The following is a 57671-nucleotide window of genomic DNA, read 5'->3' as shown; positions in this document are numbered from 1 at the left end:
GTTAACCGCAAAAATTTTCGACCAGAAGTGATAGAGCTTTTGGTAATCGGGATTACGTGTTTTTAGCCATAAGCCTTCCAGCACGGCGAGATAGGTGGCCAAACCTATGGTGATAGCGGGGAAAATAATATGAAAGGATACCGTAAAGGCGAACTGTATCCGTGCAAGCATAAATGCGTCGAGGCCAAACATTAAACTTCCTTTGATCTTTTAAGTTTTATGAGAGAGCTATTTTAAAAGGAGCGGAATGAGGGAAGTAGGTACAGACAGTGACTATAAACCTATAACAGATTAAATATTGAAGTGTTATTATTTTGAATTCGGCTTTATGGAAGGGGATTTGCGTTTGGCGAAGTATCAAGAGTTAGTGGAACAGCTTAAAAGGCAGATAAAATCGGGGATATGGCATCCGGGTGACAAGCTGCCTTCGCTGCGTCGCCAATCTGAACACTCGGGTTTGAGCTTGATGACGGTGTTGCACGCGTATCAAATTCTGGAATCTCAAGGCTGGGTGACGTCACAGCCGCGCTCTGGTTATCGAGTCGCGCCCAATATTAAGAGTTCAAATGAACCCCAAGCGCCAGCCGCGGTTTCGTGGACAGAGCAGGTAGACATCAATGAGTTTATCTTTGATGTTCTGCAGGCGAGTAAAAATCCATCCATGATCAATTTTGGCTTTGCCTATCCAGACCCAAGTTTGTACCCAAGATATCACGTGAATCGGGCGATGAGCGCAGCCGCTCGCAATATGCCGATTTCCACCACCTTTGATAACTTACCGCCGGGAAACGAACAATTACGCACCATCATCGCGAAGCGTTATGCTGCGAAAGGCATTGAAATTTCACCCGATGAAATTGTCATTACGGCAGGCGCGCTGGAGGCGTTAACGCTCAGTTTGCAAGCTTGTACAAGACCGGGAGATTGGGTGGTTGTGGAGTCGCCTGCATTCTATGGCGCTTTGCAATCCTTAGAGCGGTTAGGTTTGAAAGCGCTCTCAGTAAGAACAGACCCAGTCACGGGCATTGACCTAGACTCATTGGAGCGAGCGCTGCAAACGCATGATGTGAAAGCGTGCTGGCTTATGTCGAACTTCCAGAATCCTCTGGGTTTTACGCTCTCCAACGAGAAAAAACAAAAGCTGATTGAACTGACACAGCGATATAACGTGCCAGTAATTGAAGATGATGTGTACAGCGAACTGCATGCCGAGAATGACTCGGTTTACCCACTAAGAATGTTTGATGACACGGGCAATACCATGTTGTGCTCCTCGTTTTCAAAATCATTAATCGCAGGGCTACGTATTGGTTGGGTTGCGGCAGGAAAGCGGGCGCTAGAGGTACAAAAGTTACAGTTAATGAGTACATTAGCGACGAGTGCACCAGTGCAAATGACATTGGTGCACTATTTAACAAGCCGCAATTATGAATCGCATTTGAAGCAGTTACGGAAAAAGCTGTTTGAACGTAAAAGTAAGATGACGGATCTGCTTAGTGAGCTGTTACCTGAAGCAGTCAACGTGTTAAGCCAAAGCGGCGGGTACTTTATTTGGCTAGAGCTTCCTAAGCATATTGATGCCTTGCCGATATATCGAGAAGCACTAAAAGGTAATATCAGCATCGCACCGGGAAAGATGTTCAGCCTGACAGAACAATACGATCACTGTATTCGTCTTAACGCTTCTTTTGAGCTCAATGACAAATACGTTCATGCTCTCAATCTGCTTGCCAATATTATTCGCGATCATTTGGCGAAATAGCCACTTTCTTCAGTTTTTGGGTTTAATGGAGCGCGCCGGATTTCCAACGACTCGATCGCCCGGCGCAACGTCTTTGGTTACGACAGAGCCAGCGCCAACGACGGCCTGATCGCCAATGGTCACGCCTGGCAGTATGATAGCGCCCCCACCAATCCAAACGTTATTGCCGATTTTTACCGGTTTGGCGATCTCGTCTCCGGATAAGCGTCTTTGTGTATCGAGTGAATGAGCGGCTGTGTAAATTTGCACTCTAGGCCCAATCATGACGTTCGCGCCAACCTCAACCTGCCCATTGTCCAGAATAATGGCATCCCAGTTGATGTAGGTGTTTTCTCCGATGGACAGGTGACAACCGTAGGTAAGTTGAAGCGGTGGCTCTATACAGGCGCTGTTTTCTAATTGGACGCCCATTTCTGCCAATAGTTGTCTACGTATATCTGGGTTTGGCTCGTGGTTAAATTGGAAGACAAGCTGCGCGGTTTTGGCGCGCATTAGCTTTAGTTCTTCATCCAGACAATTATAGGTTTCTCCAGAGCGCATCCGAGTCAGTTCTGACATGACAATCATTCCATCAATGTTATTTGCAATAAGGTGCATAATAAGTGAGAGTGATTCGAAGTGAAAATTTGATGCTTAAAAATCAGAAAGTTATCACTGATTTTCCTTGCGTCTCAAGTTGGTTGATTGGCTCGTTTAGTTCACAAAGACGTACTCCCTAAATGGCTTAATCGGTTGAAGCCAAAGTGGGAAACCACTCGAAGCGTTTTACGTAGATTACTATATAGTTAATAAGAAGAACTTAATTGAGCCGCTTGCGCTATCGATTGGGCTAAAAATATAAGACTTATGCGCTCTGGCTTGCTGGCAACGATGAATCAAGAGTGAGCACTTTATGTTCGAACGGGTCATTTCATTTTTAGAAACAACACTGTTTACCTTTAACGAACAACCTATCACGTTGTGGGCGATATTGATGGTGCCGACATGGGTCATTGTCGCTTTATGGTTATCCAAAATTTTGATCAAAACCGTTACGTCAAGAATGTCTTCATCGGGGAAAGACCCAAACGTGATTCATTTGGTTAAACGGATATTATTTGTCATCGCTCTCGCCATTATTTTTATGACCACACTTTCGATGATCAATGTGCCAATCACCGCGTTCGCCTTTCTGTCTGGTGCCATCGCTATCGGCTTCGGTTTTGGTGCGCAAAACATCATTAACAACTTCATAAGTGGCTGGATTTTGATTGGTGAAAAGCCAATCCGAATTGGGGACTTTTTAGAGGTTGAGGGCGCCAAAGGCACTGTCGAGCAAATAAATACACGTTCAACGAGAATCAGACGAACCGATGGTGTTCATATGCTCATACCCAACAGTCAGTTGATTGAGAACGTGGTGATCAACTGGACGTTATGCGACAGATTAGTTCGTGGCTCGGTCGTCGTCGGCGTCGCGTATGGGAGCGATGTCAAACAGGTTGCTGCCTTAATGGCGGAAGTGACTTCGCAGCAAGCGCAAGTTCTGAGTTCGCCAGCGCCAGATGTGTTTTTTCAAGACTTTGGTGACAATGCTTTGATCTTCGAATCTTATTTTTGGATTAACTCAACGGTTGAGGGCGGTATTCGCTCGGTCGCAAGTGCCATGCGTTTTGAAATCTACGAAGCTTTCGAAAAGCACGGCATTGAAATCGCGTTTCCACAACGAGATGTGCACATTGATGGGCAAATTAAGTTGTCTAGGGAGAGAAACGGATAGGGCGATAAGCGGTATTGGTGTTCTTATCTTGGTGTCGAGTAACCATAGCGAGGCGGTCACAACACGGATTCACCTCGCTAGAAACCAGTTTGAAGGCGTTATTGGTTGTCCCACATGACTTCGCATTCTTCTTTGATTGCTGATTTTAGCAACTCAATCAGTGGAAACGCTCTGCGTCCTAGGCTTACCGCGGGCTCTGCTTGTTCTTCCTCTTCGTCTACATCAGTAGGGAGGTTTTCTTCAGCTGCATTTTTCGCAGATAGAGCAGAAGTTAATCTTGATAGCGCGTCAGGAACATCTTGAGCGGAAATTGATCCCGGCACCGTGCCGCTGTGACCCATCATTTTGAGCATATCTAATGCAATATCACCAAACATTGTGACGTTTGAGTGGCTTCGACAACGAAATGTTATGAGCATTTACCTGATCCTGTTTTATATGTTCGGTTTGAAACTAAATTGTAGCTGAAATCAGACACTAATTAATGTGATGAAGACCGTTGAGCGTTAAGGTTTTTATGAGTAACAACAAAAAACGGGCACGTACGTCTGCATGCCCGTTGAAATACATTACCTGATTGGTTGTTGATGATTTACAAGCTATACGGATCGCCCAGAGCTAATGCGACCCTAGAAGCAGGAGACTTTCCTAACGCACGGCAAATTTGCCAACCCGCTTCATTGATGACGCTAAGGTCAACGCCCGTTTCAATCCCAAGTTGCTCACACAGATAAAGTACATCTTCCGTTGCAACATTACCACTGGCTCCTTTCGCGTAAGGGCAGCCGCCGAGCCCCGCTACTGCGCTATCAATGGTGTTGATGCCCATTAACAAGGCTTGATAGATATTGGCTAATGCTTGCCCATAAGTGTCATGAAAATGTACTGCGAGCGCGTCTTTTGGTAGTAGCGTTAACAACGAATCCAGCATGGCGATAACGCGATTAGGCGTTGCTTTACCGACAGTATCACCGAGCGAAATCTCATAACATCCCATATCAAACAACGTATTGGCGACCTTGGTAGTTTGCTCTGGCTTGATTACTCCCTCATATGGGCACACCATGGTACAAGACAAGTACCCGCGTACAGGAATGTTATGCTGGTTCGCCAACTCGATAACGGGCTCAAATCGAGCGAGACTTTCGGTAATGCTGCAGTTGATGTTCTTCTGGCTGAACGTTTCTGAAGCGGAGCCAAACACCGCAATTCGCTTTACACCGCTTTCCAGCGCACGTTCTAACCCTGCGAGATTTGGTGTGAGAGCGCTATAAACCACGTCAGGCTTTTTTGAGATACCAGCAAACACCTGATCGGAATCGGCCATTTGAGGCACCCACCTTGGAGAGACGAAAGATCCCGCCTCAATATGCTTTAAGCCACTGCTGCTTAGTTGGTTAATCAAACGGATTTTATCAACCAGCGTCACTGACGTTTCATTTTGCAGACCATCACGAGCGCCGACTTCGACGATATTAACCTTCGCTGGTAGCATATTCGCGCTCCTTATCTTCACTGACGTTATCCGATATCAAAGCCAAATTCAGCAGGATGGAACCGTGCTGTACTTGGTCCCCGTGCTGATAAAACAATTCGTCGACTTTTGCTGCTACCGGAGCCGTGATGGTGTATTCCATTTTCATTGCTTCGAGTACCAAAAGCGGATCGCCCGCCGCCACTTCGTCACCTTTAGCCACCATAACTGCTGAAATTATGCCGTTGAGTGGTGCGGTTGGACTTAGTTCATCATCTACATCTTTTGCAGAGTCAAAGTTAGGTTGATGAGCAAACGTGTGTTGCTGACCAAGATAAAATAGTGTTGTCCGTTGTTCATCGCTAAGTGCATTAAAGGTGTAACGCACATTATCAATATCGACGATAAACTGGTTGTCACTTTCAAGCAGGATGACCTGATGCAGCTCCTCGCCGCATCGGACAGTGAAGTGAGATCCTGTATCTTGCGATGATTGTTGCAAACGTGCCTGATGGTTGGCATTGGCATCCGTGAAGTTAAATCGGTAAACGTTGTCAACTGACAGTCTAAAACCTCGTTTGGTTGGCGCGGGTAACGTTGAGCTGTCTGATTTTGAAATGAGATCATTCCAACGAGCAACCGCCGCCAACGTAAGCCAGATTGAATCCGACACGTCTTGCTGCTCATTTATGCCTTGTTGATGTGTGACGAGGAAACCTGTATCGAGCTCAATCTCGGCAAAGGCTGGCTGCGAAATAATACTGTGCAGATAACCAATGTTTGTCGTTACGCCACGTACGTGATATTGAGTTAACGCCTGCTTAATCTGCTTTAGAGCGATATCACGAGTTTGCCCCCAGACGATCAGTTTGCTGATCATTGGATCGTAATATTCGCTGATGCTATCGCCTTGGGTAACACCACTATCAACGCGTACGCACGCTAGGCGCACACTACTGTCTGATACGGGTTCTTTTAAGTAATCAATGCGGCCAGTCGACGGCATAAAGTCATTGTCTGTATCTTCTGCGTAAATTCGCAGCTCAATTGAATGACCGTTGTGGGTGATTTCCGATTGCGAAATAGGTAAATGCTCGCCAGCTGCGACTTTGAATTGCCACTCCACCAAATCAACGCCGGTGATCAATTCAGTGACAGGGTGTTCAACTTGCAGACGGGTATTCATCTCCATGAAGTAGAATTGACCTCGGCTATCGAGTAAGAACTCCACCGTGCCAGCGCCAACATAGTCGATCGCTTGAGCGGCCTGAACCGCAGCTTCACCCATTTGTTTACGCAGTTCATCACTAAGACCGGGAGCTGGTGCTTCTTCGACTACTTTTTGGTGACGACGCTGAATGGAACAATCGCGATCAGAAAGATAGACACAGTTGCCACGCTGGTCAGCGAATACCTGAACTTCCACGTGGCGAGGCTGCAATATGCATTTTTCGATTAGAAGCTGCTTATCGCCAAAGCTTGAAAGTGCTTCACGCTGCGCTCCGTCGATAGCCAGCGGCATTTCGGCTGCGCTGTTGACCACTCGCATGCCTTTGCCGCCGCCACCTTGTGTTGCTTTAAGCATCACTGGGTAACCGATTTTTTCAGCTTCCGCTAATAAGTGCTCTACGCTGTTGTCTGTGCCGTGATAGCCGGGAACCAAGGGCACGTTCGCCTCAGACATGATGGCTTTGGCTTGCGACTTCGAACCCATTGCTTCAATTGCGCTGGTGGAAGGGCCAATAAAGGCGATGCCATTTTCGCTGCACGCTTTGGCTAGTTTCGGGTTCTCGGAAAGAAAACCATACCCAGGGTGGATAGCATCGGCTTGCCATTTTTTCGCAGCGCCGATAATCGCATCGATATCGAGATACGATTCACTCGCAGGAGCGGGGCCAATGAATTCAGCGAAATCCGCTTGTTTAACATGTAAGCTGCTGCGATCCGCTTCGGAATAGACGGCTACCGTCTCGATAGCCATGCTTTTTGCGGTTTTAATGATTCGGCAGGCAATTTCACCGCGGTTTGCGATCAGTATTCTTTTAAACATGATTCCTCCAATTGGCGGCGCGCTTTTCAAAAAATGCAGCTAGTCCTTCTTGTCCTTCACTGGACACGCGAGCGGTTGCAATAGCTTGGCTGGTGTATTCAATTAATGAATGATCGATAGGTTGGTTATCACAGCGTAAACAAAGTGCTTTTGCAGCCTGCATGGCTTGTGGACCGTTGTTGAGCAGGTGATCAATGGTGCGATTGACGGCTTCACGTGGTTGAGCGTCTATCTGATGAAGAATACTCATCGATAGCGCGGTTTCGGCATCAATCAGTTCCGCGGTTAAAAAGTAGCGTCGGCTTTGTCGTTGTCCAATCGCTCGGATTACGTAAGGTCCGATGGTGGCGGGTAACAAACCGAGCTTCACTTCACTCAAACAGAAGCGGCTTTCAGGTGTACCAATAGCGATATCGCAGCAGCAGATAAGCCCAAGTGCGCCGCCAAATGCAGCGCCATGCACCATAGCAATAGTCGGTTTGCTAAAGGTATCCAGCGTATGCAAAAGTTTTGCTAGTTGCTGTGCATCTTGCAGGTTTTCACTCTCGGTTTTGGTGGCCATTGACTGCATCCAGCCAAGATCCGCACCCGCAGAAAAGTGTTTCCCTTGCGCCGTTAGTACCAATGCACGTAGAGAGTCGTCTCTCTCAAGTTTTTCCAAGGTTTCGATAAGTGAAGCAATTAATTCATCATTAAACGCGTTGTGTTTCTCTGGTCGATTGAGGCTCAACCAAGCAACGCCATTGCTGTCTTTTTCAAGCAGTAGTCCGGTCATGTGACTTCCTTTGTCTGACATTTCAGTCTCTATTCCAATGCTCGCTAACCGTTACTTGTATAAACATCGGTATTCGCGAGGAGTTAAGGTTTGCCTTGCATCCGGCTACATACGGAAGATGCCAAATTTGCTGTCTGGTATTGGCGCATTAAGCGCAGCAGACAGAGCAATGCCGACAACATCACGGGTTTTCGCAGGGTCAATAATGCCGTCGTCCCACAAACGAGCACTGGCGTAATAAGCGTGACTTTGAGTCTGATATTGCTCCGCAATTGGACGTTTGAACGCTTCTTCTTCCTCCGCGCTCCAGCTTTCACCTTTGCGAGTTTTGATATCGCGGGTCACTTGCGCCATCACGCCAGCCGCTTGCTCTCCACCCATGACGGAGATGCGCGCGTTTGGCCACATCCACATCATGGTTGGATCATAAGCGCGGCCACACATGCCGTAGTTTCCTGCGCCATACGATCCACCAATAACCACGGTAAACTTCGGCACGTCTGCACACGCAACAGCAGTTACCATTTTCGCACCATGTTTGGCGATGCCTTCGGCTTCGTACTTCTGACCGACCATAAAGCCCGTGATGTTCTGCAAGAAGAGCAGAGGAATTTTGCGTTGTGCGCACAGCTCAATAAAATGCGCGCCTTTTTGTGCTGATTCCGAAAATAGAATGCCGTTGTTAGCGACAATGCCAATCGGCATACCGTGAATATGGGCAAAGCCACAGACCAAGGTTTCGCCGAACAAGGCTTTAAATTCATCGAACTGGGAATCATCAACAATTCGGGCAATGACCTCTTTAACATCAAACGGCTTTTTAAGATCGGTTCCGACGATGCCGTACAGCTCTTGGGCAGGAAAACGTGGTTCCTGAGGTGCTTTTTGCTTGAGTTGAACGGGTTTCAAGTGGTTGATTTGTGAAACCGCTTGTCTTGCCAACTCTAACGCGTGGTGATCATTTTCTGCGTAATAGTCCGCCACACCAGAGGTACGACAGTGAACGTCTGCGCCACCAAGATCTTCCGCGCTGACTTCTTCACCTGTCGCTGCTTTTACAAGAGGTGGACCTGCCAAGAAAATCGTACCTTGTTCTTTGACTATGATGGAAACATCACACATCGCAGGAACATAAGCGCCGCCAGCGGTACATAGCCCCATGACCACAGCGATTTGCGGGATACCCTTGGCTGACATTCGGGCTTGGTTATAGAAAATACGACCGAAGTGGTCTTTGTCTGGGAAGACCTCATCTTGGCGGGGTAGGTTAGCGCCGCCAGAATCGACTAAGTAAACACACGGCAGTTGGCATTTTTTTGCAATTTCTTGTGCGCGTAAGTGTTTTTTCACCGTAAGTGGGTAGTAACTGCCGCCTTTTACCGTCACGTCATTGGCGACGATCATGCACTCGGTGCCGTCAATTACGCCAACACCCGCTACTACGCCCGCGCATGGAACGTAATCTGGATACACATCCCAACCCGCGAACTGGCCAATTTCTAAGAAGGATGAACCGGGATCGAGGAGGGCAAGAATGCGCTCACGTACCGGAAGTTTGCCTTTCTTCTGCTGATGCTCGCGGGCTTTCTCACCACCACCATCTTCTATTTGGGCAGTCACGGTATAAAGTTGATCTACAAGTGACGCCATAGAGCGGTAGTTTTCCTGATACTGCTCGGAATGGGTATTAATATTGGTCGTCAAACAAGCCATAAATAGCCGATCTCCATTCGGTAGACGGGTGTCACTACCCGTCTTTATTTAGGTTGAATAAGATTTAGATTGAATAAGGAAGTTGTTTCGAGTTAGAACGCCTAGGTATGACTATTAAGCGCTTTCGTTAAACAATTCGCGACCAATAAGCATGCGGCGAATTTCTGAAGTGCCCGCACCGATTTCATACAGCTTGGCATCTCGCAACAAACGGCCCGTATCAAACTCGTTGATGTAGCCGTTACCGCCAAGTAGTTGAATCGCATCCAGTGCCATCTTGGTTGCCAGCTCTGCGCTGTAGAGGATCGCGCCAGCAGAATCTTTACGGGTGGTTTCACCCCGATCACAAGCGGCAGCGACGGCGTAAACATACGCTTTAGCGGCATTCATTTGTGTGTACATATCCGCAATTTTTGCTTGAACTAGCTGGAATTCACCGATGGATTTACCGAACTGTTTACGGTCGTGAATGTAAGGCACAACGATATCCATACACGCCTGCATGATGCCAAGTGGGCCGCCTGCAAGCACCACACGTTCGTAGTCGAGGCCGCTCATCAATACTTTCACGCCTTGGTTTTCTTCGCCGAGAATATTTTCCGCAGGGACTTCGCAGTTTTGGAAGACCAGCTCACACGTATTCGAGCCGCGCATACCCAACTTGTCGAGTTTTTGTGCTTGAGTAAATCCAGGGAATCCGCGTTCCACAATAAATGCCGTGATGCCTTTGGAGTGCTGGCTTGGGTCGGTTTTTGCGTAGACAACATAGGTGTGTGCATCAGGGCCGTTGGTGATCCACATTTTGTTGCCATTTAATAGGAAAATATCGCCTTTACGTTCGGCTTTAAGCTGCATAGAGACCACATCAGAGCCGGCGCCGGGTTCACTCATAGCAAGGGCGCCGATATGTTCACCGGAGATGAGCTTAGGTAGGTATTTCTCTTTTTGCGCTTGTGTGCCGTTACGGTGGATTTGGTTGACGCAAAGGTTGGAGTGAGCGCCGTAACTTAACGCAACCGAAGCGGATGCTCGGCTGATTTCTTCCATAGCGATAACGTGGGCGAGATAGCCCATGCCTGCACCACCAAACTCTTCGCTGGTGGTCACACCTAAAAGACCCATGTCACCTAATTTGGACCAAAGATGGTTTGGAAAGTCGTTAGTTTGGTCGATAGATTGCGCTAGCGGCGCAATTTCTCTTGCAGCAAAACTATTGATTTGCTCGCGAAGCAAATCGGTATTTTCGTCATAAACAAAGTTCAGGGAAGAGTAGGTAGATTTCATTGCGTGTCCTTGCCTTTACGTCACCTACATCCCAGAGTTGAGGTGTTAGGTGACTTTTTCGCCTTTCATGGATCTCAGTGTGTTTTGGCATCGCAACTGCGCAGCATTTAACTCCATCATTACCGCTTGAATGTCGTTTGCTTGCTGTTGCAATGCTGCCTTCTTCTCTTCGATCAACCGAATCATATAGTTCAACTGCTCAGTACTTTGATCGGTATCGTAGAGTTCAAATAACTCTTTGATATCTGCAAGAGAAAAGCCCAATCGCTTACCTCGCAAAATCAGTTTTAGTCGAATTCGATCACGACCATTGTAGATTCGAGTGTTGCCTTTACGTTCTGGAGTTAGGAGACCTAAATCTTCGTAGAAGCGAATGCTTCGAGTAGTAATGTCGAACTCTTTCGCGAGCTCGCTGATCTTAAATGTGTTCATTCCTTAACCTTACGACTTTCGTATAACATTTACATGAATATACAATTCGTTAACGTTAAAGTAAACAAACAACATCCACTCTTGAGCCTTGATATCACTCGCATTTACTCGAAATCAAAGAATCACTCGAACAAACAATAACCTCAAACTTGACGTTAACGTAAATGTTAGTATAGTTATGACGTAAACGTCAACAAAAGGTTAATGGAATGAAAAATGAAACATGGATTGTTGCCGCTAAGCGAACGCCTATCGGCTCTTTTCAAGGTGCATTAGCTTCAACAGATGTCACGGAACTCGGTGCGAAAGCCATTCAAGGGGCGCTAGCCGAAAGCCAACTCGATGTGCACAAAATAGACGAAGTGTTGATGGGGTGCGTTTTACCCGCCGGTGTGGGGCAAGCGCCTGCAAGACAAGCAAGCCTTAAAGCTGAAATGCCACAATCGATTGGTTGTACGACACTGAACAAAGTTTGTGGATCGGGTATGAAAACCGTGATGCTGGCATATGACCTTATTCAATCTGGTAATGCGCATGCTGTCATCGCTGGTGGCATGGAAAACATGTCGTCTTCTCCTTATCTATTAAAGAAAGCGCGTGATGGTTTCCGTTTAGGTCACGAGCAAGTGCTTGATCACATGTTTTATGACGGGTTGCAGGATGCCTACCAAGGCGAGCTGATGGGTGTCTTTGCAGAACAGACGGCGCAAAAGTATCAGTTCAGCCGTGAAAGTATGGATGCCTGGGCGCAACAGTCGTTGACTCGTGCGCAGCAAGCAATCGAACAAGGTTTGTTCAAAGAAGAGATCGTGCCTGTTAACGTAAAAAGTCGACGCGGCGAAACCTTGGTTGTAGATGATGAGCAACCGAGCAAACTCGACGTCACTAAAATTCCTACCTTACGCCCTGCGTTTGCCAAAGATGGCGGCGTAACCGCAGCAAACTCTAGTTCCATTTCGGATGGTGCGTCGGCAATGATCTTAGTCGATAGTGAGTTTGGTCGTCAGGAAAACCTTCAGCCTCTAGCCAAAATTGTCGCGTACAGCACGCATGCAAGACAGCCTGATGAGTTCACCATCGCACCAGTCTTCGCGATTGAATCGCTGCTGGAAAAAACGGGCTGGGACAAATCAGACGTGGACCTTTGGGAAATCAATGAAGCTTTTGCTGTCGTGACTCAATACGCGGTGAAAGCTCTCGAACTGGACGAGAGCAAAGTGAACCCTCGCGGAGGGGCTTGTGCGCTGGGGCATCCAATAGGCGCAAGTGGCAATCGAATCCTTGTCACTTTGATTCATGCGCTAAAACAAACTGGTGGTAAGCGTGGCGTTGCATCGCTTTGTATTGGCGGCGGCGAAGCTACCGCTATCGCGATTGAAATCTGCTAAATCACTCTCAACAAAGTTTCACTTACATAACAGTAGTCAGTAACAAGCTGAAAAATACAAGGATGTCATCATGACAGAACAAGTAAAGCAGTATATCGGTGGTGAATTTGCCATCTCCGATTCAAAACAATGGCTAGATGTAACCAACCCGGCAACCAACGAAGTGATTGCACAAGTACCTTGTGCCACGGAATCGGAAATGAATGCGGCGATTGCCAGCGCAACAGAAACGTTCAAACGCTGGAAAGAAGTTGCAGCGCCGGAGCGTGCTAGATTGATGTTGCGTTACCAACATCTGCTAAAAGAGCAACACGATGAGTTGGCGATACTGCTTTCAAGTGAGACAGGCAAAACCCTCGCGGATGCAAAGGGTGACATTTGGCGCGGAATTGAAGTGGTAGAGCAAGCTGCAAACATTTGTAGCTCAATGATGGGCGAAACGGTTGAGAACGTCGCGACCAATATTGATGGTTACTCTTACATTCAACCGCTCGGCGTTTGTGCTGGCATCACACCGTTTAACTTTCCTGCGATGATCCCATTGTGGATGTTCCCGATGGCGATCGCTTGTGGCAACACCTTTATTTTGAAGCCGTCAGAGCAAGTGCCACTAACGGCAATGAAACTGGCGGAGCTGTTTGAACAAGCTGGCGCACCAAAAGGCGTACTGCAAGTTGTTCACGGGACCAAAGAGCAAGTCGACCGCATTCTGACTGATCCAGTCGTTCGTGCGATCTCTTTTGTTGGCTCTGTGCCCGTTGGTGAGTACATCTACAAAACAGGTACAGACAACCTGAAACGCGTGCAGTCATTTGCAGGTGCTAAGAACCACATGGTCATCATGCCGGATGCAAACAAACAGCAAGTCATCAATAACTTAGTTGGCGCGTCAGTTGGTGCTGCAGGCCAACGCTGTATGGCGATTTCGGTTGCCGTATTTGTCGGCGAAACCAAAGAATGGATTCCAGAGCTTAAAGAGGCGTTAGCTCAGGTTCAGCCTGGCGCGTGGGATGATGAAACCGCCGGTTATGGTCCGCTGATTAGCCCTCAAGCGAAGCAGCGAGTGGTGAATCTGATTAATGAAGGCAAAGCGTCAGGCGCGAATTGTGTTCTGGACGGGACAGACTGCCAAGTGCCTGGCTTTCCGAACGGTAACTGGGTGGGGCCAACACTATTTACCAACGTGACCACAGACATGTCGATTTATCAGGAAGAAATTTTCGGGCCTGTGCTGTTAACTATGGAAGTGGATGACCTAGATGAAGCGATTGAACTGATCAATGCAAACCGCTTTGGTAATGGTACGTCTATTTTCACGGCGAACGGCGCTGCCGCGAGAAAGTATCAACACAATATCGAAGTAGGTAACGTAGGCATCAACGTGCCGATTCCAGTGCCATTGCCATTTTTCTCATTTACTGGGTGGAAAGGCAGCTTCTACGGCGACCTGCATGCCTACGGTAAACAAGCGGTTCGCTTCTACACCGAGACGAAAACTGTCACCGCGCGTTGGTTTGAAGATGACATTCCAAGCGGTCCAAACATGACCATTCAACTTAGCTAATTACTGGATTAGCGACACCTCTAGCCAAGCGCCACCGTTTAAGTGGGCTTGGCTCGGATACAAATGCAACGAATTAGACCTTAGGACTTCAAGATGGATTTTGAATTAAACGAAGATCAACTCGCGTTTGCCGAAGTAGCAAAGCAGTTTGCAGACCAAATGTTAGCGCCTCATGCGGCCGAGTGGGATGAAAACCATCATTTCCCTAAAGATGTACTGCGTCAAGCAGGTGAACTTGGTTTTCTGAGCATCTATACGCCGCCAGAGCATGGTGGCTTGGGTTTATCTCGTTTGGATGCGGCGATCATTTTCGAGCAGTTGGCTATGGGTTGTACCGCGACTACTGCGTTTATGACCATTCACAACATGGCGACGTGGATGATAACTAGCTTTGCCAAAGCCGAAGTGGCGCAGCAATTTAGCGCGGATCTAATTTCGGGTGAAAAGCTCGCTTCCTACTGTTTAACCGAACCTAATGCCGGCTCTGACGCCGCTTCTCTAACGACTAGCGCAGTGCGTGATGGCGATGAGTTTGTTCTCAATGGCGCAAAAGTGTTTATCTCGGGTGCCGGTGATACAGATGTATTAGTCGTGATGGCGCGTTCCTGTGGTGAAGGAGCGAGTGGCGTTTCTGCATTCGTTGTTCCTGCTGATTGCGAAGGCATTAGCTACGGTAAAAAAGAAGCCAAAATGGGTTGGAACTGCCAGCCAACTCGCATGATTACCTTCGAAAATGTTCGTATTCCGGCTGACTATCTGTTGGGTGAAGAGGGAGAAGGCTTTAAGTTCGCCATGCTTGGTCTGGATGGCGGCCGAATCAATATCGCCACTTGTTCCGTCGGTACTGCGCAACAAGCTCTGAACGAAGCCAAACAATACATGACCGAACGCAAACAGTTCGGCCGTTCACTGGCGCAATTTCAAGCGTTGCAGTTCAAGCTTGCTGATATGGCGACTGAGCTGGTCGCTGCGCGTCAAATGGTGCGACTCGCTGCCGCTAAACTCGATGCCCAGCACGCAGAAAAAAGTGCGTACTGTGCCATGGCAAAACGCTTTGCTACTGATGTGGGCTTTAAAGTCTGCGATCAGGCGCTGCAAATTCACGGTGGCTATGGCTACATAAAAGAATATCCAGTCGAGCGCCATTTCCGAGACGTTCGTGTTCACCAAATTCTTGAAGGTACCAACGAAATCATGCGTCTGATCGTCGCAAGACGATTACTAACGGAAGGCGTTGAGCTGCTTTAGTCAGCGAGACACAGCCTTACCTAAAGAAATTAAAAAGGACTGAAAGATTATGACGGCACAAATGAAATTAGAGCGCGAAGCGCATATTGCCAAGCTCACGATTAGTAATCCGCCAGCGAACACTTGGACACTTGAGTCTTTGAATCAGCTAAAAGAGTTGGCGATTGAACTTAGCAATGATCGCTCTATTTATGCGTTGGTTTTAACAGGCGAAGGCGAGAAGTTCTTCTCTGCTGGAGCAGATCTTAATAACTTTGCATCGGGTGATAAATCACAAGCAGCAGACATGGCGTTCGCATTTGGTGAAGCGTTTGAAGCGCTTTCTGCATTCGATGGGGTTTCTATCGCAGCGATTAATGGCTATGCGATGGGCGGCGGTCTGGAAGTGGCGATGGCGTGTGACATTCGTATCGCAGAAGAACAAGTACAAATGGCACTTCCTGAAGCATCGGTAGGTTTGTTGCCGTGTGCGGGTGGGACACAAAACCTGACCGCGTTGGTAGGTGAAGGCTGGGCGAAGCGTATGATTCTATGTGGCGAACGAGTGACGGCCGAGCGAGCGGAAAAAATTGGTTTAGTCGAAGAGGTGGTGGCGAAAGGTCAAGCACTCGAAGCGGCTATGGAACTAGCGCAGCGTGTTGCGGGCCAATCACCGAAATCCATTTCTGCGTGCAAAACGCTCATTCAAGGTCGACGCAGCCAAACTCACGCAGCTGGATTGGTTTTAGAGCGTGAACTGTTTTTACAGCTGTTCAATACACACGATCAGACTGAGGGTGTGAATGCGTTCTTGCAAAAGCGCAAGCCACAATGGACAAACAGCTAGCGGAGGCCAAATGACAGGTACAGTAAATGTTTCAAAACTTAAGTGCGCTGATGGCTCTATTATTGGTGTGCTAGAGCTTGATAATCCAGCTGCTCTCAACGCGTTGAGTTACGTGATGATTGAGAAGTTGTACAAACAGCTTAGTGAATGGCAAACGGACGACAGCGTCGTCGCGGTATTCTTGCATGCTCAAGGTGAAAAAGCGTTTTGTGCTGGCGGAGATATTCAAGCGATCTATCGTGCACTTGAAAACAAAGAGCAAGATTTTGATTCTGCGTTTTCAGCGATGGAAACCTTCTTTGACCTCGAATATCGCTGTGATCATCTTATTCATACTTATCCAAAACCGATCATCGCGTGGGGACATGGTTATTTGATGGGCGGGGGAGTTGGCCTGTTTATGGGTGCCAGCCATCGCGTAGCAGAAACCACCACACGCTTTGCAATGCCAGAGATTAAAATTGGCCTTTACCCAGATGTAGGCGCGACGTACTTCCTAAACCAGTTGCCAAAACATTTGGCACTTTTCCTGAGTTTGACAGCTTGCCAAATTAACGCAACAGATATGAAAGCGTTGGGGTTAAGCCAATGGATTGCACAGCCAGAAAACAAGCAAGTGCTGCTGGATCTGCTTGCATCGGTAAGTTGGAAAGGTGAAGCGAACATCAACGAAAAAATCGCCACTACGCTGCGTTCGGTACACGTGGACGAGCCAACCGAAGGGATGTTGATGCCCTATGCGGAATTGATTGAGCAGTTATGTTCGGGTGACTTAGCGTCAATTGTTGATGCAATCAGCCGTGCTAACGTTGATAGCAAGTGGTTCGTCAATGCGCAAAAAGCACTGAACTATGGCAGTCCGTTGTCGCTCAGTATCACTTATCAGCAGTTAACGCAGTATCAAAACCTCTCTTTGAAAGCGTGTTTTGATATGGAATTTAACCTAACACTACGTTGTGGCTTAGAAGGTGATTTTAGAGAAGGGGTTCGTGCGCTGATTATTGATAAAACCAATCAACCGACTTGGCAACATCGCACGGTTTCTGACGTAACGCCACAAGTTTTGGAGCGCTTCTTCTCGCCAATTGACTCAGCAGAATACCCACTGACCGCATCGTCGGTAGCTATAGCGGCACTTTAGTACAAGGAAGAAATACGATATGGACAAAATTGCATTTATTGGCCTTGGTAACATGGGTGCGCCTATGGCTAAGAATCTACTCAAAGCGGGCTTGAATGTCGAAGTATTTGATTTGAACCCAAGCGCAGTTGAGGAGTTGACCGCATTGGGCGCTTCAAGTGCCGATTCCGTTCAGCAGGCAGTACAAGGTGTGGAGGTGGTTGTCACTATGCTGCCAGCGAGCCAACACGTTCAAAGCGTTTATCTTGGTCAAGATGGCATCTTAGATAGCGTCGAATCAGGTACCTTACTGATTGATTCTTCCACCATCGATTCGGCGACTGCTCGTTTGGTTGGCGAAAAAGCATCGCAACTTGGTATCAGTTTTGTTGATGCACCAGTATCTGGTGGCGTTGCGGGCGCAGCAGCAGGTACGTTAACTTTCATTGTTGGCGGCTCACAAGAGAACTTTGTTCAAGCCAAAGCGGTGCTTAGCCACATGGGTAAAAACATCTTCCATGCAGGCGATGCTGGAGCTGGTCAGGTGGCGAAGATCTGCAATAACATGATGTTGGGCATTTTGATGAGCGGCACCTGTGAAGCACTCAATTTAGGGATGGAAAACGGACTCGATCCCAAAGTGCTTTCCGACATCATGTTGCAAAGTTCAGGGCGTAACTGGGCGCTAGAGCTTTATAACCCTTGTCCAGGTGTGATGGAAAATACGCCTGCAAGCAATGGTTATCAAGGCGGCTTTATGAGCCAGTTAATGGCTAAAGATCTGGGTCTTGCGATGGAAGCGGCGGTTGCCTGTCAAACATCAACGCCAATGGGCAGCTTGGCTCGTAACCTGTTTAATTTTCACAACGGTCAGGGCAACGGGCAAAAAGATTTCTCAAGCTTGTTTGAGTTCTACCAAAAGCAAAATCAGGCCTAAGGAGTGCGTATGGAGTTAGCAAATAAGGTCATTGCGATCACGGGGGCAGGGCAGGGGCTGGGTAAACAAATGGCACTGTCACTGGCGGAAAATGGCGTTCATCTTGCGCTTATCGACCTCAATTCAGAGCAACTGGCTGAAACGAAAGCGGAATGTGAATCTCTCGGCGTTACCGCTCGTTTTTATGTGACGAACGTGACTGACGAACAGCAGGTGTGCACTGCTTTTGAGCAAATTGAGGCAGATTTCAAGCAGCTCAATGGCGTTATCAATAACGCAGGTATTATGCGTGATGGTATGTTCATTAAAGTCAAAGATGGTCAGGTTAACACGATGTCGCTGGAACAATTTCAGTCTGTTCTAGATGTGAATGTAACAGGCACTTTCCTGTGTGGCCGTGAAGCGAGCAAGGTAATGCTGAACACCGATAGCAAAGGGGTCCTGATCAACATATCCAGCGTTGCGCGTGCCGGGAATATTGGTCAAACCAACTATTCAGCATCTAAAGCGGCGGTAGCCACCATGGCAACGGTGTGGGCGAAAGAGTTAGGGCGTTTCGGAATTCGCTCAGTGGCGATTGCTCCGGGTGTCATCAAAACTGCCATGACAGACCAAATAAAACCTGAAGCGATGGAACGTTTAATCGGAATGATTCCGGTTGGACGTTTAGGTTTGGCGGATGAAATTTCATCGACCATAAAATACGTGTTAACCAACGAATTCGTGACCGGACGAGTGTTCGAAGTCGATGGCGGAATGCGAATGTAACCCCCTCTGCAACATAAAAAAGGGGAGCGAGTTTGATTGTCCGCTTCCTTCCACTTTCTTCTTTCTTTTATTGCTTCTATCTGAAAAATGTATTGGATGCATGGTCGACTGCTATCTCATCGAACGGTATAAAAATTGATTCTATTTCTAATGTGAATGGTTAGTTCTATATTGCTTGTCATGTAAATGTATTAACTCACAACTAAGACGATCTTTAGTCTCACTAACGAGATCGTCATTCTTGGTGTGTAAAAAACATTCTTATTGGTCATATTGTAACCGAAAACTATTTCGGCATCTAAAGATGGTGATTTATTATTCAGCGCAAAATACATGGGAATATGAGGCTGACTGAATAACCTTCAGTTGTCTTAATAATAAATAATCAGAATTCTCAATTACACTGAAGTAACTACCCATTAGGGAAGAGCAATAATGTCACTATTTCATTCGCTTAGGACGATGCCGCTATTATTGGGGTGTCTGTGTTTTTCTGTTCAGGCCTCCACAGAAAAGGTGGAACAGGAAGGTAAGTTTTTACAGTCGTTAGAAGGCATCGAAAATCAAATTTACGCATTACCTCAGAGTTCTTTAGCTTTGATTGAAGCGTTAGAAGAAGAGTCTTTACTACAAAACCAACCAACAGCGCTGTTGGTGCGTTACTGGCTTGCCAAGGCCACGGTTTTAGAGCTGCTAGGGCGCGTAGAAGAGAGTCAGAGTGTCGTTCAAAAAGGATTGGAGCTTGTACGTCCACAGAGCCATGAGTATCTCCTGTTTAAGTTGATTCAGATGCGAACTATGGTTGGAAAGAGCGATATCGATACCGCGCTTTCTGCGTTGGATAGCTTGTTGGAAACATCGCGTGAGAATGGTGATAAGCAACTTGAATCAGAAATCCTGTTGCTAAAAGGACGCTATTACGATGAGCAAGGTGAGTTTAAAAAATCCTATGCTGCACTTATGTCGTCCATGGATGCGGCTGAATCTTCAGGTGTTCACGGGCTGGTCGAACGTGCAGCACTAGAGCTAGGTGACGTACTTGTCAAAATTCAGGGTTACGACCGATCTGAGGCGCTTTTGGAACAAGCATATCGCTATTTTAGGGATAGGCGTATGTCGTTCAATGAGTTGTTGAGCGTTTTGACGATAGCGAAACTTCATAAAGCACAGTTCCAATACGAAGAGGCGATAGCGTCATATCAGCGAGCGTTAAAGCTGGCTCAAATTATCGGTGATGGACGCTTTAGATTTCGAGTTAACCTTGAACTTGCAGCTTTATATCGCGAGACGAAACAAGAAAAGAAGATGGTTAACCACTTGAAGCTGGCGGAGAATTTACAGTACAGAGAAACGTCTAGCGCGTATTTGGCAACATTTAAGTTGTTACAAGCCGAATATATGTTAGAGCAGCAGCAATTTGAAATACTTTTAGCGATGATCGCGCCAATGCTGCCGGAGATTATAGAGAGTCGATACGTCAAGCAACAGCAAATGGAGCTACTAAAAGTCGCCGCTATGGCCTATGCGGGAAGCAATGACTTTAAACTAGCATTCGAAACTTACGGTAACTATCACGATAAATTTATCCAATTTAGCAATCAAAGAGAAGTTGAAAATCTTGAGCGCCAGCAGACGTTATTTGAGTTGGAACGACTTGAATATGAGAACGAAGATCTCAATTGGAACAATGTGTTGCAGCGTATGGAGCTAGAAAATAACCGTCGTACTTTTTACTTATTGGGTGAAGCGCTACTTGCGCTCATCGGTGTTCTATTTTTGATGGCGGTAGTATTTCTCGTCGTCAATCGCTCGCGTTTGAGAATGCGTCGCCTCGCAAAGACAGACACATTGACAGGGTTGTTCAATCGCCGTTTTTTAGAGGACTGGTTCACTAAGCCAGTAGAAGTGAGGCGTGAGCGAAAAGAGAAACCGGTACCTCAATCTAAGCAAGAAAAGATACAACACTTTGTTTTTGAGCAAGTCGAGCAAGTCAAGTACGGTTATCTAGCTTTAAATAAATGGGTAGATAGCAAACTCGATAAACAGAAAATGGTGCCAAATAAACCACAATCGGGGCCAGTAACTTTAGCGTTAATCGATGTGGATTATTTCAAGCAGGTAAATGATACCTATGGGCATGTGTTTGGAGATACCGTACTAACGGGCGTTGCCAAAGTGTTGGAGGAAACTGTACGTGAGAACGACATTGTTGCTCGCTTTGGTGGTGAAGAGTTTGTTGTTGTTATGCCCAATACAGACCATGAAAACGCTCTTATTACTGCCGAACGTTTACGTAGCGCTTTATCCCTACATTGCTTTGTTACGGAACAGAAAGAAGAAGTGAGAGTGACCTGTAGTTTTGGAGTCGTTACCACTGAAGATAATGAGATGAATTTTAAATCACTTTGCGATCAGGCCGATAAATTGCTTTATCAAGCGAAAGCGAACGGACGCAACTGCGTGAAAGGTCGCTCGCTAGCGTAACAGAAATCAAAAGTTCAGGCTCATCGCACGATGAATCTGAACTTATCCCTCCCATTTACTTTGATAGCCAAGTGACTTTGAGATCCTTGCTTCGAATATAAAACGCTGAATCTAACATCTTAAAGTCACTTGGCGATATTACTTAAAAATGGCTTAAGGATATCGAATCGCATATTCATGGCGTTCAATATAACCTCTCTTTTTGCCTCCTTCACCTTCAAAGTGCGAATGCCACTTGTGTCTACAAAACTATAACAAACTAGTGTGTCTATTCTTTGTACAAACAAACCATGTACAGGTGAAATGATTAGTGGTCGATATAAATCTTTTGTGGCACAGGTTTTTGTTGTTCAAAAATCAACTCGTTCATCATCGTTTTAAAAATAGAGAAAGAGTTAAGTGTTTGATTTTGTTTTTCTTGTTTGTTTGTTCTTAAACTGAAATCTAGTTATCCCGACAAGTTCTTACCGAGCAATTTTTCGTACACCCTCAACTTTTCATCCTTTTTTACTAACATTTTTCTTTAAAAATAATTTGAGTTCGAATTAATTTTCAGGCATTTTATATTTAACTAACCGTTCAATTAAAAATAACAGGGACGCAAAATGCCAAAGGTGGGGATGCCTGAAATCAGAAAACCGCAGCTTGTGAAAGCGACAATGTCAGTGATTGATAGAGTCGGTTTACACGCGGCGAGTATTTCGTTAATCAGCAAAGAAGCCGGTGTATCAACGGGGATTATCAACCACTATTTCGGTGGTAAGCACGGATTGCTGGAGGAAACGATGCGCGAAATCTTGCGTCAGCTTTCGTCCACTATCACACAGAAGTTACGTGAGCTGCCAAGTGATGCTCATCACCAAAGAATTAACGCCATCATTGATGGTAACTTTGTCGGCTATCAGGCAGAAAACCAAGTTGCTAAGACTTGGCTGGCGTTTTGGTCGTACTCAATGCATGACGAGCAGCTCAAGCGTTTGCAGCGTGTCAACGAACGACGTCTATTGTCCCATCTAAGAAAAGAACTCAAAGCATTATTAAATGCAGAGCAGGCTGAATTGGTTGCTCATGGTATTGCATCACTTATTGATGGAATTTGGCTGCGCGGAACGCTCAACCCGCAAGGCATTGATGCAGAAAGAGCGAGAATCATCATCAACGATTATCTCGACAAACAACTTACGTTTTATTCTGAAAAAATCTAAAAGTTACAGGTCTTCAAAATGGAAATGAAAGCACACTATATCAATGGTGCGATGTACGACGGGTGTTCAGATGAACACTTCACCACTTACAATCCGGCGAATGGTGAGCCATTGGCCAACATTAAACAAGCGAACCAAGACGATCTTCAAGCAGCAATTGAATCGGCAAAAAAAGGTTTTGCTGCATGGTCGGCGATGACTGCGATTGAGCGCAGCCGTATTTTACACAAAGCCGTTGCCATTTTACGTGAGCGTAATGACGAGCTGGCTGCATTGGAAGTGGCAGATACTGGTAAGCCCATTCAAGAAGCTATCGCGGTTGATGTCACAACAGGTGCCGATGTTCTTGAGTACTACGCTGGCCTTGCTCCAAGTCTACAAGGTGAACAGCAGCCACTCAGCGACGATCAGTTTTTCTATACACGTCGTGAGCCATTGGGCATTTGCGCGGGTATTGGCGCTTGGAATTATCCAATTCAAATTGCGATGTGGAAGTCGGCGCCAGCACTGGCTGCGGGCAACGCAATGATCTTCAAGCCATCAGAAGAAACACCATTAACGGCGCTTAAGCTCGCCGAAATTTATTCAGAAGCGGGCATGCCAGATGGCGTATTTAATGTCGTGCAAGGGGATTACCGAGTAGGACAGATGCTAACGGCGCATCCTGATATCGCAAAAGTGTCATTCACGGGTGAGTCAGGCACCGGTAAAGTCGTCATGAGTGACAGCGCTAAGACACTAAAACAAGTAACGATGGAGCTTGGTGGTAAGTCTCCACTGATTATTTTTGATGATGCGAAGTTAAACGATGCCGTTTCTGCGGCCATGGTGGCGAACTTCTACACCCAAGGTGAAGTTTGTACGCACGGTACACGCGTATTTGTCCATGAAGGTATTTATGACGACTTTATCGCACAACTTAAAGCCCGAACCGAGCTGTTAGTCGTCGGCGATCCGCTTGATGAGAACACGCAGATTGGCGCGCTAATCTCTAAAGATCATGAATCGAAAGTTTTAGGAGCGATTGAAGCAGCGAAAGCGAGTGGCGCGACGTTACTGACTGGCGGCTACAAAGTAACAGACAATGGCCTAGCTAATGGTAACTTTGTTGCTCCAACCGTATTTGTTGATTGCGATGATGATATGAGCCACGTTCAACAAGAAATCTTTGGCCCGGTAATGTCAGTTCTGAAATTCCGCGATGAGTCGGAAGTGATTGCGCGTGCAAATGGCACCGATTATGGCTTAGCGGCAGGTGTATTTACTCAAAACCTATCTCGTGCGCACCGTGTGATCCATCAAATTCAAGCGGGTATTTGTTGGGTGAACACATGGGGTGACTCACCTGCGGAAATGCCAGTTGGCGGCTACAAGCAATCAGGTGTTGGCCGTGAAAACGGAGTCGAAACCCTTAAACATTACACACAAACGAAGAGTGTTCTGGTTCAGCTAAGCGACTTCGAAAGCCCTTACAAATGATACTACTCATAGTAGATAACTGACCACTTTAGCTTGTTAAAATGCTCGATAACTACGTTGTCAATTTTGATTGTAGGTTAACTACTTATCAAAATTTCCGCCTTGTTCTCAAGCATTTTTCCTACGCTAATTTCGTTCACTTATCTACGGTGATGAGTATTAACTCCTAGGAGAATAAAAATGCAACAACACTACGATTACATCATCGTCGGTGCGGGTTCGGCCGGCTGTGTGTTAGCGGATCGCTTAAGTGAAAGTGGTCAAAATTCGGTCCTATTACTCGAAGCGGGTGGGTCGGATAAAAGTATTTTTATCCAAATGCCAACGGCGCTTTCTTACCCGATGAACACTGAAAAATACGCTTGGCAGTTTGAGACGGTTGAAGAGCAAGGGTTGGATGGTCGCCAACTTCATTGTCCTCGCGGAAAAGTTCTGGGCGGTAGCTCATCTATCAACGGCATGGTTTACGTTCGCGGACACGCTTGTGACTTTGACCAGTGGGAAGAGGAAGGCGCGAAAGGCTGGAATTATCAGTCGTGTTTGCCTTATTTCCGTAAAGCAGAGTCTTGGATTGGTGGTGCTGATGAATATCGGGGCGATCACGGTCCAGTCGGCACATGTAACGGCAACGATATGAAGCTCAATCCACTGTACCAAGCTTTTATTGATGCAGGCAAAGAAGCGGGCTACCCAGAAACAAAAGATTACAACGGTTATCAACAAGAGGGCTTTGGCCCAATGCATATGACCGTCGACAAAGGCGTACGCGCTTCGACCTCTAATGCATACTTAAGCCGCGCTAAAAAACGCAAAAACTTCACCCTAATGAAGAGGGTGACGGTTCATCGAGTTTTATTAGAAGAAACTGGTGCAGAAGGTAAGAAAGCGGTAGGCGTTGAATTTGAAAAGTCAGGTTCAATTCAGCAATGTTTTGCGAACAATGAAGTGATTTCGAGTGCGGGTTCGGTTGGCTCCGTTCAGCTGTTGCAGCTTTCAGGCATTGGCCCTAAGGCAGTATTAGAAAAAGCGGGCATTGAGGTGAAACACTCGTTGGAAGGGGTAGGTAAAAACCTGCAAGATCACTTAGAAGTGTATTTCCAATATCACTGTAAGCAACCTATTACGCTCAACAGCAAATTAGGTTTGGTGAGCAAGGGCTTGATTGGCACTGAGTGGATATTAACTCGCAAAGGCCTTGGTGCGACTAACCACTTTGAATCGTGTGCGTTTATCCGCTCTCGTGAAGGACTAAAGTGGCCAAATATTCAATATCACTTCTTGCCAGCGGCAATGCGCTATGACGGGCAAGCTGCTTTTGATGGTCATGGTTTCCAAGTGCACGTTGGACCTAACAAGCCAGAAAGTCGCGGGTCGGTTGAAGTTGTCTCTGCGAATCCGAATGATAAGCCGAAGATTGAGTTTAACTACATTTCCACTGAACAAGATAAGCAGGATTGGCGTGATTGTATTCGCCTTACTCGCGAGATCCTCAATCAGCCAGCCATGGATGAGTTTCGTGGGGACGAGATCCAACCCGGTCTGAACATCACAACGGATGAACAGATTGATGAATGGGTGAAGCAAAACGTCGAGAGTGCTTACCATCCATCTTGTACCTGCAAAATGGGCGCAGATAATGACCCATTAGCCGTCTTAAATGAGCGATGCCAAGTACGCGGTATTCAAGGCTTGCGTGTGGTGGACTCTTCTATTTTCCCAACCATTCCGAACGGTAATTTAAATGCGCCAACGATTATGGTGGCAGAACGCGCCGCGGATATGATTTTGGATAACGCCCTAGAAACGTCGAACAACGTACCAGTTTGGATTGCACCGGACTGGCAAGAGATGCAACGAATGCATCCGCCAAAAAGAGATCTCGATTCGATCTCATAAAATGAAAAAGTCAGTAATCATTACAAGGAATTCAACATGTCTAAGATGACAAAAATCTTCTCAACAATTGCACTAAGTACTTTAGCAACAGGCGCTTACGCCAACCAATGTGAAACGGTTCGTTTCGCAGATGTAGGTTGGACTGACATCACAGCGACCACTGCCGTTACATCAGAGTTACTTAAAGGGTTGGGGTACAAAACGAAGACCGATCTTCTGTCTGTGCCTGTAACTTACTCCTCTATGGCTAATGGCGATATCGACATTTTCCTAGGTAACTGGATGCCAACGATGGAAGGTGATATCGCGAAATACCGTGATGCAGGTACTGTTGAAACCGTACGCGCGAATCTCGTTGGCGCAAAGTACACGCTAGCGGTTCCAAAATACGTTTATGACGCAGGCGTAACCAACTTCGCTGACCTAGTAAAACATGCCGACAAATTTAAAGACCGCATTTACGGCATTGAACCTGGAAACGATGGCAACCGCTTAATTCAGTCAATGATTGATAGTAACGCATTCGGCCTAAAAGATTTCAGCCTAGTTGAGTCCAGTGAAGCTGGCATGGTGTCTCAAGTATCACGTGCCGCACGCCGCAATCAATGGATTGTGTACCTAGGTTGGGCGCCGCACCCAATGAATAGTAACGTTGAAATGGAATATCTAGCGGGTGGTGATGACTTCTTCGGTCCTAACTACGGCGGCGCGAACGTCTACACAAACGTACGTAAAAATTACCTCGCTGAGTGTCCAAATGTAGGTCAGCTAGTGAAAAATCTAGAGTTTAACCTAGAAATGGAAAATGAACTGATGGAAGCGATTCTTAACCAGAAACAGAAGCCATCAAAAGCAGCGCAAGCATGGTTGAATGCAAACCAAGAGCAAATTGAAGCGTGGCTAGAGGGCGTGAAAACGGTAGATGGCCAAGATGCGCTAACAGCTATTACAAACTACTTAAAAACAAACGCTTAATAAGCAGTATTTGAGCTCGTTTTTTTAAAGAAAGTGGGCAGAGTTTTGCCCGCTTCATTAACACAAAGGTTTTATTTTGAATTTTATTACGGACAACAAACTACCGTTGGGCCAATGGATGGAAACTGGCGTCGATTGGTTAACCATCAATGCATCGGGTTTTTTCGATGCAATCTCTATTACACTTGAAACGATCATTCTTTTCGTGGTGGACATTTTTAAATGGATGCCACCTGCAGCGCCAATCATTATGACGGCGGCAATTGCTTGGTTCTTACATCGCAGCATTCCTCTTGTCGTATTTATCGTGTTGGCCTTACTCGCAATTCTCAACCTTGGTTACTGGCAAGAAATGCTGGAAACCTTTGTCCTTGTGTTTGCAGCGACAACGATTTCCGTATTAATTGGCGTGCCGTTGGGCATTATGGCGGCGCACCGTCCTTGGTTATACACCTTGTTGCGGCCAATACTCGATTTGATGCAGACCGTACCGACATTCGTTTACCTAATTCCAACCTTGGTTCTGTTTGGCTTAGGTATTGTCCCTGGTCTAATCTCGACCATCATTTTCGCTATCGCTGCGCCAATTCGATTGACGTACCTCGGCATTATTAAAGTGCCGGAGGAGCTACTTGAAGCGGGTAAAGCATTTGGTGCCAGCCGCATGAAGCTACTGTTTAAGGTGGAGTTACCTGCGGCATTGCCAAGTATTATGGCTGGCGTTACGCAGTGCATTATGTTGTCTCTGTCTATGGTTGTCATTGCGGCGCTTGTTGGTGCTGATGGGCTTGGTAAGCCAGTCGTACGTGCACTGAATACGGTAAACATTTCACAAGGTTTTGAAGCTGGTTTAGCGATTGTACTCGTTGCCATCATTCTTGATCGCTTGTGTAAAGCACCAAACCAGAAGGAGGCATAATCATGGACGCTATTACTATTAAAAATCTTGATGTCGTTTTTGGTCAGCAACAAGCACAGGCGCTAGCACTGTTAGATCAAGGGAAGTCTCGACAAGAAATCATTGATGAAACTGGCCAAGTGGTTGGGGTTGATAATGTTTCGCTGAACGTGAAACAGGGTGAGATCTGTGTCTTGATGGGGCTTTCAGGCTCGGGTAAATCAAGTTTGCTGCGAACGGTTAACGGATTGAACGATATTTCTCGTGGCTCTCTGAAAATTAAAGATGGCGACGATATGGTTGAGCTCTCTAACTGTGACGAACAGAAACTGCGCCACCTTCGTACGCACCGCGTGTCCATGGTGTTTCAGAAGTTTGCATTGATGCCTTGGTTAACGGTGTTAGACAATGTAGCGTTTGGTCTAGAGATGCAAGGCATTGGTAAAGCAGAGCGTCGTAAAAAGGCGCGTGAACAGCTCGAAATGGTCGGTTTATCTGAGTGGGAAACCAAATTCCCGCACGAGCTTTCTGGTGGTATGCAGCAGCGTGTTGGCCTAGCGCGAGCGTTTGCGATGGACACTGATATCTTGTTAATGGATGAACCGTTTTCAGCACTTGATCCATTGATTCGTGCTCAGCTTCAAGATGAATTGATTCTGCTTCAAGAAAAGCTAAACAAAACCATTCTTTTTGTAAGTCACGACTTGGATGAGGCGCTTAAAATCGGCAACAACATCGCCATTATGGAATCAGGAAAGCTGATTCAACATGGCAAGCCAGAACAGATCATTCTTGCTCCAGAAAACGATTATGTGGCGGACTTTGTTGCTCACACTAATCCATTAAATGTACTGAAGGGACGTTCCTTAATGCGTGACGATTTGGTTCGCGAAGATACGCGTGTTCTGATTTGCCCTGATAAAGATATTTGGGTGATACAAGAGAGCAAGGGGTTAAGTTTAGCGGATAAAGGTAAATCGTTGATTCAATGGAAGAGCGACTCTTCGAACCTTGACGAAGTTAATGAAAATTCTCTGGTTCAGGTTAGCCCAGAAATCAGTATGCGAGAAGCGATTGAACTTAAACAGCGTAGCAATCAGCCTCTGCTTATGGTTGAAGATAATAAGCTGGTTGGTGTGTTAAGCGACAATGAGCTTTACGATGCATTGCTTGGTAATTTTAAGTCAGAGCAAGTTGCGTAAAGTTGACGCAGAACCAAGTAAAAAAGAGCCGCACATTAATGCGGCTTTTTTTGTTTAAACAATGATTTAAGTCGCTAAGCTAAGACAATGGTCGACTATAGAGTCGTAATTACCTCATCCATTGCAAGGCGCGCTTTTGGAAGACCATGATTATAATCTTCCCCATCTTTATGGTAGCCAATCGCTAGCGCAACTTCACAAATATGGCCCTCGAGCTCTTCTTTAAACTCTTCTCCAATCAGAGCCGGATCGACACCTTCCATCGGTGTTGAATCAATGCCAAGTCGTGCCAATGTGTGTAGTAGGTTGCCTAGTGCCAAATAGACTTGTGCTTTTGTCCAGTTTCCGTTGAAGCCATTTTCGTCCGTATTTGCATCGGCAAAAGCGTAAGCACCCATAAAGTTGTTGTACATCTCCGCTGGCAAGTGGCCAGATGTTACTTCTGCATCCACACGCTTCGCAAATTTCTCTTTAGTAAATTTAGGATCGTAAGCAAACAGAATCGTATGTGATGCGGCTTTCGCGTGTGGTTGGTTAAACTGGTGCATATTTGCAAACGTATTGTGGAAACGTTGCTTCGCTTCATCACTTTCAATAACGATGAATTTCCATGGTTGTGAGTTGATAGAAGACGCCGACAAACGCAGTGCTTCTTTGATTATCGCCATGTCTTCTTGAGAAACGCGCTTGGTTTCATCATATTTTTTTGCAGTGTAACGGTTATTTAGATCGGTAATGATTTGATGGGACACGTTTATATCCTCTTTATGTGATGACAGATGAGGATGCACTAGCATCGACAACCATGCGTACCTCGAATATGGGTTCATGATAATGGATATTTTTTCATTGATAAGAGGGTGTTTATTTAAATCACTTTTTACTTTTTGTTGAAAATCGATGTGAGTTGATCGATTTGAAACTTAAAAGTCCTTATTTGGAAGCTTTTATTTGATATTAAATTAAACTCATATTGAGGCGTAGGGGAAAGCAACATGAACGTGATTGAAGTTTTTAATGATAGCTATGAACGTTGTACTTCAGATCAGGAGTTTTTCGACTTGTTCTACAAAAATTTATGGTCGAAAAGCGCCAACTTTAGACAGAAGTTTGACGGTATAGACATGCACCAACAAGTGAGAATGCTTAGAGGGTCTATCGTGTTTTTTATGATGGCAGATACCTCGACCGAAGCGCACAAAATGGTGGAAAAGTATGGGAAAAAGCATGCAAGTGCCGAAATTGGTATAGAGCCGCAGGATTTTGATGTTTGGCTTGAGAGTTTGTTAGAAACGGTTCGACAGTGTGATTCTGGGTACGATGCCGATGTTGAAACCGCTTGGCGAACATGCTTTAAAACGGGCTTAGAAGTAATGAAACAAGAATGTGATAAAGAAGATGGGCACATCCTTAAAGCGAGTACCAAATAAGGAAGTAACGTGAGCGGTCGTTACTTCCTAGGGGCAAAATCTTACTTATCTTGTGTCTCTTTATTCTTTTTCACCGCTTCGGCGATATCACTGACAGCTTCGACAAGATTGATCGGCATTGGAAAAATAATAGTGGATGTTTTGTCTGTAGTGATTTCAGTGAGTGTCTGCATGTAACGTAATTGCAGTGCATTCGGTGCTTCGTTGAGCATTTGCGCTGCTTCTTTTAATTTATTTGAAGCCTCTAACTCACCAGTAGCGTGAATGATCTTCGCCCTACGGTTACGTTCTGCTTCTGCCTGACGGGCTAGGGCTCTGACCATGCTGTCATTTAAATCAACATGTTTGACTTCAACCGTAGCAATCTTGATTCCCCAGTCATCAGTCTGTTGATCGAGAATGGATTGTAAATCCTTATTGAGGCGTTCTCGCTCTGATAGCAATTCATCGAGTTCATGCTGACCCAATACCGAGCGCAGTGTGGTTTGTGCTAACTGACTGGTGGCATCGCTGTAGCTTTCAATATTGTTAATCGCCATTTGAGGATCGACTACGCGAAAATAAACGACCGCGTTGACGCGCACAGAAACGTTATCTTTGGTAATTAAATCTTGTGTCGGCACATCCAAAACGACAGTACGTAAATCAACCCTCACCATTTGCTGAATAAATGGGATAAGGATGATCAAACCAGGTCCTTTGACTTCTTGAAATCGACCAAGAAAGAACACAACCCCACGTTCGTATTCTCTCAAAACCTTGAACATTTGGGTCGCTAGTGCGAACAGCAGCACCACGATCACCGCAACGGTATAGAGCATCATAAAGCGCCTCCTATTTATTTTGGCGGTCATCAGGCATCACAGTTAAGGTCAGCCCTTTAACATTAACAATGGTGACGTGATCACCTTGTTTGAATTGTTGATGGTCTTTGGCTTTAGCTCGCCATAACGCACCGTTGAGTTGAACGCGTCCTTCGCCATCGATAAAGTCATCGCTTACCACGGCGACCTTCCCAGGGTAAGTCTCTAAACCCGTCGTTACACGCCGGCGACGAATTTTGAGCAGCAGGCCGACGGTCAGCACGATTAGAGCTACGGAAAATATGGCAATACCAAAAATCAAAGGAAGGGCGATCTGGAACCCTGGTAATTCACTGTCCATGAGAAATATCGAACCGAGTACAAAGGCGACAACGCCGCCTAACCCCAAAATACCAAAGCTCGGACTGAATGCTTCCGCTATCATTAGTGCAATACCGAGTAACAGCAGACCAAGACCTGCGTAGTTGACGGGCATCATTTGTAGTGCGTACATGGCAAGAAGCAGACAAATCCCACCTAGCACACCGGGTAAGCCAATTCCTGGGTTGTAAAATTCAAGAAGTAAACCGTAGATGCCGATGAGCATTAGAATGTAGGCAACGTTTGGATTGGTGATAACGGCTAACATTTCTGCTCGCCAATCTGGCGTTCTTTCAACCCATGTTGGATTTTCAAGTGACAATGTCACAGTGCGATTGTTTACTTTAACTGTTTGCCCATCTATGGCTTTGACTAAGTCCTCTGGCGAATTGGCGATGTAATCGATCACGTTTAATTCTAATGCTTCTGTTGCATCCAAGCTCGCCGCTTCGCTTACTGCTTTCTCTGCCCATTCTGCATTTCGTCCATGAAGTTTTGCTAAGCCTTTAATGTAGGCTTTGGCGTCGTTAATTACCTTTTTCTCCATTGCGGTTTTAGCGGGAACTTTCTCTGAGCTTTCGTTGGTTCCTTCTGGCGTTTCTTCCGCGTTTTGATCTTTGCCATCATCCGATGAAGGAGGTTGAGGCGTACCACCTAACGCGACGGGCGTTGCAGCTCCGAGGTTTGTCGCTTCAGCCATGGCGGCTACGTGACTAGCGAGCAAGATGTATGTTCCTGCACTGGCAGCTCTAGAACCAGATGGGCCGACCCAAGTTGCAATGGGAGTCGAGGAGGTGGTAATCACGTGAATAATATCTCGCATTGCGCTATCTAAGCCGCCTGGTGTGTCCATCTGTAAGATCACTAAACTGACACCGTTTAGTTGAGCTTCTTCTATTTCACGAGATAAATAGTCGCTAGTAGCAGGCCCTATAGCGCCTTTGACAGGAACAATCCAAACGGTATTCGCCAGTGCTTGACTGGCCATCAAGAGTAAAGGTAAGAACCATATCCATAGTCGTTTCATGCAGTCCTCCTTGTGTGGTCACAGGGACTTTTTGAAATCCTAATTCAAGTATATCCAAATAACTTAGAGATGCTTGAGTATAGGTTCTAATGAATAAGTTGCCGAGGCTAATTAGGAGACTACTTTTTTATATGTAAACGCTGTGTGAGATAGTAAACTAAAGCAAATTATTGGTAATTGTGATGTTTATGTTTATTGTTCAGCGTTTGATTAAGTTGGCCGTTATCTGTGCCGTATTCTTTACTATTTTCGATCTGATCTCGTATGGAGAGGTGACTTGGTTTCAACGGTTTTTGGCTTTTCTACACTAAACTCAGATTTCAATACGTTAGCTACTCATAAGGCGATAGGTTTCTTCCTATTCGCCTTATTACTCCCTCTTCAACCAAAGCCTTAAACAAAGCAATACTTAACTCGTTTTTTCAACTTCCTGTCGGTGGAAAAAACGCCAAAATGCAACTAGATTCATACCAATGACAAGTTTAAGGTATGTAGTTGATGAGGCAATTCAGCGCAATCGCACTAGCTGTTGTAACACTCATTTTGAGCCAAACAACAACCGCAAGAAACGCGAAGATGTTAGGTGATATCTCCCTAGTTCAGCCCATACAGGGTGATCCTAATGTGGATATTAAGCTAGCGAGAATTGGCTGGCATCTCTTCCGCGATCCTCAATTATCGTCAAATGGTAATGTCAGCTGCGCGACATGCCACAATCTGCAAACCAATGGCGCTGAAAATACACCAGTCTCTACGGGGGTGAAAGGTGATGGAATTAGAAATTCTATAACAGTGTTTAATGCGGCGTTAAATTATCGTTTTTTATGGGATGGAACGGAAAACACCTTGATGGCTCAGATTGATGGTCCAATCCATAATCCAATGGAAATGGACTCAAACTGGCAAACAATAGAGCAATATGTAAAAGAGAGTGAACATTATCAAGCGCTATTTAGTCGTGACGATGAATTGCCGATTAACGTTCATAATATCAAGTCCGCTATTGTGGAGTTTGTTGAAGGGCTGCAGACGCCTGGCGCACCATTCGATGCTTACTTATTGGGTTACACGCATGTACTGAGTGAACAGCAAATCAGAGGTTGGAAAACATTTCAGACTTCAGGTTGTGTGCAGTGTCATCAGGGCAAAAATATCGGCGGAGCGATGATCCAAAGGTTCGCCTATTTCAAGGATAAGCCAGTAGTAGAGGACTCGGGCCGGCAACTCGTTACGATAGAAGATGAAGAGCGATTCTATTTTAGAGTAGCCAGTTTACGCAATGTCGCGCTAACGAGTCCTTATTTTCATAATGGGCAAGTCGATAAGTTATCCGACGCGATACAAATCATGGCTAAAACCCAGCTCGGTATAACGATGAACGATGAGAATGTCGCGGACATTGAAGCATTCTTGCAGTCGTTGACAGCACCTAGACCCATAATTTTAGAGGTGTTGGAAAATGAATAAATTCAAACTGATCAACTTTTGCTTTTTTATTGGGATACTGACGTGCTGCACACTGGCGTATATGTCGTATATGAATTCAAAAAACGCTCAAGAATTTCATGCAGGGCTAATGAATATCGGACATGAGTTGATTGAAGAGCGTGATGTTATCGTGAACCGATATGCCGTTGAAGATAGGAAAAACTATGAGTTAACAACATCTTTAGTAGAGATAGAAATCGCAGCACAGGCACTGTTGGAATCATCAAAGGCATCAGTTTGGTTTCCCGTGACACCCAATCGTATAAAAGTTAGGGATACGCTTGAACAGTTTAAGGAGCGAGTGCTTCAAACAACGTTGAAGCTTGATATGTTAATTGGTGTTCAGGTAGAAAATCGGTATGCATTACTCATGTTGTTCAATTTATATCAGCAAGAGGTTTCTACCGAGAGCGGTCAATCATTGGGTGGCAGTCGTTATTTTGAATTTCTCAACCAGTTGCTTCTAACACAAACTGAAGTTGAGAGTGAAAAAGAAGCGAACTTCCTTAAACGGCTTCAAACGAGTGATAAAAGAATTGAATTGCTGACGAATGAACTGCTTGATCACACTTATATTGAGTTTGTCGAAAGCTCAGAGCATCGGTTACTCAATATTGCTCAAAGTGAGGCGCGTTTTACGTGGTTGTTTGTATTTATCGCGGTGATGTTTCTAGTTAGCGCGTTTGTTTATCAGTCACATCACCGAATGCATAACTTAAAACAGTTGAATCTTGAAATTGAAGAGGCGAGAAACAAAGCCGAGCGAGCGGCAAAAGCGAAATCAAATTTTCTTGCTGCAATGAGTCACGAACTAAGAACGCCGATGAATGGCGTACTAGGGCTTTCTCAAATGATTGCAGAAGAGACCAAAGAGCCGACGACGAAAGAGCACATTAGGGTTATTCTTGACTCTGGCCAGCATCTGATGACTATCCTCAACGATATTTTGGATTTTTCTAAAGTTGAAGAAAACAAACTGGAATTTGAGCAAGCTAAGTTTAAGCTCGATCAAGTGCTTTCTCCGGTGTGTAGCGCAATAAAACCACTTGTTGATGAAAAAAATATCGAGCTAATCTTGGAAAACGAGGTTTCTGAATATACTGAATTTACTGGGGATTGTGCGCGTTTACGACAGATCTTATTTAATCTCGCCGGTAACGCGGTGAAGTTTACCAATGAAGGGCATGTGCTGGTTAGAACCGAGTTAGATGAATCGAATCAGTTGTTGGTCATGCGCGTGAGCGACACCGGTATTGGTATTGCGCCAGACAAGCACGAGCATATTTTTAACTCGTTTGAGCAAGCAGACTCATCAACGACTCGAAGGTTCGGCGGAACAGGGCTTGGGTTAGCCATCGTCAAAAAACTAACCGATTTGATGGGTGGCCATATTACTCTGAAGAGTATAGAAGGCGTTGGAAGTCAATTTATCGTTGAGTTGCCGATTCCTTGGGTAGAATCTGCTCCGAAAAAGCAGCAAGAAGCGCCGAAACCTCGCGCAAAATCACACCATTTAAAGATACTACTTGCTGATGATAACCGTGTGAATGCCATTGTGGCAAAAGGGTTTTGCGAAAAGCTCGGGCATGAAGTGGATGTAGCAGAAAATGGGTTAATCGCGGTTAAAAAGGCGAAAGAGAACGAGTACGACCTGATCTTGATGGACAACCATATGCCCGAGATGAATGGTGTTGAGGCGACACGTGTTATCCGACAAGAGTTAGGTATCAAGACGTTACTCTTTGCGTACACGGCAGACGTATTTCGTGAAGCCCACGATAGCTTTATTGAAGCAGGAGCAGACCATGTGCTTACAAAACCGCTACAGCATGAGAGCTTTTCAGACGCTCTCAAACAGTTTGCCGCTAGACTCGAACCGAAACAGAATCCGCCACTAACGAATGACAGCAATGTGCTTCAGTTGCAACGTAAGCCAATCGAGAACTTAAGGTTAACAGAGGAAGAACTCTCCCGCTCAGGCATGTTTACTTCTTTACGAGATGAGCCAGAAGCGCTCGACGAGCTGCTAAAAAGCATTATTGTCGATTTTGAGACATCTGTTGATGAGCTTATTGAATACTTTATGGCTGAAGACTTTGCTTCATTAGAGCTGACGTTGCACAAAACGAAAGGGATGGCACTGAACCTATGTTTACCTATTTTGGCGAGCCAAACGGAGGCCCTGGAAACTCAACTTAAAGCCAACCAAAGTCCCGAGATTGAGCAGTTGCAGATGCTGATCAATCGGTTACAGGTCAACATCCATCAGTCTCATAGACTTTTGGATGATATCCAGAGGAACAATGCCGATCCTCAACAGATTTTATAGTCCCTATGAGTGCGATGCTTTCCTTAACTCATTTTGTTGTGGTTTACTGTGGCAAGGACGGATAGTGTTGATTCGTCGTCGGAAAATCAGGGAGTTAGAATGAGTAAGCATTCCGCTTTAATCAAATGGCATCGTAAAGCTGGCGAAGAGTTTAGTGATAATAAGTATAGTAGGGCACACATTTGGCAATTTGATGGAGGGTTGCAAGTCCCAGCATCTCCATCTCCCCACGTAGTACCATTACCACTATCCGTAGCAGAAAACGTTGATCCAGAAGAAGCGTTTGTCGCGGCACTTTCTAGTTGTCATATGCTCGTTTTCCTGTCTATTGCAGCAAAGCGACGTTACGTTGTAGACAGTTACTTAGATGAAGCGGTAGGGGAGCTTGAAAAAGGCGAAAACGGAAAAGAGTGGGTATCAAAGGTAACGTTAAACCCTAAGATAACATTTTCAGGTGAAAAACAACCGACACCATCTCAATTAGAAAAACTGCACCACATGGCACATGAGAATTGCTTTATCGCCAACTCCGTTAAAACAGAAGTGACAACGCTTATTGCGAATTAAGTGAAGCTCTTTATCAAAAGCGCGGCCTATTGCGGAGTTATATTAAGCCAGCAGTCATCCTGCTGGCTCGTTCATCTAGACGACACCTTGCTCAATCATTGCATCAGCGACTTTTCTAAAGCCTGCAATGTTGGCGCCTAAAACTAAATTTCCAGGTTGGCCAAACTCTTTACTGGTTTCGTTTGCATTGATGAAAATATTTTTCATGATGGTTTGCAACTGACTATCCACTTGTTCAAACGTCCAGTTTTGCATGCTGGCGTTTTGCGCCATTTCAAGTTGACTGGTTGCAACGCCGCCTGCATTGGCTGCTTTTGCAGGCCCATAAGCTATGTCCGAGTCCACGATAATATTGGCAGCATCACGGGTGGTTGGCATGTTCGCCCCTTCACTAATCAAAATACATCCGTTTTCGATAAGAGCCAGTGCGTCGTCTGACGTTAATTCATTTTGAGTCGCACAAGGGAAGGCAGCATCAGCCTGATATCGCCAAACAGCATGTCCTTCATTAGGATAGTCGCCCTCTGGTGTGTATTCTGCTTCAGGGTAAGTTTCTAAATATTCTTCTAAGCTTGCTCTTTTCACTTCTTTCAGTTGTTTTAGGAGCTTAAGATCAATACCGTGCTCATGATAGATCGTACCTCGAGAGTCGCTGCATGTAACTGGCGTTGCTCCCATATGGTACAGTTTTTCAATGGCGTAGATAGCCACGTTGCCAGCACCAGAAACGAGACAAGTTTTCCCTTTCAATGAATCGTTGCGGTCGTTGAGCATGCACTCTGCAAAATAGACGGCGCCATATCCTGTCGCTTCTTTTCTGGCGAGTGAGCCACCCCAAAGCAGACTCTTGCCTGTAAGCACACCTTCGTAGCGCCCCGTCAATCGTTTGTATTGACCAAACATATAGCCAATTTCGCGCGCCCCGACGCCGATATCGCCTGCGGGCACATCGGTGGCAGGACCGATGTGACGGTACAACTCGTTCATAAATGATTGGCAAAATCGCATGATCTCGCCGTCGGATTTTCCTTTAGGATCGAAGTTTGAACCGCCTTTGCCGCCACCGATAGGAAGGCCAGTCAGTGCGTTTTTAAAGATTTGCTCAAAGCCGAGAAATTTTATGATGCTCGCATTGACTGAGTGATGGAATCTCAATCCTCCTTTGTACGGCCCCAAAGCAGAGTTGAATTCAACTCGATAACCTTTGTTTACTTGTACATTTCCAGCATCATCAACCCAAGGAACTCGAAACATGATTTGACGTTCTGGCTCGACGATCCTTTGGATAATCGCTTGGTCCTTATATTTATTATTGCCTTCTATTACCGGCGCGAGAGAAGTTAATACTTCTTCTACCGCTTGGTAAAATTCTTTTTGCGCAGGGCTACTGTGTTGCAACGCAACAATAGTATCGTGTATGTATGACATAGATTTCTTCCTTGATGTGAATAAGCAATCAGTTTATATGAATGTATTTCCATTAAATAGTGATTTTGACCAAGATTCAATGGTTGTAGTGGTATTTCCTGCGGATGAGAATGTGCAGCTTCTAACCCGGGCAGTGTTGGTTGAGATAGGTAGGGCGAGCTAAGTAAGCGGGTGGTTGAGTGATCAGTTTCACATATAACAAGCAGAAATCACTTTAGTCGATGTTGTTGTGCAGTTACGCAAATTGTTTATGTTAACGTCATGTTAAAGTTTTTGTGTGTGATAACTTGTGAAAAGACAATTATATGGATGAGCTTAAGGTTCTGAACTCGTTTATTCAGCAGAATGGTCTACCAGCGTTTGGCCACCTTGATGGAATTCCAACATCGTTACAGCTAGATAAATTTACTTACCTCGATGAGATGGATAAGCCAGTGTCTAAGTGGCGCCGTTACCGCGATTATAAGCAGTTTCAGTTCGTCAATTTGGTCACACCTGATTACGTCATTGGAGTAGCGATTGCGGATATACGGTATTTAGCATCCGGCTTTTGCTACCTGTTTGATATTAAAAAGAATAAGTTGATTGAGCAACAATGGTTGAAACCTTTTAATATAGGTTATCAAACTCAGCCTTCCAGTTGGTGCAGTCTTGCCCATCTTGCTAACAAAAGAGTTCAGTTTTCTATTAAGGATGGTATTTGGCACGTCCACTTTGTGACAGAGTCAGTCAATGCGGATCTCTATTTACGTCCAGAAAATATGAGTTTGCCATTAATGTTGTGTACGCCAACAGGTTATGCGGGTTGGACATATACTCAGAAGCACAATGCGTTAGCAGTAGACGGTAACTTGTTCATATTAGGAAAAGAGCAAGATCTATCAGAGGTGGCTGCTGGTTACGATTTTTCCGCTGGGTACATGCGGCGAGAAACAAGCTGGCGCTGGGCAAGTATCAATTGCTTTGAGGATGACAGGCGTCTGGGGTTGAACTTGGCAGCTGGCGTTAATGAAACTGGCTATTGCGAAAATGCATTGTGGATTAATGGTCAGCGTCACTTTTTGCAACCTGTGCAGTTTCAGTTTTCACGAAGTGATGAAGGGCAAAAGTGGCATATTACGTCGGAAGATAAACGAGTTAACTTACAGTTCACGCCTTTGAATCGACGCTCAGAGAAGAAAAATTTTTGGCTTCTCAAAAGTAACTTTCGTCAGTACATCGGTTATTTCTCTGGCTATATTATCGATGGAAATGGCATCAAACATCAGTTAGAAGAAGTTATGGGTCTTACTGAAGATCACTATGCAAAATGGTAGAAACACAATGGATTGGACGCAGTTGATGGACCGCCCAGAATTACTTCTGATGATTCTGGCTCCAGTTTTCTTTTTCTGCATGCTTGCCGAATATTGGTTCGGACAAAGAAGGGGACGCTTGCCTGAAAGCGCGACGTATTACTTCCCTGAAGTAGCGTGTAATTTTATTCTTGCGGGCTTACACCAAGCGACAGACATACTCACGGGTTTACTGATTGCTCAGTTGTATTTGTGGTGGTTCGATTGGCGTTTGTTTGATATCGAAATGAGCGTCTCAGCTTTTCTTTTACTTGTTGTCCTGCAAGATTTTTTCTATTACTGGTTTCATCGGGCTAGCCATCGTATTCGTTGGATGTGGGCCGCGCACGTTGTTCATCACAGTTCGGAAAGAATGAACTTCAGTACCGCCTTTCGTCAAAGTTTAATGTATCCGCTAGCGGGGATGTGGATTTTTTGGTTGCCCTTGGTGATTATTGGTTTTGAGCCAAAATGGGTTGTCTTCGTTGTGTTGTTTAATCTGGGCTTACAGTTTTTTGTTCACACCCAATCAATTCGTTCGCTCGGGCCACTAGAGTGGGTATTTAACACGCCGTCTCATCATCGCGTTCATCATGGTGTGAACCGTCAGTACATCGACAAAAATTATGCGGGTGTATTAATTATTTGGGATCGAATGTTCGGAACGTTTGAACCAGAGGTGGAAACGGTTCGGTATGGGGTTTCTAAACCTGTAAACAGCTTTAATCCCATCCGCGTGACGTTTGCAGAATGGAAAGACATGTTTTATGACGTAACTCGACCAAACTTATCATGGAAACAACGCTGCCGCCGTTTGTTCGCTCCGCCATCGGATTTTTATGAGTAAATTGAGATAAAGAGATTGGAGCGGGCAGCGGGAATCGAACCCGCATCATCAGCTTGGAAGGCTGAGGTAATAGCCATTATACGATGCCCGCGCATCGATAGGACTCAGTTAATATGCCACACTGGACGAAAAAGAAAAGTCTTTTCTCATCAAATGTTTGTCAGTTGCCTAAAAAAGTAGCGGACTGATGTTAAAGTGTTCATTGTCTCTGGTTTTTTGTGGCACTCGCGATTCCGCTACTAAGCCTAGGGGCTTCCAATTAGGTCGTAAACACCGAATTCTTAGGTGTTTAGATGTTGATGATATTCAAGATTTTCTGTGTAAAGGTTAATCTCGTTTATTGAACAGTCACGTTTCATGGTCAAGACTAGATATTGAAATGATTACTTTTTACTGTTGATACGTATGTATAACACAGGGTAATTCTGCTGAAACAGTCAGCTTAACCAAAGGAGATTTAACATGATGAGAGGTTTGATATTAGGGCTGGTGGTGATGCTGGTATCTGCTTGTACTACCGTTACAACCGATGTAGATAAACAAGCCGACTTTTCAGCTTACAGAACGTTTGACTTCGGTGCTCAGGCGGAAGCTCCTACCAGTATTGATGGTCGACGTATTGAGCAAGGGCTTGCTGAACAGCTTGAGAGTAAGGGTTTAATTAAGGTAAATAGTGGCGGTGACCTTTACGTACATCATGATATCGTAGAAGAATCCGAGCTTGTTTCTTCAGGATCGTCGGTGAGCTTTGGCTATGGCTGGAATAGCTTTGGTGTGATCACTTCAAGCCCAGAAAGATATAAAGAACGTAAGTATGGGAAGTTGGTGGTTGAACTGGTTGATGCAAAGGCTAATCAAGTCGTTTGGAAAGGCGTTTCAAGTCGTAAACTGTCTGAGTCAATGAGCTCTGAGAAAAGAGAATCTCTCATCCAAGAAGAAATCGCGAAGATGTTTGAAAGCTACCCTTACGGTGAAAAATAATTAGTATTCTTAACGATTAAGAATACTAATTGCCAATAGTTACGCACAGGGTTAAAAGAACTTATCATTTTGGTTCTGGTTACCTTTGTGCGTACGACTCTGATTGCTTTACTCGGACTACTTTTCTGCTTGTTGGCTCCGAGCATGAGCCTGCCGTACTCACACCCAAATTTTCTTTCCTTTCATAACCAGAATATTGCTGTTGACGCTAAGTCGAAGCACTTTTCAGAACATCCTATCTCTCCAGTACAACAAGACTATCCGAGCTTAAACAGCCGGAATAGATTGAGGGTTAGCCATGCTAAGGAAATGAGCTCGAACGACGATGTAGAACCCGAATGGTTTGAAATGCTTGATGTAGCATGGTGGGCGCATCGTTCGGCAATTTACTCGATGAAGCGGCTAAAACGCATCGGCAATGAGGCTTTAGGTTGTTGTATTGAAAGTATTTTTACTCACTTTAAATACAGAATCGGAGTGAGAAAAGAATCGAATTTCATATACCGCTTTATACATGCTCGCTAACACATTCCATGTTTTTGCAACTTTTGGTTAATTATGCTTAGGAGCGGTTTATGTTTGATTCGATCATTCAGGTCTTGAGTGCTTTTTGGCATCAAGATTTCACGGCGTTAATGGCGCCAGGCAGTGCAGGTTTGGTTTATTTTGTTGTTGCTGTGATTATCTTTTTGGAAAGTGGTTTTATTCCTGCTGCACCTTTCCCATGCGACAGTGTCGTCGTATTATCCGGTACGCTGGCGGCGGTTGGCGTCCTTGACCCAATTATGATCATGTTGGTGATAGCTGTTAGTGCGGGGTTGGGAAGTTGGGCGGCTTATTTACAAGGCAAGTGGCTAAATCGCTTACCTAAGGTCCAAGGCTGGGTGAGTGCGGTTCCTCAAAAGCGTTTGGAACAAGTCGACGTATTACTCAGTAAACATGGATTGATTGCGCTTTTGTGCGCGCGGTTTATTCCGGTTGTTCGTTCCCTATTGCCATTAATGATGGGGTTGCGAGTGAAACGTATTAGTAAATTCCATTACTTTGCGTGGCTGAGTGCGATTTTATGGACGCTGATATTATGCGGTTTCGGTTCATTACTTCCTTTGTTACCAGAAAATATGAGCAAAGCAATCACAATGCTATTAATGGCGGCACCAATAATTACTCTTGTGATTGGAGTGCTTAGTTTCTTGTTTGTTAAAGCACGTCGAGCGTTCTGTAAACCCAAGGATGTGTCTGAGTTTTCTCAGTAAGTTTACTTGATTTGCACTTTTAAGCTTGTATGCAGATTAGACATCTAATCGACAGGCTTTTGTCAGTAAAAAGAAAGGCGCATACATTGCGCCTTTCTTTTTGAGTGTCGTTAGGGTTTCGAATTTAATAGCCAATGCTATATAGGTATTCGCCAACTTCTTTGCACTGAGACTTGTAGATGTTCTCTACTTCAGACTCATTCTTATCTGCTGCTTTAAATTCGAGTTCGGCAGACGATAGCTGGTCAAAGCTGTAGTCTCTCTCAGACATTAAGTAGTGTCTGAACATCGCTCTGTGTTCCGGAACTGCAATACGTGCGTTAGAAACGTTGGCACACTCTAACAGAGTGTCGTTACTCATTTCTTCTGGCTTAGTTTCTGTGTTTGCAAAGGTTGAGCCCGCTGAAAATAGTAATGCTAGTGCGATGGTTGTAGCGATTCTTGTCATTATATGGACCTCAAATTGGTTCTAGTAACAATGAGCATATTGGCTCTTATCGTTACATTTTCGTGTTCTCTGTATGTCATAAAAAGTTAAACAACAGAGAAGGCGTTGCGACCATGAGTAAAGACGTACATTAAGTTCGCTTCCTTTCTTCCTGAGAGGCGATAAAGAGAGCGTTGACTCATGAGTCCGCCATAACTGTCTAGAGGTAAGCGAGATGCTTGTTTTGCCAACTCCAGTAGTGGTGGAGAAGAGAAAGCAATAAGTAAAAAATAATCAGGAGTAAAATCTGATGATAAAACGCCATCAGTAGCTGATGTTCGGCGACAGGAGACAAGCCCGAACAACTCGCGCTTTATATGTAGGTAGTAACTTTCTGAACCCCAAGAGCTCAGAGAAGCTGAGGCATGAAAATCAGTGTGTGCTAGCTCAAAATCGTCTTGTTGAGAGAGTTTAAGTAGGCGCTCGGAAGTGTAATGTTTGGTGTGGTGCCACTCATGCGCATATGAAGCTGTGATGAGCCCTGAGAGCAGGGACAAAGAAAGCATCAATAATATACGGTGTAGATAACGCAAGAAGTAACCCTAAACATATAAAGCCACAGTTACCCACCATGATTAAGGAATCTTAGTGGCACTATGATAACGATGAAAGCCAGTGTCTGATCAACTCAGCGTATACTAACGAGATGGAAGGGGGATGAACAGAGTTTTCTGATCGCACTTAGGTATATCAGCGAATAACACAATAATTTTCGCTTTCGAGTAAGCGAAAATGGAAAGAGAGTCGTTGCACAGGACGATTAAGCTAACAGGATTATTACTAGGGAAGAAATAGAATCTTCTTTTTCTTCCCCATATGTGTCGCATCGATATTATGCGCTTGCGTAAATAACGCTGCCGCCTTTTATGGTGTCAATGATCTCGCGAGACAACTTCTCTGGCAAAGCAGGGCAACCCCAACTGCGTCCGAGGTATCCATTCTTCTTGATGAAGGAAGGGTTTGCGTAATCGGCGCCGTGCACGACAATGTAACGCTCGCGAGCTTTGTCGTTTAATCCAGAGCTTAGCCCATCTAATCGAAGTGAATAGCCATTTGAGCCGTAGTAAGTGGTATCAGTCAAAAAAGTGCCCAATGATGTTTTTCGCGAGTTCACGACATTTGAAAACTGTGTCGCTGTTTTCTTTCCGCTGTTCACGCCGTGAGAAACATACGTATTGTAGATTAGCTTCTTTTTATCTAAATCAACCACATAAAAACGCTTTTCAGTTGATGGTTTACTATAGTCGATGATCGTTAGTACCGACTTCTTTCTATCGGGTGTCTTCTGATAAGCGATGTAAGCGTCACTGAACAACTTAAAGTCTACTATGCCATCTAGCTTGGCTTGTTTAAACACATGTTCAACTTGCTTTGGTCGTAAATGATCCCTGGGTTCGTTATCTGATTGTTTTGCAAAAGCAAAAGGTGAGACAGACAACAGCGCACATGTAAATAATAAAATTAACTTTTTCATCTTGGCTAAATAAAACTCTATGGTGTTACAAATTTACCGATTGCTTCATACATTCGTTAAAACAACATGCACATCAATATAATTCTATTCCCAATGTTTCTTATTGCACGCTTAGGTGCTTGATATTGGGTTGACGATAAGTTTTCGAGTTAAAAACTAACTAATTGAAACTTATAAAAAATATGAAGTTTAACGATGGTTTCTATAAACTTCGGCGTAAATAATATCTGATATATGTAATTAATAAAACTGTCTTTAAGGATATTTGTGAAGTTGCTAATTTATAAAAACGGCGTTTTATTTTTCGTACTTTAGAAACTCTTTTTATTTCAATGTGTTTTCTTTTTCTACGCTTTATCCAATACCTCAAAAGTTTGTGATTTAACTCGTAACAAATCGTAACGCCGAATCGTTATGTGTATAAGTGCATTTATAATGTATGAATAAACAACAGGGTGGCAAGAAAAGGCAGTAAAACAGCGGTGAATCGGTTGTTTTTAATTCACGATTGACAAAGCTAAGTCTAAGTCGTACAAAAATTGAACTTGTGAATGTATCGTTTAAGTGAGAGTGATGAGCTCGACAAAAGTGAAGTGATGCGTGCTATTGTTTATTTTCTAATTTATTCGATTACATAAGGAAGGGTACATAGTAAAATTTGAAAAAATAATTATATCGTATGGATTAAAATATATAAATAATAAAACTTAGAAATTAAAAGATAAGAGCGCCAGATATTAATTCATTAAATTTTTGAACATGAAAGTAAACTCTATCTATTATGTTTGGTTTGGTTTGGTTTGGTTTGGTTTGGTTTGGTTTGGTGGGAGAGTGCTCATCTCATTAAGAAAAGCGCTCAAATTTATTTAAGGACGGTTATGACAGCATTTAATAAAGTGTTTATTGTCACTCCCAATGTTAATGATTTTGCAATGTTGCAAGAGTCGCCATTGGAAATGTCTCTTCAAGTAACGGCAAGCAAACCTATCCAACTCTATGGAGAGTCTGTTAAAGCCAGTTGGAAAAGTATTGATATTGAATGGTTAGACGTTAAGGGTGAAAAGCCATTACCCAGGCCTGATATTGCAGCATGGGGATCTTTTACTCTTGCTGTATCCGCTTCTATTGCGGATAAACTCGATGTGTTGAGCGAGAATGTCGAATTTTTACCATTAAATCTACAAGGAAAGCCTTGGCGAGCATTAAACATTGTCACTCAAATTGATGCCATTGATACCTCTGCTACCGAGTATAATCTTCGTCATGGTAAGCTAAGTCGTGCTAGACCGTTTAAGAAACTCGTTTTGAATAGAGAAGCCGTTAATGAATCTGACTTGTTCAGAGTAAAAGGTGCTGGGCTCAGAACGTTTTGCACGGACAAAAAAGGTGGCTTGTACGATAGCGTCAACGCGCTGAATTTGACCGGTTTGGATTTCAAGGAAGTGCTGGTTTAAAAACGAATAAATAGTGATTTACTCAACTAAAGTCATAGACATAGGTATGGGGGAACAAAAGCTGAGCATCTATCAATGAAGCTCATATACAGCTAAATACAGCCGCCACAGTTGTGACTGCTGTACGTCTCCCCTTAACTTATGTTCTTGAAACCCTAATTGAGCTGACCATGGACGCATCAAATCGACTGTCGTCATTTGCCGATTGCCACCACAAGCTCAATTGTTCTTTAGTCATTGGTTTGCCAAATAAATAGCCTTGCATATAGTCGCAGCGGTATGCCGATAGCCATTCATGCATCATATTGTGTTCAATACCTTCTGCTGTAACCGTTTTATTTTGGGCATGGCATAGCTCAATAATAGGTTTGATCACATGGCCGTTGTTGGTGTTCATCAATGTAACGAGGAACTCTCGATCAAATTTGATTTTTTGAACCGGATACTGAACGAGCTGAGTTAACGATGTGTAACCAGAACCAAAGTCATCAATTGCAAGACGGTAGCCACGTTTTGATAGCTCATCAAGTAGAGCCGTGCCTTGTTGTTCTGCGGCAAAGGTTTCGGTTATTTCTATCTCAATACATTCTGGTTTAACACTGTGCAGTGTCGCTTGTTCATGGATGTAGTTTGCCATTTCTATCGAGTTTAGCTCTGCTGATGAAAGATTGACCGAAAGAACAATATCCTTACCGAAAATACTCCTTAATTGATGGTATTCCGCCGTTGCATTGGCGAAAACCCAGCGGTCAATTTTATCAAATAATCCGGCTTGCTCTGCAATTGGAATAAACTCCTTTGGAGGGATAGGGCCGATACCTTCGGCTTCCCAGCGCAACAAGACTTCTAACCCCTCAATTTCGTTGCTTCGATTGTTCATATAGGGTTGAAAAACAAGGTGAAATTCTTCCTCTACATTGCTTTTTCGGAGCGCACGTTCAAGCTGACTTCGTCTTTGAGACTCAATATTGAGAGCGGCTGAATAATAGGCGTATTGATTTTTCCCTGCCCGTTTTGCTTGATACATAGCCGCATCGGCACTGGAGAGTAACTTCGCGATGTCAGTACCGTCTTGAGGATATTGTGCAATACCTACGCTTGCCGTAACGGGAAATGAATTACTCCAAGATGAACTGAGATTACTAATTGGTTTTAGCAGCTCTGATGCAAGCAAATCAGGCAAGCGTTTTACCTCTTGATTTGAGCTCAGCAAAATTGCAAATTCGTCACCAGATAACCTGGCGGCAAAGCAGGGGCTGTTGTAATCGTGCGAGAACTTTTGACAAGCATTCTTGATGTGTGATGAGAACACTTTTAATAAGTTATCTCCCAATTCATGCCCGTATTTATCATTCACGTATTTAAAGTTATCAAGATCGACGTAAACAACCCACAGAAACTGCGAAGGGGAGATAAGTTCACGAGTGGCAAGCTCATGAAAACGATGGCGATTGGCGAGTTGCGTCAGGTGATCCGTTTCAGCTAGGCGTTTTGTCTTTTTATAGATGACATTAAGTTCCTCATACATATCAAAAAAGCGTGCAGAGAGGCGTCCTATTTCATCGTTTGTTTCTAGCTTTTCAATATTGTCACGTTGATTAGATTCAAGTTCGTTCAGCTGCTTATCAAGGCGAGAAACAGGGCGCAACACATAGCGGTACAACACCAAAATGATTAATGTGATGGTGAAAAACGCCGCTACGCCAAAGGAGAAAGCAAGTTCTAGCCACACTTTATCGACTTTATTCCACATTAAATATTCGGCAGGAGAAAGCACGGCATAAAAGTGCGGCAGCAGCTCAATGGTTTGAGCGAGAGGAATATCAAGATAAATGGGTTTGTCGGCGAAAGTAATCACGCTGTGCGTGTCAAACTCGATGTCATGCTTAATCTCGTTAAAGGCTTCAAGTGATACGGAAACTACCACAAAAAACACATTTTTCGAGTCAAAGCTCAAAGGGTGAGTCCCCGTTCTTTTGTCGACGACCTCATATTGAAGAAGAATGCTTTGTCCACTGGAGTTATAAATAAAGCCAGTGTGACTGAAAGCCTCTCTCTCATTGAAACTTCGTGATATGTACTCTAACACCTTTGGGTCGACCACGCCCGATGATTCGTAATATTTGTTTTCTGTGTAGTAGAGAAGGTTTTGTTTGCCGTCGAGGATCGCCATGCTTGCATCGCCTTTGTAACCATGGCTCAATACTTCAGCGGTCTCGTCTAATCGGTTAAACAAGACTCGTTCACGATAGGGGTTGTTATGATTTACCAAATAGTCTTGTAATACATCACTTTTACTGAGCGTATAGGCATAACTATTAAGAAAAATATTCGCTTGTCGAAACTGCCCGGCGAGCTTTTCCATTTGCAACTGAATATAGCTGTCTTCCCGCTTGATGAGCGTCACTTTTTGAATGCTATAAATAATATAGCTAGATACTAACGCGCTTAATAAGATCACTGGCGCGACAAGCAAAATGACTCTATTGCTTAACTTCATTATGGTTCTTAGTTTCCGTTTGTGTCCCTACAAACGTCGCGTACCAGGTAAGGTACTGAACGGATGATGTGTTTTGGCAAATTGTAACCAGATTGTAAGGTGAGCGTTCTCCAAAATCAGGCAGCTATCTAAGAATTGTGATGACGTGAAAGGTTTCGAGCTTATTAACTAGAGGTTTTCTCAGTAGTAGGACGTCTCTTTTCCTTCCTCCCTGTATAAAACCTAACCGTAATGACAGGGAAATACCGTCATCGAAACGTTTCGATGGTAAAGTGTGACTCAAGTGCACTTTTCCTATTCAATGACAATTGAATTACAGATCATTCTCACACCTTATCGATCTCACACTGGTCAAATTGCGATGACGAATTATTATTTCATCGAAACGTTTCGATGAGTTTTCTGTTAATAACGAAAACACTTTAAAACAGGCGCTCATGGTTGTATGAACGTGTAACCGAAAGGTCGATGAGATGAAAAAAAGTACCCTAATTAACTCAGATATTTCTTACTTGGTGGCGACGCTAGGCCACACCGACGAGATCACGATATGTGATGCTGGTCTACCAATCCCAGAGCATGTTCAGCGAATCGATTTGGCGCTAACGCATGGGGTACCAAGTTTTCTTGATACTGTTCGCGTAATTCTATCTGAGTCCCAAATCGAAGGGGTCATCATTGCGGAAGAGTTCTCTGATGCAAGCCCAGTTTTGCATGAAGCGTTGCTCAACGAACTGAGCAAAGAGAGTGAAGAAACGGGCAAATCTATTGAGGTGAGCTACGTGTCACATGAAGCGTTTAAAGCACGCACGGCCCAAAGTCGCGCTATCGTAAGAACGGGCGAATGCTCGCCATATGCGAACGTTATTTTCCAAGCGGGCGTGGTTTTTTAAGCCAGAGATATTGAGGACAGATTATGACTCAAGCCATTCTACAACTAAGCGAAATTGAGAAGGCGTTTCCGGGCGTAAAAGCACTCGACAAAGCAAGCCTGAATGTTTATCCAGGCCGTGTTATGGCGCTGATGGGTGAAAATGGAGCAGGCAAGTCAACGTTAATGAAGGTGTTGACAGGCATTTACCACATGGATGCGGGGAGCATTCAATATCAAGGTCAGCCGGCGGCCTTTAAAGGTCCACGCGATTCACAGGAAGCTGGTATTAGCATTATTCACCAAGAGCTGAACCTGATTCCTGAACTGACGATTGCCGAAAATATTTACTTGGGACGAGAGTTCACTGGATCCTTAGGGCGTATCCAGTGGGGCAAAATGTATGACGAAGCTGACAAGCTTTTAAAACGTCTGAATGTAAAGCATTCATCAAAAACATTGCTTGGCGATTTAAGCCTTGGTGAACAACAAATGGTGGAAATTGCAAAGGCACTTTCGTTTGAGTCGAAAGTCATCATTATGGATGAGCCAACGGACGCATTGACCGATACCGAAACGGAATCACTGTTTAAAGTGATTAATGAGCTCCGCGAGCAAGGATGCGGCATCGTATACATTTCGCATCGTCTTAAAGAAATCTTTGAAATCTGTGACGACATTACCGTGCTTCGTGATGGTAAGTTTATCGGTGAGTGCAAGGTGTCCGACACTGATGAAGATGGCCTAATTGAAATGATGGTTGGCCGAAAATTAGAAGAGCAATATCCACGTATTGATGTCCAACATGGCGAAACTTGTCTTGAAGTCATTGGTTTGACTGGGTCTGGCGTTCAGGATGTGAGCTTTACTCTCAAGCGTGGTGAGATTCTTGGAATTTCTGGCTTGATGGGCGCAGGCCGCACTGAACTCATGAAAGTCATTTACGGCGCATTACCTAGTGAGCATGGTGTTATCAATCTTGATAACAAAACTATTAACCCGGTTAGCCCGCAAGATGGCTTGGCAAATGGTATCGCTTACATCTCTGAAGATCGCAAAGGCGATGGTTTGGTTTTAGGTCTTTCGGTTAAGGAGAACATGTCACTTTGTTCGCTAAACCAGCTGACCAAAGGCTTCCAGATTCAACACAGCGACGAAGTGATTGCTGTGGAAGATTTTATTAAGTTATTCAACATTAAAACCCCAACGCGAGATCAAATCATCGGCAACTTATCTGGTGGTAACCAGCAAAAAGTTGCGATAGCGAAAGGGTTAATGACGAAACCTAAAGTTCTGATTCTGGATGAGCCGACACGTGGTGTTGATGTCGGAGCAAAAAAAGAGATTTATCAGCTCATCAACAAGTTTAAGGCCGAAGGCATGAGCATCATCTTGGTTTCTTCCGAGATGCCTGAAGTGCTCGGCATGAGCGACCGTATTTTAGTGATGCATGAAGGTCGTATCACTGGCGAATTTGATGCGAAAGACGCCGATCAAGAAAAATTACTCGCCTGTGCCGTAGGCAAAGAGATCAATGAGGAAGCAGCATGAGTACGAATACCATGAGCAAACCAACCGAAACTGGCAACAAGAAGTTGTTCACAAAAGAGTGGCTGATTGAGCAAAAATCACTGATAGCTTTGATCTTTCTGATCGTTGTTGTGTCATTTTTGAACCCGAACTTTTTTACGGTCGACAACATTCTCAACATTCTTCGTCAAACCTCCGTGAATGCCATTATCGCAGTGGGTATGACATTAGTTATTTTAACAGCAGGCATCGACTTAAGTGTTGGTTCGGTATTGGCATTGTGTGGTGCCTTTGCGGCAAGCATGATTGCGCTTGAGGTTCCGGTGCTGGTGGCGGTTCCAACTGCTTTAGTCGCAGGTGCAGCGTTAGGTGCGATCAGCGGTATCATTATTGCGAAGGGTAAGGTGCAGGCATTTATCGCTACGCTGGTTACCATGACGTTACTACGCGGTGTGACCATGGTGTACACCGAAGGTCGTCCAATCTCGACAGGCTTTACTGACACCGCGGATGCGTTCGCATGGTTTGGTACTGGCTACGCGCTAGGCATTCCAGTTCCTGTTTGGTTAATGGTGGTTGTGTTCGCTGCGGCTTGGTATTTACTTAACCACACGCGCTTTGGTCGCTATGTTTACGCACTAGGCGGCAATGAGTCTGCGACTCGCCTATCAGGTATCAATGTAGACCGAGTGAAGATTGGTGTCTACGCCATCTGCGGTATGTTAGCAGCGCTTGCAGGTATTATTGTAACGTCTCGTCTTTCTTCGGCGCAGCCAACAGCGGGTATGGGCTACGAGCTAGACGCTATCGCAGCGGTTGTTCTTGGCGGTACCAGCTTGATGGGCGGTAAAGGCCGTATCATGGGTACCTTGATTGGTGCGCTGATCATCGGTTTCTTGAACAATGCACTTAACCTACTTGATGTTTCTTCTTACTACCAAATGATTGCAAAAGCAGTGGTTATCTTGCTTGCGGTATTGGTAGACAACAAAAACAAGTAATTCATAACAATCTGTATATATAACAGTGAATACAAACCGAGTCAGGGGACGTGTACTGGCTCACCCTACACAAAGGACTAGAACGATGAAAAAACTTGCAACTCTTATCTCTGCTGCACTTCTTTCTTCAACCGTATCGGTAGCGGCGCAAGCTCAAGATACCATGGCGATTGTGGTTTCGACGCTAAACAACCCGTTCTTCGTAACGATGAAAGACGGTGCGGAAGCAAAAGCGAAAGAATTGGGGTACGACTTAATTGTACTGGACTCGCAAAATGACCCGAGTAAAGAACTGTCGAACATCGAGGATTTAAGTATTCGCGGCGTAAAAGCAATTCTTATCAACCCAACGGATTCTGATGCAGTGTCTAATGCAATTCGTATGGCGAACCGTTCTAAGATCCCTGTGTTGACATTAGACCGTGGTGCAAGCCGTGGTGAAGTCGTGAGTCACATCGCGTCGGACAACGTAATTGGTGGTGAAATGGCAGGCCACTACATCATGGAAAAAGTAGGCGAAAAAGCAAAAGTCATTCAACTTGAAGGTATTGCGGGCACATCGGCAGCGCGTGAGCGCGGTGAAGGCTTTATGAATGCCGTGAAGGGCAGCGATATGGATCTTCTTGCTAGCCAACCAGCTGACTTTGACCGCACAAAAGGTCTAAACGTAATGGAAAACCTGCTAGCGGCTAACCCGGATGTACAAGCGGTATTTGCACAGAATGATGAAATGGCGCTAGGTGCACTTCGCGCAGTTCAAGCTTCTGGCAAAGATGTCGTTATCGTTGGTTTTGATGGTACGGAAGACGGCATTGCAGCAGTTAACCGTGGCAAACTAGCGGCAACTATTGCTCAGCAACCAGACCTTATCGGTGCTTTAGGTGTTGAAACGGCTGACAAAGTTTTGAAAGGTGAAGAAGTAGAAGAGTACATCCCAGTACCACTAAAAGTAGTCACTAAGTAAGTTTCAAGTTCCAATAAATCATCCTAATTTTTGCTCTCTCCTCCGTTTATATCTGTCGTTTAGGAGGTGAGGGCAAACTTACCCAAAATACTGCAAAGTGTGGGGTATAGATGCCTTTGGCTTTTTATCGAGACTCCTTCATCAGGAAGAGAAGTTAAAGTCATCTAATGTATTTTCCTAAACAGTTTTTTAAAAGGGTTCATTCAGAACCGAGGATAACCGTATGAATAAGTTAGTGGTGTTAGGTAGTGTAAACGCTGACCATGTTCTTCAAGTGCCTTCTTTCCCTCGCCCAGGCGAGACGCTGCATGGTCGCAACTATCAAGTTATCCCAGGTGGCAAAGGTGCCAACCAAGCCGTCGCGGCGGCGCGATTAAATGCAGACATCGGTTTTATCGCTTGTGTGGGCGACGACTCATTCGGCATTAACATTCGCGAAAACTTCAAAATGGACGGCATCGATATCACTGGTGTGAAGATGCAGCCAAATTGCCCGACAGGTATCGCGATGATTCAAGTGTCGGACAGTGGTGAGAACAGCATTTGCATTTCAGCTGAAGCGAACGCCAAACTGACAGCAGAAGCGATTGAGCCAGATTTAGAGCGTATTCGCCAAGCAGATTACTTGCTAATGCAATTGGAAACGCCGATGTGCGGCATTGAGAAAGCTGCGCGAATCGCGAAAGATGCCAAAACCAATGTCATTCTGAACCCAGCGCCAGCTCGCGAACTGTCAGATGAATTACTGTCTTGCATTGACGTGATTACACCAAATGAAACGGAAGCTGAAGTTCTGACAGGTATTACTGTAACAGACAACGAAAGCGCGCAAGAAGCGGCGAATGTGCTACATGGTAAAGGTATAGAAATTGTCATGATCACACTCGGTGCAAAAGGCGTTTGGCTAAGCCAAAACGGTCGAGGCGAAATCATCTCGGGTTTCCGCGTTGAAGCGACGGATACTACCGCAGCGGGCGATACATTTAATGGGGCATTCGTCACTGGTCTCCTAGAAGATTTACCTTTAGAATCAGCGATTAAGTTTGCACATGCGGCGGCTGCAATTTCTGTGACCCGCTTTGGCGCGCAAACGTCGATTCCAACCCGCGAAGAGGTGGACGCGTTTCTCGCTGAACAATAAGGCGCATAACGCCTCATTAAAATAGGAGTAGTAACATGGCGACGATGAAAGACATCGCAAAACTGGCAGGGGTTTCCACTTCAACAGTGAGCCATGTTATTAACAAGACGCGTTTTGTGAGCGAAGAGATCTCTGAACGCGTTAACAATGCCGCAAAAGAGCTTAACTACTACGCGCCCTCTGCGTTGGCGCGTAGCCTCAAAGTTAATCGTACCAAAACCATTGGTATGCTCGTGACAACCTCAACCAACCCATTCTTTGGCGAAGTCGTAAAAGGCGTCGAACGCAGCTGCTACCAAAAAGGCTACAGCCTCATTTTATGTAACACCGAGGGTGATAACGAACGTATGCGTCAATCCATTAATACGCTATTGCAAAAGCGTGTCGATGGTTTGATTTTGATGTGTTCGTCGCTAGAAGGAGAGCGTATCGATGTATTTGAGCGTTACCCAGATATCCCAGTAGTGGTAATGGACTGGGGGCCGATGCTATTTACAAGTGATAAAATCCAAGACAACTCACTTCGTGGCGGTTACTTAGCGGCGAAATACTTAATTGATTGCGGCCATACCGAAATTGGGTGCATCACTGGCCCTTTGATTAAACACCAAGCGCAAATGCGATACGAAGGTTATAAGCGAGCAATGAACGAAGCTGGCTTGGAATTTAATGCCAATTGGATCATTGAGTCTGACTTCGAATGTGAGGGTGGGTATCAAGCGTTCAAAAAAATGGCTCAGCGTGGCGCATTACCCAGCTCGATTTTCGTCTCTAACGATATGATGGCGATGGGTGTGATTAACGCCGCAAATGAGCTCGGTATTAAAGTGCCGGACGACCTATCCATTATTGGTTACGATGACATCCATATCGCGAAATTTATGTCGCCATCGCTAACTACCATTCATCAGCCTAAGTACCGTTTGGGGCAGGCTGCCGTTGAGACTCTTGTCCGAAAGTTGGATGAAAAATCAACAGAGGCACAGGTCGTACAATTAGAGCCGACTCTAGTGGAACGAAAAAGCGTCAAGAGGTTAAAGTCAAACCTCACTGAATGACGTGTGATGTTGAGCTAAAAAATTAAAAAAGTCGTTTCTCTTTATACGATAAAGCCTTACTATCGTCGTTGATTATAAATAAAACTATTAATTGTTGTCTGGCGGATTAGTCAAATGTTATCAAAAGGTTACGCTAAGTTATCTGTAAAACACCCTTGGTTTCACCGAGTTAATGTTATTACAGTTGTATTGATTTTTTTTGTGAGCTGCTATCAGCTACTGGTTAATGAAGCATTTGAGTACGCAATTGGCTTTATTATTACACTTTTGGCGTCAGCTTTATTTGCATCAGCTTCTGCATTCAAAAAACGCTATCTAGGCTTGGACTCATAGGCACGTCTATTTCCAACACCGTTCAATAGCATCATTTATTGCTTTCAAGTAAACATTGAACTGAATTATGATCGAGTGCATCAAGAGGAGGACAAATGTCCTCCTTTTTGTTGGGGATCACGCTCTAATATAAGCGTATTCCAAACAAAATAATAAAGGAAATGTTATGGACCTCTTTGCCTTACTCGATATTAATAATACTCTCGTTAACATTCCGATTGGCGACGGCTACGCAATGAGCTGGATCGAAGCTTTCGGTACCGTTTTTGGACTGCTTTGCATTTGGTTTGCCAGCCAAGAAAAAACCATCAACTACTTATTCGGTTTGCTGAATGTCACGCTTTTTGCCGTTATCTTTTTTCAAATTCAGTTATACGGATTATTGCTTCTTCAATTGTTTTTCTTCTGCGCGAACATTTACGGCTGGTATGCGTGGACTCGTCCAAACGCACAAGGTGAAACGCTGGAGGTTCGCTGGTTAAATAAACAGAAACTTATTACTACTGCCTCTATTAGCGTTGCATGTATCGCATTATTAACGATCTATATCGACCCATTTTTCTTTGCGCTAGCAAACATTGCTGTTGATAGCTTGAATTTCTTTGGTGCTGACTTGGCTGAACCGGTGCTTGAACCTGACGCGTTCCCGTTCTGGGATGCAACCATGACAGTACTTTCTGTTGTTGCACAAATTCTGATGACACGTAAATACGTCGAAAACTGGATTCTATGGGTTGTGATTAATATTATCAGTGTGGGTATCTACGCGACGCAAGGTGTTTACGCAATGTCTGTTCAGTACGCGATTCTTATGTTCATCGCTGCCAATGGCACGCGTGAGTGGGCTCGTAGCGCTAAGCGCAATGGCGATAAAACCTTAGCGCACGCTGCTGCGTAAGGAACGAAAAATGGCCAAACAACCTCATATCGGAGTGGATGAAACACAAATCGCTCCCCTCGTTATTGTATGCGGCGAGCCAGATCGAGCGAATCGTATCGCGGTATTATTTGATGATGCAGAAATGGTGTCGGAAAACCGCGAGTACCGTGTGTTTACCGGCAACTACAAAGGCAAGCCTGTTTCAGTATGTAGTACAGGTATAGGTGCGCCATCGATGATCATCGCAGTGGAAGAGCTAAAACAGTGCGGTGTGACTCATGTGGTACGCGTTGGATCGGCGGGGGCAATGCAATCAGGCATTCATCTTGGCGAGTTGATCATTGCCGAAGGCGCGGTAAGAGATGAGGGCGGCTCTAAAGCGTATGTCGATTCGTCTTATCCAGCCTACGCAAGCTTTTCACTGTTAAAGGAAGTTGAGCGTTACTCGTCGATGCAAAAAGTGCATTATCATTTTGGTGTGGTGCGTTCTCACGACAGTTTCTATACCGATGACGAGGATGCGATATGCCAACATTGGAACAAGAAAGGCATCTTAGGTGCCGATATGGAAACCTCTGCGCTGTTTACGGTCGGTCGACTACGAGGCCTTCATGTGGCTTCGATATTAAACAACGTGGTGCTGTATCAACAAGATGTGAAAGAAGGTGTTGGTCAGTACGTTGATGAGGCCAAAGTAATGATGCAAGGTGAGAAGAGTGCCGCGATTACGGCATTAGAAGCCTTGGTTGCTCAGCGTTAGCCAGTCTCTATCTCAGTAAGTCACATAAACAGTGACCCGTCCTGATATGGGTTGACACTTTTTAACTAAAACGCTCGATGTACTTCATCGGGCGTTTTGTATTTTAAA

Annotated in this window: 51 protein-coding genes and 1 tRNA gene (1 of these 52 running past the window's edge); 34 read left to right on the top strand and 18 right to left on the bottom strand. The window is 44.9% G+C overall.

Annotation, left to right across the window (positions count from 1 at the left end; genetic code table 11):
* Window positions 1-192, bottom strand: partial view of a cytochrome ubiquinol oxidase subunit I gene (locus R7P64_RS07540; protein ID WP_318123333.1) — the beginning only. The gene continues 1173 nt to the left of window position 1, outside the view; the window shows 192 of its 1365 coding nt (coding positions 1-192); its start codon is at window positions 190-192; its stop codon lies off the left edge, out of view.
* A gap of 136 nt (window positions 193-328) precedes the next feature.
* Between R7P64_RS07540 and R7P64_RS07535 the strand changes: the two genes are divergently transcribed.
* On the top strand, window positions 329-1762 hold the full coding sequence (locus R7P64_RS07535) for a PLP-dependent aminotransferase family protein (protein WP_005382689.1): 1434 nt from the start codon (window positions 329-331) through the stop codon (window positions 1760-1762).
* Between the two features lie 9 nt (window positions 1763-1771).
* Here the strand turns inward: R7P64_RS07535 and R7P64_RS07530 are convergent, their stop codons facing one another.
* Window positions 1772-2320 carry a sugar O-acetyltransferase gene (locus tag R7P64_RS07530; RefSeq protein ID WP_031780775.1) on the bottom strand — a complete coding sequence of 183 codons (549 nt, stop codon included), beginning with the start codon at window positions 2318-2320 and terminating at the stop codon, window positions 1772-1774.
* Window positions 2321-2654: 334 nt separating this feature from the next.
* On the opposite strand from R7P64_RS07530, the gene R7P64_RS07525 reads away from it, so the two are divergent.
* Entirely contained in the window at window positions 2655-3521 is an 867-nt protein-coding gene (locus R7P64_RS07525; protein WP_005373258.1) for a mechanosensitive ion channel family protein, read from the top strand.
* A 98-nt stretch (window positions 3522-3619) separates the two neighbouring features.
* Here R7P64_RS07525 and R7P64_RS07520 read toward each other — a convergent pair whose 3' ends face one another.
* The 7 genes from R7P64_RS07520 to R7P64_RS07490 form a co-directional block, all read right to left on the bottom strand.
* Window positions 3620-3940, bottom strand: a complete 321-nt coding sequence (locus tag R7P64_RS07520) for a DUF1840 domain-containing protein (protein ID WP_005373256.1) — start codon at window positions 3938-3940, stop codon at window positions 3620-3622.
* A 173-nt stretch (window positions 3941-4113) separates the two neighbouring features.
* Window positions 4114-5016, bottom strand: coding sequence for a hydroxymethylglutaryl-CoA lyase (locus R7P64_RS07515; protein ID WP_042523574.1), 903 nt, complete (start codon window positions 5014-5016; stop codon window positions 4114-4116).
* Window positions 4997-7045 carry an acetyl/propionyl/methylcrotonyl-CoA carboxylase subunit alpha gene (locus tag R7P64_RS07510; protein WP_213970362.1) on the bottom strand — a complete coding sequence of 683 codons (2049 nt, stop codon included), beginning with the start codon at window positions 7043-7045 and terminating at the stop codon, window positions 4997-4999. The genes R7P64_RS07515 and R7P64_RS07510 overlap by 20 nt, the downstream gene beginning before the upstream one ends.
* Window positions 7038-7820: an enoyl-CoA hydratase-related protein gene (locus tag R7P64_RS07505; protein ID WP_017633676.1), complete on the bottom strand. Its 783-nt coding sequence runs from the start codon at window positions 7818-7820 to the stop codon at window positions 7038-7040. The genes R7P64_RS07510 and R7P64_RS07505 overlap by 8 nt, the downstream gene beginning before the upstream one ends.
* A gap of 105 nt (window positions 7821-7925) precedes the next feature.
* Entirely contained in the window at window positions 7926-9533 is a 1608-nt protein-coding gene (locus tag R7P64_RS07500; protein WP_137282718.1) for a carboxyl transferase domain-containing protein, read from the bottom strand.
* A gap of 114 nt (window positions 9534-9647) precedes the next feature.
* The gene (locus R7P64_RS07495) at window positions 9648-10817 is read right to left on the bottom strand and encodes an isovaleryl-CoA dehydrogenase (protein ID WP_005373245.1); all 1170 of its coding nucleotides are present in this window, start codon (window positions 10815-10817) and stop codon (window positions 9648-9650) included.
* A gap of 45 nt (window positions 10818-10862) precedes the next feature.
* The gene (locus R7P64_RS07490) at window positions 10863-11249 is read right to left on the bottom strand and encodes a MerR family transcriptional regulator (protein ID WP_005373242.1); all 387 of its coding nucleotides are present in this window, start codon (window positions 11247-11249) and stop codon (window positions 10863-10865) included.
* 209 nt (window positions 11250-11458) lie between these two features.
* On the opposite strand from R7P64_RS07490, the gene R7P64_RS07485 reads away from it, so the two are divergent.
* The 14 genes from R7P64_RS07485 (at window position 11459) to choV (ending at window position 29239) form a co-directional block, all read left to right on the top strand.
* Window positions 11459-12637, top strand: a complete 1179-nt coding sequence (locus R7P64_RS07485) for a thiolase family protein (protein WP_025767891.1) — start codon at window positions 11459-11461, stop codon at window positions 12635-12637.
* Window positions 12638-12707: 70 nt separating this feature from the next.
* The gene (locus R7P64_RS07480; RefSeq protein WP_005382664.1) at window positions 12708-14201 is read left to right on the top strand and encodes a CoA-acylating methylmalonate-semialdehyde dehydrogenase; all 1494 of its coding nucleotides are present in this window, start codon (window positions 12708-12710) and stop codon (window positions 14199-14201) included.
* A 93-nt stretch (window positions 14202-14294) separates the two neighbouring features.
* The gene (locus tag R7P64_RS07475) at window positions 14295-15449 is read left to right on the top strand and encodes an acyl-CoA dehydrogenase family protein (protein WP_017820335.1); all 1155 of its coding nucleotides are present in this window, start codon (window positions 14295-14297) and stop codon (window positions 15447-15449) included.
* A 49-nt stretch (window positions 15450-15498) separates the two neighbouring features.
* Window positions 15499-16275 (top strand): enoyl-CoA hydratase, encoded by a 777-nt coding sequence (locus R7P64_RS07470; protein ID WP_318123331.1) that lies wholly within the window; start codon window positions 15499-15501, stop codon window positions 16273-16275.
* A 10-nt stretch (window positions 16276-16285) separates the two neighbouring features.
* Window positions 16286-17416, top strand: coding sequence for an enoyl-CoA hydratase/isomerase family protein (locus tag R7P64_RS07465; RefSeq protein ID WP_213893478.1), 1131 nt, complete (start codon window positions 16286-16288; stop codon window positions 17414-17416).
* Window positions 17417-17435: 19 nt separating this feature from the next.
* Window positions 17436-18332: a 3-hydroxyisobutyrate dehydrogenase gene (mmsB, locus tag R7P64_RS07460; RefSeq protein WP_318119081.1), complete on the top strand. Its 897-nt coding sequence runs from the start codon at window positions 17436-17438 to the stop codon at window positions 18330-18332.
* A 9-nt stretch (window positions 18333-18341) separates the two neighbouring features.
* A complete protein-coding gene (locus tag R7P64_RS07455) occupies window positions 18342-19100 on the top strand; it encodes an SDR family oxidoreductase (RefSeq protein ID WP_033906450.1) in 759 nt (252 codons plus the stop codon).
* A gap of 462 nt (window positions 19101-19562) precedes the next feature.
* Window positions 19563-21584, top strand: a complete 2022-nt coding sequence (locus R7P64_RS07450) for a diguanylate cyclase (protein ID WP_373920862.1) — start codon at window positions 19563-19565, stop codon at window positions 21582-21584.
* Window positions 21585-22189: 605 nt separating this feature from the next.
* Window positions 22190-22789: a transcriptional regulator BetI gene (gene betI / locus R7P64_RS07445; RefSeq protein ID WP_005392557.1), complete on the top strand. Its 600-nt coding sequence runs from the start codon at window positions 22190-22192 to the stop codon at window positions 22787-22789.
* A gap of 18 nt (window positions 22790-22807) precedes the next feature.
* A complete protein-coding gene (betB, locus tag R7P64_RS07440; protein WP_025767886.1) occupies window positions 22808-24268 on the top strand; it encodes a betaine-aldehyde dehydrogenase in 1461 nt (486 codons plus the stop codon).
* 180 nt (window positions 24269-24448) lie between these two features.
* Window positions 24449-26164, top strand: a complete 1716-nt coding sequence (betA, locus tag R7P64_RS07435; RefSeq protein WP_005373209.1) for a choline dehydrogenase — start codon at window positions 24449-24451, stop codon at window positions 26162-26164.
* Window positions 26165-26200: 36 nt separating this feature from the next.
* Window positions 26201-27139, top strand: a complete 939-nt coding sequence (locus R7P64_RS07430) for a choline ABC transporter substrate-binding protein (RefSeq protein ID WP_005382646.1) — start codon at window positions 26201-26203, stop codon at window positions 27137-27139.
* A gap of 76 nt (window positions 27140-27215) precedes the next feature.
* The gene (choW, locus tag R7P64_RS07425; protein WP_005392552.1) at window positions 27216-28058 is read left to right on the top strand and encodes a choline ABC transporter permease subunit; all 843 of its coding nucleotides are present in this window, start codon (window positions 27216-27218) and stop codon (window positions 28056-28058) included.
* A 2-nt stretch (window positions 28059-28060) separates the two neighbouring features.
* Window positions 28061-29239 (top strand): choline ABC transporter ATP-binding protein, encoded by a 1179-nt coding sequence (choV, locus tag R7P64_RS07420; RefSeq protein WP_017633664.1) that lies wholly within the window; start codon window positions 28061-28063, stop codon window positions 29237-29239.
* 95 nt (window positions 29240-29334) lie between these two features.
* Here choV and R7P64_RS07415 read toward each other — a convergent pair whose 3' ends face one another.
* A complete protein-coding gene (locus tag R7P64_RS07415; protein ID WP_017633663.1) occupies window positions 29335-29991 on the bottom strand; it encodes an NAD(P)H-dependent oxidoreductase in 657 nt (218 codons plus the stop codon).
* A gap of 243 nt (window positions 29992-30234) precedes the next feature.
* On the opposite strand from R7P64_RS07415, the gene R7P64_RS07410 reads away from it, so the two are divergent.
* Entirely contained in the window at window positions 30235-30669 is a 435-nt protein-coding gene (locus R7P64_RS07410) for a globin (RefSeq protein ID WP_031780773.1), read from the top strand.
* Between the two features lie 41 nt (window positions 30670-30710).
* Here R7P64_RS07410 and R7P64_RS07405 read toward each other — a convergent pair whose 3' ends face one another.
* Both R7P64_RS07405 and R7P64_RS07400 read right to left on the bottom strand, forming a co-directional pair.
* Window positions 30711-31493 carry a slipin family protein gene (locus R7P64_RS07405; RefSeq protein WP_005373196.1) on the bottom strand — a complete coding sequence of 261 codons (783 nt, stop codon included), beginning with the start codon at window positions 31491-31493 and terminating at the stop codon, window positions 30711-30713.
* 10 nt (window positions 31494-31503) lie between these two features.
* The gene (locus R7P64_RS07400) at window positions 31504-32880 is read right to left on the bottom strand and encodes a nodulation protein NfeD (RefSeq protein ID WP_318123328.1); all 1377 of its coding nucleotides are present in this window, start codon (window positions 32878-32880) and stop codon (window positions 31504-31506) included.
* Between the two features lie 498 nt (window positions 32881-33378).
* Between R7P64_RS07400 and R7P64_RS07395 the strand changes: the two genes are divergently transcribed.
* From R7P64_RS07395 to R7P64_RS07385, 3 genes are all read left to right on the top strand, one after another.
* A complete protein-coding gene (locus R7P64_RS07395) occupies window positions 33379-34347 on the top strand; it encodes a cytochrome-c peroxidase (RefSeq protein WP_005373180.1) in 969 nt (322 codons plus the stop codon).
* Window positions 34340-36697, top strand: coding sequence for an ATP-binding protein (locus tag R7P64_RS07390; protein WP_318123327.1), 2358 nt, complete (start codon window positions 34340-34342; stop codon window positions 36695-36697). Before R7P64_RS07395 ends, R7P64_RS07390 begins: the two co-directional genes overlap by 8 nt.
* A gap of 99 nt (window positions 36698-36796) precedes the next feature.
* Window positions 36797-37264, top strand: coding sequence for an OsmC family protein (locus R7P64_RS07385; protein ID WP_170896940.1), 468 nt, complete (start codon window positions 36797-36799; stop codon window positions 37262-37264).
* A 75-nt stretch (window positions 37265-37339) separates the two neighbouring features.
* Here R7P64_RS07385 and gdhA read toward each other — a convergent pair whose 3' ends face one another.
* Window positions 37340-38692: an NADP-specific glutamate dehydrogenase gene (gdhA, locus tag R7P64_RS07380; protein ID WP_130546293.1), complete on the bottom strand. Its 1353-nt coding sequence runs from the start codon at window positions 38690-38692 to the stop codon at window positions 37340-37342.
* 305 nt (window positions 38693-38997) lie between these two features.
* On the opposite strand from gdhA, the gene R7P64_RS07375 reads away from it, so the two are divergent.
* Window positions 38998-40008 (top strand): DUF2804 domain-containing protein, encoded by a 1011-nt coding sequence (locus R7P64_RS07375; protein ID WP_318123326.1) that lies wholly within the window; start codon window positions 38998-39000, stop codon window positions 40006-40008.
* A gap of 7 nt (window positions 40009-40015) precedes the next feature.
* Entirely contained in the window at window positions 40016-40873 is an 858-nt protein-coding gene (locus R7P64_RS07370) for a sterol desaturase family protein (protein ID WP_238855199.1), read from the top strand.
* A gap of 16 nt (window positions 40874-40889) precedes the next feature.
* On the opposite strand, the gene R7P64_RS07365 is transcribed toward R7P64_RS07370, so the two are convergent.
* Window positions 40890-40964, bottom strand: a tRNA-Gly gene (locus tag R7P64_RS07365).
* 371 nt (window positions 40965-41335) lie between these two features.
* On the opposite strand from R7P64_RS07365, the gene R7P64_RS07360 reads away from it, so the two are divergent.
* From R7P64_RS07360 to R7P64_RS07350, 3 genes are all read left to right on the top strand, one after another.
* Entirely contained in the window at window positions 41336-41854 is a 519-nt protein-coding gene (locus tag R7P64_RS07360; protein ID WP_005373165.1) for a DUF4136 domain-containing protein, read from the top strand.
* A gap of 87 nt (window positions 41855-41941) precedes the next feature.
* The gene (locus R7P64_RS07355; protein WP_238959066.1) at window positions 41942-42379 is read left to right on the top strand and encodes a hypothetical protein; all 438 of its coding nucleotides are present in this window, start codon (window positions 41942-41944) and stop codon (window positions 42377-42379) included.
* A 50-nt stretch (window positions 42380-42429) separates the two neighbouring features.
* Entirely contained in the window at window positions 42430-43110 is a 681-nt protein-coding gene (locus R7P64_RS07350) for a DedA family protein (protein ID WP_017820317.1), read from the top strand.
* Window positions 43111-43234: 124 nt separating this feature from the next.
* Here R7P64_RS07350 and R7P64_RS07345 read toward each other — a convergent pair whose 3' ends face one another.
* The 3 genes from R7P64_RS07345 to R7P64_RS07335 form a co-directional block, all read right to left on the bottom strand.
* Window positions 43235-43558 carry a hypothetical protein gene (locus tag R7P64_RS07345; RefSeq protein WP_042522561.1) on the bottom strand — a complete coding sequence of 108 codons (324 nt, stop codon included), beginning with the start codon at window positions 43556-43558 and terminating at the stop codon, window positions 43235-43237.
* 86 nt (window positions 43559-43644) lie between these two features.
* Window positions 43645-44103, bottom strand: coding sequence for a hypothetical protein (locus tag R7P64_RS07340; RefSeq protein WP_017633653.1), 459 nt, complete (start codon window positions 44101-44103; stop codon window positions 43645-43647).
* A 326-nt stretch (window positions 44104-44429) separates the two neighbouring features.
* Window positions 44430-45071 carry a murein L,D-transpeptidase catalytic domain family protein gene (locus R7P64_RS07335; protein ID WP_005373154.1) on the bottom strand — a complete coding sequence of 214 codons (642 nt, stop codon included), beginning with the start codon at window positions 45069-45071 and terminating at the stop codon, window positions 44430-44432.
* 878 nt (window positions 45072-45949) lie between these two features.
* Between R7P64_RS07335 and R7P64_RS07330 the strand changes: the two genes are divergently transcribed.
* Entirely contained in the window at window positions 45950-46525 is a 576-nt protein-coding gene (locus R7P64_RS07330; protein ID WP_262579132.1) for an imm11 family protein, read from the top strand.
* A 139-nt stretch (window positions 46526-46664) separates the two neighbouring features.
* Here R7P64_RS07330 and R7P64_RS07325 read toward each other — a convergent pair whose 3' ends face one another.
* Window positions 46665-49025, bottom strand: a complete 2361-nt coding sequence (locus tag R7P64_RS07325) for an EAL domain-containing protein (protein ID WP_213963715.1) — start codon at window positions 49023-49025, stop codon at window positions 46665-46667.
* 473 nt (window positions 49026-49498) lie between these two features.
* On the opposite strand from R7P64_RS07325, the gene rbsD reads away from it, so the two are divergent.
* From rbsD to R7P64_RS07285, 8 genes are all read left to right on the top strand, one after another.
* Window positions 49499-49918 (top strand): D-ribose pyranase, encoded by a 420-nt coding sequence (gene rbsD / locus R7P64_RS07320; RefSeq protein WP_005382620.1) that lies wholly within the window; start codon window positions 49499-49501, stop codon window positions 49916-49918.
* A gap of 23 nt (window positions 49919-49941) precedes the next feature.
* Window positions 49942-51447 (top strand): ribose ABC transporter ATP-binding protein RbsA, encoded by a 1506-nt coding sequence (gene rbsA, locus R7P64_RS07315; protein ID WP_005373147.1) that lies wholly within the window; start codon window positions 49942-49944, stop codon window positions 51445-51447.
* A complete protein-coding gene (gene rbsC / locus R7P64_RS07310) occupies window positions 51444-52427 on the top strand; it encodes a ribose ABC transporter permease (RefSeq protein ID WP_005382618.1) in 984 nt (327 codons plus the stop codon). The genes rbsA and rbsC overlap by 4 nt, the downstream gene beginning before the upstream one ends.
* Before the next feature lie 85 nt (window positions 52428-52512).
* A complete protein-coding gene (rbsB, locus tag R7P64_RS07305) occupies window positions 52513-53391 on the top strand; it encodes a ribose ABC transporter substrate-binding protein RbsB (protein WP_005373143.1) in 879 nt (292 codons plus the stop codon).
* Between the two features lie 223 nt (window positions 53392-53614).
* Window positions 53615-54532 carry a ribokinase gene (gene rbsK / locus R7P64_RS07300; RefSeq protein ID WP_005382617.1) on the top strand — a complete coding sequence of 306 codons (918 nt, stop codon included), beginning with the start codon at window positions 53615-53617 and terminating at the stop codon, window positions 54530-54532.
* Between the two features lie 35 nt (window positions 54533-54567).
* A complete protein-coding gene (locus tag R7P64_RS07295; protein ID WP_005373138.1) occupies window positions 54568-55590 on the top strand; it encodes a substrate-binding domain-containing protein in 1023 nt (340 codons plus the stop codon).
* A gap of 499 nt (window positions 55591-56089) precedes the next feature.
* Window positions 56090-56821, top strand: coding sequence for a nicotinamide riboside transporter PnuC (gene pnuC / locus R7P64_RS07290; protein ID WP_005382615.1), 732 nt, complete (start codon window positions 56090-56092; stop codon window positions 56819-56821).
* Between the two features lie 10 nt (window positions 56822-56831).
* On the top strand, window positions 56832-57563 hold the full coding sequence (locus R7P64_RS07285; RefSeq protein ID WP_318123324.1) for a nucleoside phosphorylase: 732 nt from the start codon (window positions 56832-56834) through the stop codon (window positions 57561-57563).
* Window positions 57564-57671: the final 108 nt, after the last annotated feature.

The organism is Vibrio sp. 2304, assembly GCF_033339475.1.
Lineage (GTDB): Bacteria > Pseudomonadota > Gammaproteobacteria > Enterobacterales > Vibrionaceae > Vibrio > Vibrio alginolyticus.
The sequence above is the reverse complement of the archived record's forward strand: the minus strand, read 5'-3'. Positions and strand labels throughout refer to the sequence as shown.

Excerpts from the sequence above, each read along its gene's own strand:
- R7P64_RS07410 (WP_031780773.1), top strand. The coding sequence starts at position 30,235 with ATGAACGTGATTGAAGTTTTTAATGATAGCTATGAACGTTGTACTTCA.
- betB (WP_025767886.1), top strand. The coding sequence starts at position 22,808 with ATGGAAATGAAAGCACACTATATCAATGGTGCGATGTACGACGGGTGT.
- R7P64_RS07465 (WP_213893478.1), top strand. The coding sequence starts at position 16,286 with ATGACAGGTACAGTAAATGTTTCAAAACTTAAGTGCGCTGATGGCTCT.
- R7P64_RS07390 (WP_318123327.1), top strand. The coding sequence starts at position 34,340 with ATGAATAAATTCAAACTGATCAACTTTTGCTTTTTTATTGGGATACTG.
- R7P64_RS07520 (WP_005373256.1), bottom strand. The coding sequence starts at position 3,940 with ATGCTCATAACATTTCGTTGTCGAAGCCACTCAAACGTCACAATGTTT.
- R7P64_RS07400 (WP_318123328.1), bottom strand. The coding sequence starts at position 32,880 with ATGAAACGACTATGGATATGGTTCTTACCTTTACTCTTGATGGCCAGT.
- rbsA (WP_005373147.1), top strand. The coding sequence starts at position 49,942 with ATGACTCAAGCCATTCTACAACTAAGCGAAATTGAGAAGGCGTTTCCG.
- R7P64_RS07455 (WP_033906450.1), top strand. The coding sequence starts at position 18,342 with ATGGAGTTAGCAAATAAGGTCATTGCGATCACGGGGGCAGGGCAGGGG.
- R7P64_RS07370 (WP_238855199.1), top strand. The coding sequence starts at position 40,016 with ATGGATTGGACGCAGTTGATGGACCGCCCAGAATTACTTCTGATGATT.
- R7P64_RS07285 (WP_318123324.1), top strand. The coding sequence starts at position 56,832 with ATGGCCAAACAACCTCATATCGGAGTGGATGAAACACAAATCGCTCCC.
- R7P64_RS07295 (WP_005373138.1), top strand. The coding sequence starts at position 54,568 with ATGGCGACGATGAAAGACATCGCAAAACTGGCAGGGGTTTCCACTTCA.
- R7P64_RS07405 (WP_005373196.1), bottom strand. The coding sequence starts at position 31,493 with ATGATGCTCTATACCGTTGCGGTGATCGTGGTGCTGCTGTTCGCACTA.
- R7P64_RS07330 (WP_262579132.1), top strand. The coding sequence starts at position 45,950 with ATGACAGCATTTAATAAAGTGTTTATTGTCACTCCCAATGTTAATGAT.
- R7P64_RS07490 (WP_005373242.1), bottom strand. The coding sequence starts at position 11,249 with ATGAACACATTTAAGATCAGCGAGCTCGCGAAAGAGTTCGACATTACT.
- R7P64_RS07475 (WP_017820335.1), top strand. The coding sequence starts at position 14,295 with ATGGATTTTGAATTAAACGAAGATCAACTCGCGTTTGCCGAAGTAGCA.
- R7P64_RS07500 (WP_137282718.1), bottom strand. The coding sequence starts at position 9,533 with ATGGCTTGTTTGACGACCAATATTAATACCCATTCCGAGCAGTATCAG.
- R7P64_RS07530 (WP_031780775.1), bottom strand. The coding sequence starts at position 2,320 with ATGTCAGAACTGACTCGGATGCGCTCTGGAGAAACCTATAATTGTCTG.
- R7P64_RS07345 (WP_042522561.1), bottom strand. The coding sequence starts at position 43,558 with ATGACAAGAATCGCTACAACCATCGCACTAGCATTACTATTTTCAGCG.
- rbsD (WP_005382620.1), top strand. The coding sequence starts at position 49,499 with ATGAAAAAAAGTACCCTAATTAACTCAGATATTTCTTACTTGGTGGCG.
- R7P64_RS07350 (WP_017820317.1), top strand. The coding sequence starts at position 42,430 with ATGTTTGATTCGATCATTCAGGTCTTGAGTGCTTTTTGGCATCAAGAT.
- choV (WP_017633664.1), top strand. The coding sequence starts at position 28,061 with ATGGACGCTATTACTATTAAAAATCTTGATGTCGTTTTTGGTCAGCAA.
- gdhA (WP_130546293.1), bottom strand. The coding sequence starts at position 38,692 with ATGTCATACATACACGATACTATTGTTGCGTTGCAACACAGTAGCCCT.
- R7P64_RS07385 (WP_170896940.1), top strand. The coding sequence starts at position 36,797 with ATGAGTAAGCATTCCGCTTTAATCAAATGGCATCGTAAAGCTGGCGAA.
- pnuC (WP_005382615.1), top strand. The coding sequence starts at position 56,090 with ATGGACCTCTTTGCCTTACTCGATATTAATAATACTCTCGTTAACATT.
- R7P64_RS07375 (WP_318123326.1), top strand. The coding sequence starts at position 38,998 with ATGGATGAGCTTAAGGTTCTGAACTCGTTTATTCAGCAGAATGGTCTA.
- betA (WP_005373209.1), top strand. The coding sequence starts at position 24,449 with ATGCAACAACACTACGATTACATCATCGTCGGTGCGGGTTCGGCCGGC.
- R7P64_RS07505 (WP_017633676.1), bottom strand. The coding sequence starts at position 7,820 with ATGACCGGACTACTGCTTGAAAAAGACAGCAATGGCGTTGCTTGGTTG.
- R7P64_RS07430 (WP_005382646.1), top strand. The coding sequence starts at position 26,201 with ATGTCTAAGATGACAAAAATCTTCTCAACAATTGCACTAAGTACTTTA.
- R7P64_RS07470 (WP_318123331.1), top strand. The coding sequence starts at position 15,499 with ATGACGGCACAAATGAAATTAGAGCGCGAAGCGCATATTGCCAAGCTC.
- R7P64_RS07510 (WP_213970362.1), bottom strand. The coding sequence starts at position 7,045 with ATGTTTAAAAGAATACTGATCGCAAACCGCGGTGAAATTGCCTGCCGA.
- R7P64_RS07485 (WP_025767891.1), top strand. The coding sequence starts at position 11,459 with ATGAAAAATGAAACATGGATTGTTGCCGCTAAGCGAACGCCTATCGGC.
- R7P64_RS07340 (WP_017633653.1), bottom strand. The coding sequence starts at position 44,103 with ATGCTTTCTTTGTCCCTGCTCTCAGGGCTCATCACAGCTTCATATGCG.
- R7P64_RS07325 (WP_213963715.1), bottom strand. The coding sequence starts at position 49,025 with ATGAAGTTAAGCAATAGAGTCATTTTGCTTGTCGCGCCAGTGATCTTA.
- R7P64_RS07450 (WP_373920862.1), top strand. The coding sequence starts at position 19,563 with ATGCCGCTATTATTGGGGTGTCTGTGTTTTTCTGTTCAGGCCTCCACA.
- R7P64_RS07525 (WP_005373258.1), top strand. The coding sequence starts at position 2,655 with ATGTTCGAACGGGTCATTTCATTTTTAGAAACAACACTGTTTACCTTT.
- R7P64_RS07515 (WP_042523574.1), bottom strand. The coding sequence starts at position 5,016 with ATGCTACCAGCGAAGGTTAATATCGTCGAAGTCGGCGCTCGTGATGGT.
- rbsC (WP_005382618.1), top strand. The coding sequence starts at position 51,444 with ATGAGTACGAATACCATGAGCAAACCAACCGAAACTGGCAACAAGAAG.
- mmsB (WP_318119081.1), top strand. The coding sequence starts at position 17,436 with ATGGACAAAATTGCATTTATTGGCCTTGGTAACATGGGTGCGCCTATG.
- R7P64_RS07495 (WP_005373245.1), bottom strand. The coding sequence starts at position 10,817 with ATGAAATCTACCTACTCTTCCCTGAACTTTGTTTATGACGAAAATACC.
- R7P64_RS07395 (WP_005373180.1), top strand. The coding sequence starts at position 33,379 with ATGAGGCAATTCAGCGCAATCGCACTAGCTGTTGTAACACTCATTTTG.
- betI (WP_005392557.1), top strand. The coding sequence starts at position 22,190 with ATGCCAAAGGTGGGGATGCCTGAAATCAGAAAACCGCAGCTTGTGAAA.
- R7P64_RS07360 (WP_005373165.1), top strand. The coding sequence starts at position 41,336 with ATGATGAGAGGTTTGATATTAGGGCTGGTGGTGATGCTGGTATCTGCT.
- R7P64_RS07480 (WP_005382664.1), top strand. The coding sequence starts at position 12,708 with ATGACAGAACAAGTAAAGCAGTATATCGGTGGTGAATTTGCCATCTCC.
- R7P64_RS07535 (WP_005382689.1), top strand. The coding sequence starts at position 329 with ATGGAAGGGGATTTGCGTTTGGCGAAGTATCAAGAGTTAGTGGAACAG.
- rbsB (WP_005373143.1), top strand. The coding sequence starts at position 52,513 with ATGAAAAAACTTGCAACTCTTATCTCTGCTGCACTTCTTTCTTCAACC.
- rbsK (WP_005382617.1), top strand. The coding sequence starts at position 53,615 with ATGAATAAGTTAGTGGTGTTAGGTAGTGTAAACGCTGACCATGTTCTT.
- R7P64_RS07335 (WP_005373154.1), bottom strand. The coding sequence starts at position 45,071 with ATGAAAAAGTTAATTTTATTATTTACATGTGCGCTGTTGTCTGTCTCA.